Origin of the sequence: Streptomyces sp. NPDC127119, assembly GCF_042677425.1 — a bacterium.
GTDB lineage: Bacteria > Actinomycetota > Actinomycetes > Streptomycetales > Streptomycetaceae > Streptomyces.
Genome location: NZ_JBHXTO010000069.1, coordinates 1 through 47,648 on the forward strand (window position 1 = coordinate 1; position 47,648 = coordinate 47,648).

A 47,648-nucleotide genomic window follows, 5' to 3' on the forward strand; every position below is an offset into this window, starting at 1 on the left:
GTTCGGGGACAGCGCCCCCGAGGCAGGTACGGGAACGGGTAGGGGCGGCGGGGGCGAAAACAAGGCGCTACCCCCCAACCCCCGCCAACCGATACGCATCCAACGCCAACGTCATCTCGATCAGGTCCCGCGGTCGCGCCAACGACCGCGACGTCAGCTGTTCGAGCCGTCGCAGGCGGTTGAAGACGGTGTTCCGGTGGCAATACAGCCGCCCCGCCGCCCGCCCGGCAGACCCCTCACAGCTCAGCCACGCGTCAAGCGTCTCCAACAGCACGGCCCGATCGGGCGGTTCGAGTTCCAGCAGGGAACCGAACACGTCCGCCACCAGCCGCGACGCCAGCTCGGGCTGGCTGACGACGAGCGCCGTGGGCATCCGCTGATCGAGCCGCACGACGGCACTGGCGTCCGGCGGACACGTACGCAGGGCCAGCTCGGCGAGCCGCCGCGCCCGCCCCAGCTCGGCCAGCCCGGCGACCACGGGACTGATCCCGCCGGGACCGGAACACCGCCCGTCGAGCGCGCGGGCGACCCCGTCGAGCCCCTGCCCGGGCCCGAGCGCCACCACCCCCACCTCGCAGTCGGCCCGCATCCGCCAGACGAACCGCAGGCCCGCCCCCTCCACGGGCCGCCGCAACGGCTCGCGCCGCTCCGAGCGCAGGACGACCACCGCGTACGGACCCCGCTCGGGAAGATCGAGACCGGCGGCGGCGCGCGCCGCGAGACCGGGCGCCTCCTGGCCCTCCAGGAGCGCGTCGAGGAGTGCCTGGAGCCGTTCGTCGGTACGCCTCCGCAGCTCCATCTCGGTCGCCCGGTACGCCTCGGTCGCCGTCGCGGCCTGCGCGTCGACGGCGGACCACACCATGGTCGCCGACCGCATCAGCACGCCGAGACGCTCCGGCTCCTTGCCGGCCGCCGCCTCAAGCAGCGCGTCCCACACCAGATAGCCGGCGGAGCGGTACGCGTGCACCAGCAGCTCCAGCGGCAGGCCCTGCTGGGCCCGGCGCCGGCCCGCGTCCTCCGCGTACTCCAGATCGCGGCGGGGCGAGTCCCGGGGCGCGGAGATCGTCTCGATCCCGATCCGCATCGCGTCCTGGGCCTCCCGCCACTGCTGGTCGTACGGCAGGAACTCCCCGTAGACGGGGGAGTGTTCGGCCAGTTGCCGCATGTGCTCGTCGACGAGTTCCGGCAGCCGCTCCAGCAGCGCCGTGCAGGACTCGGCGAGCAGCTTCCAGTCATGACCGGTACGCCTTCTGCGGGCTCCCATGGCCGGAGGATGCCACCTGTGTGCCGCCCCGCACAGGCCCCTGACACGCGGTGTTGTGCGCGCGCACAACGCCTGCCCGCACCCGCTGGTCACCCGCAGCGATTCGCCCGCGCCCCGTGGACGGACGCCTCCACCGGTGCTGTGGTGAGCGCCACACCGGACGTGAACACGTCGGGTGCGAGGCGATCAGGAGCGCGATGACCGCGATGACAGGGGGAATGCCATGGGTGGGTCGGGGCTGGCCGTACGGGACCTGTCGGTCGGATACGGGCCCGTACGAGCACTGCGCCAGGTGTCCCTGGAGGTGCCGGAAGGAGCCGTCGTCACGGTCCTCGGCGGCAACGGCGCGGGCAAGACGACCCTCCTGCGGGCCGTCTGCCGGACCCTGTCCTTCCACGGCGGCGCGGTCACCGGCGGCACGGTCGAGTTCGACGGCCGTCGAATGGACGGCCTCGCACCGGACCGGGTGGTGGCCGCCGGGATCTCCCAGATCCCGGAAGGGCGGCGGGTGTTCGCCCGGATGACCGTCGCCGACAACCTGCGCGCCGGGGCGCTCGGTGCCACCGGTGGGCGTGCCGAGCGGGCCGCCGCCCTGCGCCGCGTCCACGAACTGTTCCCCGTCCTCGCCGACCGCGCCCAGCAGCACGCCGGTCTGCTGTCCGGCGGGGAACAGCAGATGCTCGCGGTCGGCCGCGCCCTGATGGCCGCCCCGAGGATGCTGCTCCTCGACGAACCGTCCCTGGGGCTCGCCCCGTTGATGGCGGCCCGGATCGCCGAGACGGTACGGGAGATCAACACCCAGGGCACCTCGATCCTGCTCGTGGAGCAGAACGCCGCCCTGGCCCTGCGCCTGGCCACCCGGGCGTACGTCCTGGAGGTCGGCGAGGTCACCCTGTCGGGGCCCGCCGACGAACTGGCCGCCTCCGACGAGGTGCGCCGCCGCTACCTGGGCGTGGTCGACGAGGACGCGGCGGCCGACGCCGAGCGGGCCCGTACCTCGCACCCGGCGCTGACCCGATGGAAGGGGTGAGCACCTCACCATGACGAACGACGCGCCACCACAGCCCGCTTCACCCGGCTCCGACACGGATGTACCACCGCTTCAGGTACGGGACCTGACCGTGCGCTTCGCCGGTCTGACCGCCCTGGACGCCGTGAACTTCACCGTGCGCCCCGGCACCGTGCACGCCCTCATCGGCCCCAACGGAGCCGGCAAGTCCACCTGCTTCAACGTGCTGTCCGGCGTCTACCGCGCCACCTCCGGCAGCGTCCGCTTCGGCGAGCACGAACTGACCGGCATGCCTGCGCACCGCATCGCCGGTCTGGGCGTCGCCCGCATCTTCCAGAACCTCGCCCTGCCCCCGCTCGCCACGGTCGAGGACAGCCTCCTGCTGGGCCGCCACCGGCTGACCCGCACGGGCTTCCTCGCCGCGGGACTGAAGCTGCCCGCGGCGGCCCGTGAGGAGCGCCGTCACCGTGAACGCGTCCGTGAGATAGCCGAGTTCGTCGGCATCTCGTCCTGCCTCGGCCGTCCGGCGGGTTCGCTGCCGTACGGGCAGCAGAAGCTCGCCGAACTCGCCCGCGCCCTGTGCATGGAGCCCCGGCTGCTGCTCCTGGACGAGCCGGTCGCGGGCATGACCGCCGACGAGCGGATCCGCACCTCCGCCGTGATCGCGGGGGTCCGCGACAGCCTCGGCATCTCGATCGTCCTGGTGGAACACGACATGGGGGTGGTGATGCGGCTCGCCGACGCGGTGACCGTACTCGACTTCGGGCGCCGCATCGCGGACGGCGCCCCCGCCGACGTACAGAACGATCCGGCGGTCGTACGCGCCTATCTGGGGGAGCGCTCCGAGGAACCCGAAGGGGCCGGGCGCTCCGGGAAAGAGGAGAGCACGCCGTGAGCACCTTCGCCGAACTCCTCCTCAACGGGCTGTCGATGGGGTCGGTCTACGCCCTCATCGCCCTCGGCTTCGTGGTCATCTTCCGGGCCACCGAGGTCGTCAACTTCGCCCACGCGTCCCTGCTGCTGGCCGGCGGGTACATCACCGCGGTCCTCCACGACGACATCGGCTTCTGGCCCGCCCTGCTGGCCGGGATCGCCGGGGCCGCGCTCGTCGGGGCGGCCGTCGAGTTCTTCGTGATGCGCCGCTACCGGGGCTCCGACCACAGCGTCCTCGCCATCGTCACCATCGGCGTGGACATCCTGCTCACCACGGAACTCACCCGCCGGATCGGCACCGACGTCCTGCCGCTCGGCGACCCGTGGGGCGACGACGTCCTCACCATCGGCTCCATCTCGCTCGCCCACACGCGCATCGCCGCCTTCGTCACCGCGGGCCTGCTCATCACGGCCTTCCTGCTCACCTTCCGGTACACCTCCTGGGGTGTGGCCATGCGGGCCGCCGCCGAGAGCACGGAGACGGCCGCGCTGATGGGCGTACGGCTCGGGCGGGTGTCGCTCGGCGCCTGGGCCGTGGCGGGCGGGCTCGCCGCCGTGGCCGCCCTGTTCCTGACCGTCTTCCCCACCCCGGGCCTGGAGCGGGCCACCTCGCTCGCCGCCCTCAAGGCCTTCCCCGCCGCGATCCTCGGCGGCCTCGACTCCACCACCGGAGCACTCGTCGGCGGTCTGATCGTCGGCGTCACGGAATCCCTCGCGACCGGCTACCAGAGCGAACTGTCGTTCCTGGGAAGGGGGTTGGGTGATGTCGCCCCCTACCTGGTGATGACCGTGATCCTGCTCATCCGGCCCGCCGGGCTGTTCGGCACGAAGGAGCTGGCCCGTGTCTGAGACACCCGTCTCCGAAGCACCGGTGTCCGAAGCACCCGCATCCGAGACCCCCGCCCGCCGCCCCCTGCGGCTCCCCACCCGCGCCCGTACGTACGTCTGGGCCGCAGGCAGCCTCCTGCTGCTCGCCCTGCCCTTCTACCTGGACCGCTTCTGGCTCCAGGCGGGTCTGTTCGCGATGGCCGCGGCGATCGGCGCGATCGGGCTCAACCTGCTCACCGGCTCCACAGGCCAGCTCTCCATGGGGCACGCCTTCTTCCTCGCGGTCGGCGCGTACGGCTACTGCGTGTTCGCCGCGGACGGCGGTGACGGGCTGACCGGCCTGGGCCTGCCGACCTGGCTCGCGGCCGTCCTCGCCGTCCTGGTCGCGGGCCTGGCGGGCGGCGTCTTCAGCCCCATCGCGGGACGTCTGCGCGGCGCCTACCTGGGCATCGCCACGCTCGCGCTGATCTTCATCGGCCAGCACGTGCTGTTCAACGCCAAGGACCTCACGGGCGGCTTCAACGGCCGTGACGTACCGCCCCTGAGCCTGTTCGGGCTGACCTTCGACGACAGCGAACTCCTGGTCGCCAACGTCCCGTTCGGCTCCGCGGAGAAACTCTGGTACGCGGCACTCGTGCTGCTCCTCGGCGGCGCGCTCTTCGCCCGTGGGGTGCTGCGCGGGCGCCCCGGACGCGCCATGAACGCCATCCGCGACCACCGCATCGCCGCCGGCGTCATGGGCGTCCCGGTGGCCCGCTACCGGGCCGCCGTCTTCGTCCTGTCCTCCATGTACGCGGGCCTCGCGGGCGTCCTGCTCGCCCTGGTCTTCCAGCGGACGGTGCCGGACTACTTCGGCATCACGCTGTCGCTCGAATACCTCGCCATGATCGTCATCGGCGGGCTCGGCTCGGTCTCGGGGGCGGTGATCGGCGCGGTGTTCGTCTCCGTGCTGCCGCAGCTGCTGACCCGCTACAGCGATGCGCTGCCCCTGGTCTCCGCCCTCGGTACGGGCGGGATCGCACCGGGGGAGGCATCCCGGTACCTCTACGGCGCCGCCATTGTCGTGGTGGTGCTCTTCCTTCCCGGCGGCCTGGTCAGGGTGGCCGCCGGACGACGCTTCAGGACCGATCCAGGGGAGGAACGATGAGCACGTTGAACACGACCCGCACGACCAGGGTGGCCGCCGGGGCGATCGCGGCGCTGCTGCTGCTGTCCGGCTGCAGCTCCAAGGCCAAGGATGACGACAAGAAGGGTGACACCGCCGCGGGTGAGGTGAAGACCGGTGAGGGCATCTCCGGCAAGACCATCTCGCTGGGCGCCCTCACCGACATGACGGGGGTCTACGCCACCCTCGGCAAGAGCGTCACGCAGGCCCAGCAGCTCTATGTGAAGCAGCTGAACGCCGGCGGGGGCGTGTGCGGCTACAAGGTCGAGCTGACCGTCCGCGACCACGGCTACGACCCGCAGAAGGCCGTCTCCGCGTACACCGAGCTGGCGCCCAAGGTGCTCGGGTTCGCCCAGTTCATCGGTTCGCCGTTCGTCGCCGCGGCCAAGCCGCGCATCGACGGCCAGGACAAGGGCCTGGTCCTGCCGCAGGCCTGGTCCTCGGCGCTGCTCGGCAGCCCGTACATCCGGGTCATCGGCTCCACGTACGACATCGAGACGATCAACGCCGTCGACTTCCTGATGAAGGAGAAGGGCCTCAAGAAGGGTGACAAGCTCGGGCACGTCTACTTCGAGGGCGACTACGGCGAGAGCGCGCTGGCCGGCTCCAAGCACATCGCGAAGGAGGCCGGGCTGACCGTCGTCGAGCAGAAGATCAAGCCGACCGACAACGACATGACCGCGCAGGTCGCGGCCCTGAAGAAGGCCGGTGTCAAGGCGGTCGTGCTCAGCGCGGGCCCCCGTCAGGCGGCCTCCCTGGTGGGCGTCGCGGCGGCGGGCGGCTTCAACGTCCCGATCATCGGCAACAACTCGGCCTTCGCCCCGCAGCTGCTCGCCACCCAGGCGGGTCCGGCCCTGGCGAAGAACTACTGGGTGGCCTCGCCGTCACTGCCCATCGGCGCGGACACCCCGGGCGCCAAGAAGCTGGTCGCCGACTACCAGAAGGCGTATCCCAAGGACTCCCTGGACAACGGTGTGGTCGCCGGCTGGACGGCCGCCTCCGCCTTCGGTGAGGCCCTGAAGAAGGCCTGCGCGTCCAAGGACCTGACCCGTGAGGGCGTGGACAAGGCCCTGCTCACCATCGACGCCCTGGACACGGGCTTCGGCATCCCGCAGAACTTCACGGACCCCAAGGCCCCCTCCTCCAAGGAGAGCGTCATCCTCCAGCCGGACAAGTCGGTGACGGGCGGCATGAAGGTGGTCCAGGAGCCGGCGGCCTCGACGGTGGCGGAGGCGTACACACCGAGCGCGTAGGGCCCCTGGGGGCCCGGCAGGGCCCTTCTCAGGGGTACGGGGAACTGCGCGACCGGCCCCTACGCACCCGCACTGTCCCCACGCACCCGCACTGTGACGCACAAACGAAGGGCCCCGAACCAACAAAGGTTCGGGGCCCTTCGACGTCACATCACGCACCGCCCGCTAGGGCAGCTGCGCCGCCCGGGCATCCCGCCGGTTACCGCGGAAGTTGTTGACCCGCCGAGCAGTGGCGAAGAGGGGGATGACCGCCCCCATGACCAACTGCAACGCGCACCCGGTCTGCAGCAACAGCTGCCCGCCCGGCGCGTCGAAGGCCCACGCCGCCAGCAGCGCCATGCTGAGCACGATCCAGGAGAGCATCGCCCCCGCGAGCCGCCCGCGCGGCTTCGGGTACTCGACCCGGCTCACCATCAGCCACGCCGTGCCGATGATCGCCATGAGCGTGGCGACGAACGGCAGCTCGAGCAGCACGATCGAGACGACCGTCAGGGCGCCGAACGGCGACGGCATGCCCTGGAAGGTGCCGTCCTTGACGGTGACGCACGAGAATCTCGCCAGCCGCAGCACGACCGCCAGCAGGACCACGATCCCGCCCACCGCCGCGACCCGCTGGTGCGCGTCGTCGGCGACCATGCCGTAGACGAGCACGAAGTACGCCGGCGCCAGACCGAAGCTGATCAGGTCCGAGAGGTTGTCCAGCTCCGCGCCCATCGGGGACGAGCGCAGCTTGCGGGCGACCAGACCGTCGAACAGGTCGAAGACCGCCGCGCAGAGCATCAGGATCACGGCCGTGGCGGCACTGTGCCGCGCCATGCCGGTCTCCTGGCTGCCCGTGAGGTGCGGGATCAGGATGCCGGTGGTGGTGAAGTACACCGCCATGAAGCCGCACGTGGCGTTACCGAGCGTGAGCGTGTCCGCTATCGAGAGGCGGAGAGAGAGGGGCATCTCCTCCTCGTCGTCCAGCTCGTCGGCATCCGGCACCCAGCCGGTCTGCGTCTCGGGATCAATCACGGTCAATGCGAGTCACCCCCGCCACGGTCTTCTGACCGACCTCCACGTCGACCTCCACGCCCTCGGGGAGGTAGATGTCGACGCGCGACCCGAAACGGATCAGGCCGATCCGCTCGCCCTGCTCGACCTTCGTGCCCTGCGGGATGTACGGCACGATGCGCCGCGCGACCGCACCGGCGATCTGGATCATCTCGATGTCGCCGAGCTCGGTGTCGAAGTGCCAGACGACGCGCTCGTTGTTCTCGCTCTCCTTGTTGAACGCCGGAACGAACCCGCCGGGGATGTGCTCGACCGACGTCACCGTGCCGGAGAGGGGCGCGCGGTTGACGTGGACATTCAGCGGACTCATGAAGATCGCGACGCGGGTGCGCCCGTCCTTCCACGGCATGATGCTCTGCACCACACCGTCGGCGGGCGAGATGACCCGGCCCTGGGTGATCTCGCGCTCGGGGTCGCGGAAGAACCACAGCATGCCCGCCGCGAGAGCGGTGGCGGGTACGGCCACGGCCTTGGCGGCGCCGGACTTGCGCGCGCGTACCAGGCTGAGGGCTGCGGTGGCGACGGTCGGGAGGAGCCACGGCGATGCTCCGCGCGCAAGACGTACGCCGGCCAGGCTGTCGCGTGGTGCAGAGGTTTGGCTGTGGGGCATGGATGACCTTCGTAGCGGATGATGCCGCGCTGTGACTGGGGACGGCGGCTTTCCCGGGATCGTACCGGTCGCGGGCCACAACTGGGTAAGCCAGGAAGCCGAGTCGGTGTCCGAAGAGTGCTGACGGGGTGTGATCTTCTTCTCGATGAAAACACCCCGAATCGGTATATCTAGCCCTGCAGCCGATACTCTTCGAGCAGCCTGCGTCCGATGATCATTTTCTGGATCTCGGCGGTACCTTCACCGATGAGCAGCATCGGGGCCTCGCGGTAGAGGCGCTCGATCTCGTACTCCTTTGAGAAGCCGTAGCCGCCGTGGATCCGGAAGGCGTCTTCCACGACCTCTTTGCAGTATTCGGAGGCGAGGTACTTCGCCATCCCTGCTTCGAGGTCGTTTCGCTCCCCGGAGTCCTTTTTGCGCGCCGCATTGACCATCATCGCATGGGCGGCCTCGACCTTGGTAGCCATCTCGGCCAGTTTGAACTGGATCGCTTGATGCTGGGCGATCTGCTTGCCGAAGGTGTGGCGCTGCTGGGCATAGGAAACGCCCAGCTCAAACGCACGATGAGCGACTCCGCAACCACGTGCGGCCACGTTGACGCGGCCCACTTCGACGCCGTCCATCATCTGATAAAAACCTCGGCCGGTGGTGCCGCCGAGGACGCGATCGGCCGGAATGCGCAGGCCATCCATGATCAGCTCGGTGGTGTCGACACCTTTGTAACCCATCTTGTCGATCTTCCCGGGGATGGTCAGGCCGGGGCGGACCTCACCGAAACCGGGCTCCTTCTCGACGAGGAAGGTCGTCATCGACTTGTGGGGCGCGGTGCCCTCGGGGTGGCCTTCGTCACTCTTCACGAGAACGGCCACGAGAGTCGACGTACCGCCGTTCGTGAGCCACATCTTCTGCCCGTTCAGGACATATTGGTCACCGTCCCGCACCGCCTTCGACGTGATGGCCGACACGTCGGAGCCGAGCGCCGGCTCGGACATGGAGAACGCGCCGCGCACCTCGCCCGCCGCCATGCGCGGAAGGAAGTGCTCCTTCTGCTCCCGCGTGCCGTGCTGCTTGAGCATGTAGGCCACGATGAAATGGGTGTTGATGATGCCGGACACCGACATCCAGCCGCGCGCGATCTCCTCCACGCACAGCGCGTAGGTGAGGAGCGACTCACCCAGGCCCCCGTACTCCTCGGGGATCATCAGGCCGAAGAGGCCCAACTCCTTGAGCCCGTCGACGATCTGCTGCGGGTACTCGTCGCGGTGCTCCAGCTCGGTCGCGACCGGGATGATCTCCTTGTCGACGAAGTCCCGTACGGTCGACAGGATCTCCCGCTGGACGTCGGTCAGACCGGCGGTCTGGGCGAGTCGCGCCATGGCTACTTCTCCGTCTTCTGGTCGGCGGAGACCTTCTTCTCCGCGGGAGCCTTCGGCTCCGGCCGGCCGGGCTGCTCGCCGCCGCGCTCCTTGATGTACGTCTCGGTGGGAACCATCACCTTGCGGCGGAACACGCAGACCAGCGTGCCGTCCTGCTTGTAGCCCTTCGTCTCGACGTACACGATCCCGCGGTCGTTCTTGGACCGGGAGGGCGTCTTGTCGAGGACCGTGGTCTCGCCGTAGATCGTGTCGCCGTGGAAGGTCGGCGCGACGTGCTTCAGCGACTCGACCTCCAGGTTGGCGATCGCCTTGCCCGACACGTCGGGGACGGACATGCCCAGCAGCAGGGAGTAGATGTAGTTCCCGACCACCACGTTCTTCTTGAAGTCGGTGGTGTTCTCCGCGTAGTTGGCGTCCATGTGGAGCGGGTGGTGGTTCATCGTGAGCAGACAGAAGAGATGGTCGTCGTACTCGGTGACGGTCTTCCCGGGCCAGTGCTTGTAGACCGCCCCGACCTCGAACTCTTCGTAGGTTCGCCCGAATTGCATGTGCTCAGGCCTCCGGCGCTTCGAACTTGCTCGTGCGTTCCAGGCCCGCGGCGCGGCCCTTGCCGGAGATGACCAGGGCCATCTTGCGGCTCGCCTCGTCGATCATCTCGTCACCGATCATCGCGGAGCCCTTCCTGCCGCCCGCCTCGGACGTGTAGTACTCGTACGCGTCGAGGATCAGCTCGGCGTGGTCGAAGTCCTCCTGGGACGGCGAGAAGATCTCGTTCGACGCCTCGACCTGACCGGGGTGCAGCACCCACTTGCCGTCGAAGCCGAGGGCCGCGGCGCGCCGGGCGACCTCGCGGTAGCCGTCGACGTTGCGGATCTGCAGGTAGGGGCCGTCGATGGCCTGGAGGTTGTTGGCGCGGGCGGCCATCAGGATCTTCATCAGGATGTAGTGGTAGGCGTCCGCCGGGTAGCCGGGCGGCTGCTCGCCCACGACCAGCGACTTCATGTTGATCGACGCCATGAAGTCGGCCGGGCCGAAGATGATCGTCTCGACGCGCTGGGAGGCCGTCGCGATCTCGTTGACGTTGTTCAGGCCCTGCGCGTTCTCGATCTGCGCCTCGATGCCGATCCTGCCGACCTCGAAGCCCATGGTCTTCTCGATCTGCGTCAGGAGCAGGTCGAGGGCGACGACCTGCTGGGCGTCCTGCACCTTCGGCAGCATGACGCAGTCGAGGTTCTGCCCCGCGCCCTCGACGACGGTGACGACATCGCGGTACGTCCACTCGGTCGTCCAGTCGTTCACGCGCACGACCCGCGTCTTGCCCGTCCAGTCGCCCTCGTTGAGGAACTTGACGATGGTGTGCCGCGCCCCGGGCTTGGCCAGCGGCGCGCACGCGTCCTCCAGGTCGAGGAAGACCTGGTCGGCGGGCAGGCCCTGGGCCTTCTCCAGGAAGCGGGGGTTCGAGCCGGGCACGGCCAGGCAGGAGCGCCGCGGGCGCAAACGGTTGACCTGGGGAACAGGGCTGGTCATGCGGGGACCTCCAGAGGGTCGAGCTTGTTCGCTTTCCGGATCTCGTCGACGATACGGCCGATGATTCCCGTGATGTCGAAGTCCTTCGGGGTGAAGACCGCGGCCACTCCCGCGGCCCTCAGCAGCTCGGCGTCGGCGTTCGGGATGATCCCGCCGGCGATCACCGGGATGTCGGCGGCGCCCGCCTCGCGCAGCCGTTCCAGCACGTCGGGCACCAGCTGGGCGTGCGAGCCCGACAGGATGGACAGGCCCACGCCGTGGACGTCCTCGGCGACGGCCGCGGTCACGATCTCCTCGGGCGTCAGCCGGATGCCCTGGTAGACCACCTCGAACCCGGCGTCACGGGCCCGTACGGCGATCTGCTCGGCGCCGTTCGAGTGCCCGTCCAGGCCCGGCTTGCCCACCAGGAAGCGGAGCTTGCCGACGCCCATGTCCTTCGCGGTCAGTTCCACCTTGCGGCGCACCGCGGCCATCGCGGTGCCCTCCTCGGCGGTCACCGCGACGGGCGCGGACGACACCCCGGTGGGGGCGCGGAACTCGCCGAACACCTCGCGCAGGGCGCCGGCCCACTCGCCGGTCGTGACCCCGGCGCGGGCGCACTCCAGGGTGGCCGCCATGAGGTTGCCGGTGCCCTTCGCGGCCTCCTTCAGCCCGTCCAGCGCCTTGCAGGGGCGCGGGTGGTTGAAGGGCGGCTGGTAGCGGGTGTCGCGCCACTCCTGGAGGGCGGTGGTCACCCGGGCCTCGACCGCGGGGTCGACCGTCTGGATCGCGGCGTCCAGATCGGCCGTGAGCGGGTTGGGCTCGGTCGACTCGAAGATGTTGACGCCGACGATCTTCTCGTCGCCCGACTCGATACGGGCCCGGCGCTCGGCGTGCGAGGAGACGAGCTGCGACTTCAGATAGCCCGACTCGACGGCCGCCATCGCGCCGCCCATCTCCTCGATCCGGTCGATCTCGGCGAACGAGTCCTCGACCAGTTGGGCGACCTTCGCCTCCACGACGTGCGAGCCGTCGAAGATGTCCGCGTACTCCAGCAGGTCGCTCTCGTAGGCGAGCACCTGCTGCATGCGCAGCGACCACTGCTGGTCCCAGGGGCGGGGGAGCCCCAACGCCTCGTTCCAGGCCGGGAGTTGGACGGCGCGGGCGCGTGCGTCCTTGGAGAGGGTGACGGCCAGCATCTCCAGCACGATCCGCTGGATGTTGTTCTCCGGCTGGGCCTCGGTCAGGCCGAGGGAGTTGACCTGGACCCCGTACCGGAAACGGCGGTGCTTGGGGTTCTCGATGCCGTACCGCTCGCGCGTGATCCTGTCCCAGATGCGGCCGAACGCCCGCATCTTGCACATCTCCTCGACGAACCGGACGCCCGCGTTCACGAAGAAGGAGATGCGCGCGACGACGTCCCCCTTCTGGTCCTCGCGGATCTGCCCGGACGCGAACACCGCGTCGAGCACGGCGATCGCGGTGGACATCGCGTACGCGATCTCCTGGACCGGAGTGGCTCCCGCCTCCTGCAGGTGGTAGCTGCAGATGTTGATCGGGTTCCACTTGGGGATGTTGTTGACCGTGTAGCAGATCATGTCCGTCGTCAGACGGAGGGAGGGCACCGGCGGGAACACGTGAGTGCCCCGCGACAGGTACTCCTTCACGATGTCGTTCTGGGTCGTCCCCTGGAGCGTGGTGATGTCCACACCCTGCTCCTCGGCGACGACCTGGTAGAGCGCCAGCAGCCACATGGCGGTGGCGTTGATGGTCATCGAGGTGTTCATCTGCTCCAGGGGGATGTCCTGGAACAGCCGGCGCATGTCACCGAGGTGCGAGACCGGCACGCCGACCCGGCCGACCTCGCCGCGGGCGAGGATGTGGTCGGGGTCGTACCCGGTCTGGGTCGGCAGGTCGAACGCGACCGACAGACCCGTCTGCCCCTTGGCGAGGTTGCGCCGGTACAGCTCGTTGGACGCCTCCGCGGTGGAGTGGCCGGCGTAGGTCCGCATGAGCCACGGCCGGTCCTTCGCCGTGCGCTCCTGGGGCGTCTGGCGCTCTGTCATCTTCGGACCTCAGATGTTCCGGAAGCGGTTGATGGCGTCGACGTGCTGGGCGCGCTTGTCCTGGTCACGCACACCGAGACCTTCGGTGGGCGCCAGCGCCAGGACCCCGACCTTGCCCTGGTGGAGGTTGCGGTGCACGTCGTACGCGGCCTGTCCGGTCTCCTCCAGCGAGTACACCTTGGACAGCGTCGGGTGGATCTTGCCCTTCGCGATGAGCCGGTTGGCCTCCCAGGCCTCGCGGTAGTTGGCGAAGTGCGAGCCGATGATCCGCTTCAGGGACATCCACAGGTAGCGGTTGTCGTACTCGTGGTTGTAGCCCGAGGTGGAGGCGCAGGTGACGATCGTGCCGCCCTTGCGGGTGACGTACACGGAGGCGCCGAAGGTCTCGCGGCCCGGGTGCTCGAAGACGATGTCGACGTCCTCGCCGCCGGTCAGCTCACGGATGCGCTTGCCGAAGCGCTTCCACTCCTTCGGGTCCTGGTGGTGCTCGTCCTTCCAGAACCTGTAGTCCTCCGCGTTGCGGTCGATGATCGCCTCGGCGCCCATCGCCCGGCAGATGTCCGCCTTCTGCGGGCTGCTGACCACACAGATGGGGTTGGCGCCGCCGGCGAGCGCGAACTGGGTGGCGTAACTGCCGAGGCCGCCGCTCGCGCCCCAGATGAGGACGTTGTCGCCCTGCTTCATCCCGGCGCCGTTGCGGGAGACCAGCTGCCGGTACGCGGTCGAGTTGACCAGACCGGGCGCCGCGGCCTCCTCCCAGCTGAGGTGGTCGGGCTTGGGCATCAGCTGGTTGGACTTGACGAGCGCGATCTCCGCGAGGCCGCCGAAGTTGGTCTCGAAGCCCCAGATGCGCTGCTCGGGGTCGAGCATGGTGTCGTTGTGCCCGTCGCTGGACTCCAGCTCGACGGACAGGCAGTGCGCGACGACCTCGTCACCGGGGTGCCAGGCGTTCACGCCCGGACCGGTCCGCAGCACGACGCCCGCGAGGTCGGAACCGATGACGTGGTACGGCAGGTCGTGGCGCTTGGTCAGCTCGCTGAGCCTGCCGTAGCGCTCCAGGAAGCTGAAGGTGGACACCGGCTCGAAGATCGAGGTCCACACGGAGTTGTAGTTGACCGAGGAGGCCATCACGGCCACCAGGGCCTCGCCGGGGCCGAGCTCCGGCACCGGCACGTCGTCCAGGTGGATCGACTTGCGCGGGTCCTTGTCGCGGGTGGTGAGCCCGGCGAACATCTCCGTCTCGTCCTTGTGCACGGTGATCGCGCGGTAGGACTCGGGGAGCGGTAGCGCGGCGAAGTCGGCGGACGTGGCGGTCTGCGACTGGATCGCGTCCAGGATTTCCTTCACGGTGTTGCCTCCGGCGATGAGCGTCCGAGGGAGAACGCTGAGGGTTACGTCGGGGTGGACAGCTGCTGGGTGAGGCGTGCCGTCGGTTCGGCAGAGGGTGGTGCTCGGCAGCGCTTTGTGGCGCGGAAGGTTGCCTGTGACGCAGGCGTCCGGGCTCGCAGGCATTGGCTTGCGGGGACAGCCGGCGTACGAAGGTTCTCTGCACGCCGGCCGCCCGGACCACTTCAACGTATGACACTGCGTGTCATCTAGCAAGGCACCGAGTGCCAACAATTTCTCTCAGTTGTCATCTGCCCGTCACGGATGAGCGATGATCGATCAGAAAAGGGCGCCCCCTCCAAAAGGGAGCGCCCGTATCCAGCCCGTCCGGCGTATGAGGACGAGCGACGAGGTCGTGGTTCTGTGCGGGAGGCCTCTACGACCGTTCCTTGAGAGCCTGCTCGATGGTCCGCATCACCTGGTGCAGCGGAGCGTCCACGCGGGCGACGGTCACCAGCACCTCGCCCTCCACCGACGCGGTGGACACGGGCGCCGCGTGCGCCGCGGTGTCCCGGCCGGCGCCTATCCCCGTGCCGAAGGTCTTCCTGACGATCGAGAAGGCGTGGTCCAGCTGCGCCTCCACGTCGCCCTGGGCACCCGCCCGCAGCCATCTCCGCAGCACGTGGTTGTGCGCGGTGACCACGGCCGACGCGGCGACCTCCGCGAGCAGCGGGTCGTCGTTGGCGTCGTCGTCGTGGGCGTGCTCGTCGAAGTGCCCCAGCAGATAGCGGGTGAACAGCCGCTCGTACCGGGCCACGGAGGCGATCTCCGCCTCCCGCAGGGTCGGCACCTCACGCGTCAGCTTGTAGCGCGAGACCGAGATCTCCGGCCGCGCCGCGTACATCTGCATGACTTCCTTGATCCCGCGGCACACCGTGTCCAGCGGATGCTCGTGCGCCGGCGCGGCGTTGAGCACCGCCTCGGCCCGGATCAGGGTGTCGTCGTGGTCCGGGAAGATCGCCTCCTCCTTGGACCGGAAGTGCCGGAAGAAGGTGCGCCGGGCCACCCCGGCCGCGGCCGCGATCTCGTCGACCGTCGTCGCCTCGTACCCCTTCGTCGCGAAGAGCTCCATCGCGGCGGCCGCCAGCTCCCGGCGCATCTTGAGCCGCTGCGCCGCGGCGCGACCGCCCGCGGCGCTCTCCGGCGCGTCGGACGTGGCTGGTGTACGGGAGGACTTGGCGGGCTGGGACATGCCCCGAACGTACTGCATGTACGCGCCGGAGCGCTCCCGACCGGGTCTTTCTCCGCCGGGGTCCGGGGCCCCGGCGGTGGCGCCGGCGGGGTCGAGCAGCCCGCCCCAGTCCGCACGGTCGCCTCCGGGCCGGTCCCCTGGCCCGGAGGCGAGCATGCCGGGCCGGTCCCCGGGCCCGTCGTGGCGCGGCGGCTCAGCGCCGCGCATATTCGCGGAAGCCGCGGCCCGTCTTGCGGCCGAGGCAGCCCGCGGCCACCAGGTGCTCCAGGAGCGGCGCCGGGGCGAGACCCGGGTCGCGGAACTCGCGGTGCAGCACCTTCTCGATGGCCAGCGAGACATCCAGGCCGACCACGTCGAGGAGCTCGAACGGCCCCATCGGGTAGCCGCCGCCGAGCTTCATCGCGGCGTCGATGTCGTCGAGCGTCGCGTAGTGCTCCTCGACCATCTTGATCGCGTTGTTCAGGTACGGGAAGAGGAGCGCGTTCACGATGAAGCCCGCCCGGTCGCCGCAGTCCACCGGATGCTTGCGGACCTTCGCGCACAGCTCGCGGACCGTGGCGTGCACGTCGTCCGCCGTCAGGACCGTCCGCACGACCTCGACCAGCTTCATCGCGGGCGCCGGGTTGAAGAAGTGCATGCCGATCACGTCCTGCGGCCGCGAGGTGGCCCGGGCGCAGGCGACGACCGGCAGCGACGACGTCGTCGTGGCCAGGATCGCGCCCGGCTTGCAGACCTTGTCGAACACCGCGAAGAGCTGCTGCTTGATCTCCAGGTCCTCGGCGACGGCCTCCAGCGCCAGATCGACGTCGGCGAAGGCCTCGTACGAACCCGCCGGTGTGATGCGCCCCAGCGTCTCCGCGGCCGTTTCGGCCGTCATGCGGCCCTTGTCGACGGAGCGCGAGAGCGACGTGCCGATACGGGCCTTCGCCGTCCCGGCCTTCTCCTCGGTGCGGGCGGCGAGGACGACGTCGTACCCGGCCTTCGCGAAGACCTCCGCGATGCCGGACGCCATCGTTCCGGAGCCCGCGACGCCGACCGAGCGGATCGTCCGGCCGGCCGTCCCGGACCCGGCGGCGGACGGCGTCAGCGGGTCGGGGACGACGGTCGCGCTGCCCGGGGCGTCGTACGTGTAGAAGCCGCGCCCGGACTTGCGGCCCGTCAGGCCCGCCTGGCTGAGCTGTTTGAGGATCGGCGCCGGCGCGTGCAGCCGGTCGTGCGACTCCGCGTACATGGCCTCCAGGACCGTACGCGCGGTGTCCACGCCGATCAGGTCGAGCAGGGCGAGCGGGCCCATCGGCAGGCCGCAGCCCAGCCGCATCGAGGCGTCGATGTCCTCGCGGCTGGCGTACCTGGCCTCGTACATCGCGGCGGCCTGGTTGAGGTAGCCGAACAGCAGGCCGTCGGCGACGAAGCCGGGGCGGTCGCCGACGGCGACGGGCTCCTTGCCGAGTTCGAGGGCGAGGTCGGTGACGGCGGCGACGGCGCCCGGCGCGGTCAGCACGGACGAGACGACCTCGACGAGCTTCATCGCGGGCGCCGGGTTGAAGAAGTGCAGGCCCAGGACCCGTTCGGGGTGGGCCGAGTCGGCGGCCAGCCGGGTGACCGACAGGGCGTTCGTGCCGGTCGCCAGGATCGTCCCCGGGCGCACGACACCGTCCAGCTCCCGGAAGATCTGGTGCTTGATCTCGTACGACTCCGGGGCCACCTCGATCACCAGGTCGGCGTCGGCCGCGGCCCGCAGATCGGTGAAGGTGCGGAAGCGGGCGAGGGTGTCGTCGCGTTCCTGCTCGGTGATGCGCCCGCGCTGCACGGCACGGGCGGTCGAGGACTCGAGCGCGCTGACGGCCTGCGCCGCGGCGGCCTCGCTGATGTCGATGCCGACGACCTCGCGGCCGGCCCGGGCGAGGATCTCGGCGATACCGGTGCCCATCGTGCCGAGGCCGACGACGGCGACGGTCCGCAGGAGGGACACGGAGGACAACGAGGGGTCGGACAGGGGAGTGGCCATCGCGGGACTCCAGGAATGAGTGACGACTGAGGGACGCACACGGATACGCCGACGGGCGCACGGAGTGCGGTGAGAGATGGTGAGGTGAACCGACAGGCCCTGTCCCGGAGCCGTGCCGTCATGTCGAACTGAGGTACCTGAAGTACCGAACCGACCAGCTCCCTCACGACCACGGGGGTGCGAGGGTGTTCCCGCGGCGGCTGCGTCACCAGGCCACCACGGGCGGATCCACGAGTGGGTAACTCGCTCGATTGAGCTTAACCGGTGAGTAACGAGCGCACCAGCCCGCATTCCTGGCCGGTCCATGTGACGTATGTCGCCGATAGTCTCTGCATCATGGACGAAGAGTTGCGATCGCTCACCCAGCGCTTACGGCAGGAGGCGGGCACGATGGCGTCCTTCTCGTACGAACGACTGGCGGCGACCGGCGATCTCGACGAGCTGGCCGCCGTGCTCATCGCTCCCGAACAGCCGCTCTGGGCGCGGGAACTGGCCGCGTTCCGGCTCGGTGTCGCCGGGGACAGACGGGCCTTCGAGGCGCTCGTCCTGCTGCTCAACCACCGGGATCCGCAGCGGTGCGCCTCCGCCGCCTACGCCATGGCCCGGCTGGGGGATCCGCGTACCGCCCGGGCTGCGGCGGCCCTCGCCACCAACGAGTTGCGCGTCGCGTACGCCCTTCACCCGGTGCGGCTCCTGGTCGAACTGCGGGCGCCCGAGTCCGTGCCCGCGCTGATCACCACGCTGGCGCGGCGGTTCCGGCCGCACGATCCGTATCGGCGGGTCGCGCTCGCGTGCGTGGAGGGGTTGGGGGTGCTGGGGGACGAGCGGGCTCGGCCTGTGCTGAACGAGGCGCTGGTGCATCCGGAGTTGGCGGGGGCGGCGGCCGATGCGTTGCGGCGGCTGCCGGCTCAGCGGGTCCCGCCTGTTCCGCGGGGGCGGGGTTAGCGGGTTGGGGGTGGGGTGCGTGTAGGGGCCTGTTTGTGGCTGCGGGTCGGTGGGGGCTGGGTGCGCCGTTCCCCGCGCCCCTTTCGGGGTGGGGTGGTGCGGTTGTTTGTATGTGCGGGTTCGTGGGGGCTTGTCGCGCAGTTCCCCGCGCCCCTGACGGGGCGGGGTGGATGTGGCGGCTTGTTGCGTCGTTCCTTGCGTCCCTTTCGGGGGCGGGGCTGGGGTGGGGGTGCCGGGGGTTCGCCCGGCGGGAGGCGGGCGAGTGGCAGGTGGGCGGACTTCGCGGATGTGGCCCTGGTCCTGCTCCCCGGCGGCCCCCGTCGTGCGACCGCCCGGCTGGGTGCGACATGGGATTCGGGTAGTCGCTCGGCAACGGCTCGCACCGTTACCGAGGGAGGTCGCACATTTCGCACCATAAGCGACGGACGGCTCGCCGAAAATCCCCCAGGCGGGGCGAACGGCCCCCTCAGATGGGCTGATTCACCGTCCTACGGCATCTCGCGCGGCAGGATCCCCAGCCGGGTGGCCGTCACCACCGCCTCCAGCTGACTGTGCGCGCGCAGCTTGACCAGGACGCTCTTCACATGCCCGCGGACCGTGTGCCGGCTGAGGACGAGCCGGTCCGCGATCGCCTTGAGGCCGTGCCCCTGCGCGAGCAGGACCAGCACCTCGTGCTCACGGCGGGTCAGCCCGGCCCCGTTGCGCTGCCGCGGCGGCAGCCGGGCCTCCAGGGCCGACCCCTCCACGAGCAGTTTGCCGGTGGCCGGCGTCCGGATCGCGGTGAGGATGTCCCCGAACGGGCTGTACTTGGCGAGGAACGCCGAGGCGCCCGCCGTCACCGCCCGCGCGAGCTGGTCGGGGGTCGCGTCCGCGGTCAGGACCACCACCCGGGCCGAAGGGTGGACCTTTTTCAGCAGCCGCGTGCCCTCGATACCGTCCGTGCCCGGCAGATGGATGTCCATCAGCACCACGGAGGGGGGTCGACGGGCCGCCTCCCGCAACGCCTCGTCGACCGTCCCCACCGCTTCGCCGCAGTCCAGGTCCGGCTGTGCTCCGATGGCGATGGCCAGGGCGTCGGCCAGCGCGCGCTGGTCTTCGACCACGAGCACGCGGATCATGCCGGATCCTCCCCCTCCGGATGGCCGGCTCTCCCCGGGCCGGTGGTGGCGATGCGCTTTCGAGCGTAGTGCTGAAGACCCCCGGCGAGTCCCGGCCGTACCCGGGAATATGCCTCCCGTGTCTGGCCCAACACCCGCCGCACGGTGGAGAGTTGAACAGGAAAGCCGGGGGCGGCCGGTCAGTGGCCGGTCAGCGGCAGGTGGCAGGGGACGCCGGATGGAGACCCGTGCGTTCCTCGTAGCGCACAGGTCCGGGCCGGCGGGGCGATCCCCGCCGCGTCGGCCGACGCGCGCCTGATGCGACGTGCGTACCGCTTGTCCGACCGTTTGCGGACAGCGGGCGTCGACGCTGTGGGGAAGCCGCGACGGACGGCCGGTGAAGGATGGCTCGCCACCTCACCGACAGGTGCCCGGCGGGGAGGAAGCGGGGGACATGAGAGGTACCGGTCGGCCGGACGGACCACTGGGGCGGCGAAGGGGGCGCGGGGACGATCACGATGGCTGACGACGGGCGTCATGAGCTGTACGCGGCCATGATGCTGGCCGCGCCCGACGGCATCGTCGCGGTCGACGCCGACGGATGCGTGGGGGCGTGCAACCCGGCCGCGGCGGCGCTGCTGGAGCGGTCGGCGGACGAGCTGATCGGCTCCGTGTTCGGCTTTCCGCTCCACGACGGGGAGTCCACCGAGGTCACGCTGGTCCTGCCGAACGGCCGCAACAAGGTCGTCGAGATGACGGTCGCCCTCGCCCGGTTCGACGGCCGGCGGCTGTACGTGGCCACCCTGCGCGACGGGACCCGGCGGCAGCAGGCCGACCATGTGCTCCAGGCCGCGCTGGAGCACCAGAGCGTCGTCGTCGAGGTCGCCGCACATCAATTGCACAACCCGCTGGCCGCTCTGGGGGCCCTGGTGCACGTGCTGAGAGAGCCGCCGCCCGGACTGGCCGACGAGCGACGCGCCGAGGTGGTCGAGCGGATCGCCGAACGCACGGCCCGCCTGCAGGCACTGGTCCGCAAACTCCTCACCGCCGCACGGCTCGACGGCGCCGGTCAGCGGGGCGTGCCGGAGCCGGTGCCGCTGCTGGGCTTCCTGCTGGACCAGTTCGCCGAGGCCGGGGCCGCCCGCGACGGACTGAGACTCGCCGTCCCGGCCCGGCTGGTGGTGCGGGTCGACCCCGTGGGCCTCGCCGAGATCTTCGGCAACTACCTGGAGAACGCGCTCGCCTACGGCCGGGATCCCGTCGAGATCACCGCGCGGGAAGCCGGTGGACGCGTCGAGCTCCGGGTCGCGGACCATGGCTCCGGTGTGCCGGAGTCCTTCGTTCCGCACCTCTTCGAGCGCTACCGCCGCGACCCCGCCACCGCGGCGGCCACCGAGGGCACCGGCCTCGGCCTGTGGATCGCCCGCAGTCTGGCCCGGGCCAACGGCGGAGACGCCTGGTACGAACCGGGCCGGCCGAGCGGCGCGGTCTTCTGCGTCAGCCTTCCCAAGGGGTGACCCGGCCCTCCAGCAGCCGGGCGTAGCGCACCTCCGGCACCTCGACGCCCTCGACCTCGTAGGGCTCCTCGGCGCCGTCCGCGGTGAAACCGGCCCGTTCGTAGAAGCGGCGCGCGCCCGCGTTCTCCCGAAGGACCCAGAGCAGCATCCTGTCGTGCCCCGCGGCGGCGCACCGTTCGACCGACGCCCGCAACAGGGCACGGCCCACCCCGCGCCCGGTCCGGTCGGGGTCGACGTAGATCGCGTACAGCTCGGCATCCCCGGCGCCCCCGGTGTCCTGGGCTTTCTGGGTACGCGGTTCTCCGCCGCGGTAGGGCCCGTGGCAGGCCCAGCCGACGACCTCACCGGCCGACTCCGCGACGAGGTTCACCACGCCCGTGCCGGCGGCCCGCTCGAAGTGGGCCCGCCGACGCGGGAGTTCGGCCGCCACGTCGAGCCCGTCGAGATACGGCTGGGGCATCAGCCCTTTGTACGCGCTCTGCCAGCCGCGTATCCGGATCTCCGCCACGCGGGGACAGTCGGACAGGGTCATCTCGCGGATGTGCGGCGGGGCACCGGTGCGGCTCATTCGGGCAGTATCGCGAACGCCTCTATCTCCATCAGGAACTCGGGGCGGACGAGGGCGGCGACCTGTACGGCGGAGGCGGCCGGGAGGCGGTCCTGCGGGATGTGTTCGGCACGGGCCGCGCGGATGGCCGGCATGTGGGCCATGTCCGTGACGAAGTAGGTCAGTTTGACCACGTCGTCGAAGCCTGCGCCGGCCGCGGCGAGGCAGCGGCGCAGGTTCTCGAAGACCTGACGGGCCTGCGCGGCCGGGTCGCCCTCGCCGACCGGCTTTCCGTCCTCGTCGAGCGCCAGCTGGCCCGAGACCGCCACGAAGCGGCCCGTGCCCATGACGACGTGCGAGTAGGCGGCGGCGGGGGCGACCCCGTCGGGGGCGGTGATGCGGATCGGTCCGGTCATGGATCAATCCTGCACCACGGCACTGACAACGCCCCCGACCGCCCCCGACCGCCCCCGACCGGCCCCGACCGCCCCCGACCGGCCCCGACCGGCCCGGATCGGCCCGGCTCGGTCCCGGTCGGTGTCGGCTAGCCGCGGAAACCGAGCAGGCCGTGCAGGGTCGCGCCGCGCGAGGCCGTGCCCGTCTTCGCCTTAGCCTTCGCCTTCGCGGTCAGCGGCTCGGGATCGGGCAGCTTCGCGCACACCGCGTCGGCCTCGCCGTTCCCGCGCGGCACCCGGCCGTCGGTCAGATAGGCGGCCAGGTGCTTGTCCAGGCAGGTGTTCCCGCTCAGGGTGACGCCGTGGTTCCCGCCGCCCTGCTCGACCACCAGGCTGGAGCCGCCCAGCAGGTGATGGACCAGGACACCGCCCTCGTACGGGGTGGCCGCGTCGTCCGTCGCCTGGAACAGCAGCACCGGCGGCACCGAGTCGTTCGCGACGTCCACCGGCTCGGCCGAGCCGGTGGGCCAGAACGCGCACGGGGCGTTGTACCAGGCGTTGCTCCAGGTCATGAAGGGCGACTTCTTGTACACGTCCCAGTTGTCGTCGCGCCACTCGTCCCAGTCGCGCGGCCAGTTCGCGTCACGGCACTGCACCGAGGTGTAGACGCTGTAGCCGTTGTCGCCCGCGGCGTCGACGGCCCCGAAGTTCTCGTACGCCTCGACCAGCAGGTCGTCGTTCTTCGTCTTCACGTAGGCCGCGAACGCGTCGGCGAGATACGGCCAGTAGCCGTTGAAGTAGGCGCCGGGGGAGAAGGTGTCCTCCAGCTCCGAGGCGCCGACCGTCCTGTCCGCGGGCTTCTTCGCCAGCGCCGCCCGCATCGCGTACCAGGCCTCCTCGATCCTCTCCGGATCGGTGCCCAGTTTGTACGTCGCGTCGTGCTCGGCGACCCAGGCCATGAAGGCCCGGTGGCGGGAGTTGAACGCGTGGTCCTGCGCGATGTTGTCGTCGTACCAGACACCGGTGGGATCGACGACGGAGTCCAGCACCATGCGCCGTACCCGCTCCGGATGGAGCCTGGCGTAGACGGCGCCCAGGTACGTGCCGTACGAGTACCCGAAGTAGTTGATCTTTTTTGCGCCCAGGGCGCCGCGGATCGCGTCCATGTCCTGGACCGCGCTCACCGTGTCGATGTACGGCAGCAGGTCCCCGTACTTGCTCGCGCAGGCCTTCGCGAAGGCCTCGACGCGGTCGAGGTTGGCCTCTTCGAGAGCGGGGGTCGTCGGCAGCGAGTCGGGGCGCACCGGCTTGAAGTGTCCCGGCCGGCAGTTCAGGGCGGGCCTGCTCGCGCCGACCCCGCGCGGGTCGAAGCCGATGACGTCGTACTGGGCCGCCACGTTCTTCGGCAGCGAGGCCGCGACGAATCCGGCCAGGGACAGACCGCTGCCGCCTGGACCGCCCGGGTTCACCAGGAGAGGGCCCTGGTAGGTCTTCTTGGAGGTGTGCGGGACCCGGGACAGCGCGAGCGTGATCTTCCGGCCGTGCGGGTTCGCGTGGTCGAGGGGCACCTTCAGGGACGCGCACTGGAGCGTCGGATAGTTCTTGGTGCCGCACTTCTTCCAGGTGGGCTTCGCCGCGTCGGCGGAGGGGGCGGTGCGCCGGGCGGTCGCGGAGGCCGGGTTCGCGTCGGCCGGGACCGCGGTGATCATTCCGGCAACCACGGCGGCGGCACCGCACAGAGCGGCTGCGCGTCGGTTCACAATGAATCGCCTCACATCGATGGACCGGACAGCGGGCCGTGCACCTCACGGCCCTGGCCGTATCGTCCCGGGGCGGGCGCCCGGAAGGACCGCTTCTGCCGAGAGTTGACCCCATTGGGCCGCGCTGTACGGCCGGATGCCGGGCAGGGAGTGCCGACCGGTGTGCGAGGGACGCCGGTGCCGGTGCGTGGGCGTGTGCCGTCACAGAAGGGTGAGCTGGGTGGGCCCCGTCGTGACCGGTTCGGGCACCGGGATCCTGCGGGGCATCCCCGCGCGCGTGGGGCCTATCCCGTACTCCTCGGCCAGCTCGTGCACCTGCCGGGTGATCCGCCGCTGGTACCACTTCGGGGCGTACGCGCCCTCCGCGTACAGCCGCTCGTACCGCCGCACCAGATGCGGGTGGTGGTGCCCCAGCCAGCCCATGAACCACTCGCGCGCGCCGGGCCGCAGATGCAGCACGAGCGGGGTCACCGAGGTCGCGCCGGACGCGGCGACCGCCCGTACCGTCGCACGCAGTTGGGAGGGGTCGTCGCCGAGGAAGGGGATCACGGGGGCCATCAGGACCCCGCAGTCGATGCCGTGCGCGCTCAGGGTGCGTACGACGTCGAGGCGGCGCTCCGGGGCGGGCGTGCCCGGCTCCACGGTCCGCCACAGGTCGAGGTCGGTGAAGCCCACGGAGACGGAGATCCCGACCTCGGTGACGGCCGCCGCCTCCTTCAGGAGGTCCAGGTCGCGCAGGATCAGCGTGCCCTTGGTCAGGATGGAGAAGGGGTTCGCGTGGTCGCGCAGGGCCGCGATGATGCCGGGCATCAGCCGGTAGCGGCCCTCCGCGCGCTGGTAGCAGTCCACGTTGGTGCCCATCGCGATGTGGTCACCGAGCCAGCGCCGTGAGCCGAGCTGGCGCCGCAGCAGCTCCGGGGCGTTCACCTTCACCACGATCTGGCTGTCGAAGCCGAGGCCCGTGTCGAGGTCCAGATAGCTGTGGGTCTTGCGGGCGAAACAGTAGACACAAGCGTGCGTGCACCCCCGGTAGGGGTTGACCGTCCACTCGAAGGGCATGCGCGAGGCCCCCGGGACGCGGTTGACGATCGACCTGGCCCGGATCTCGTGGAAGGTGATCCCACGGAACTCGGGCGTGTCGAACGTCCGGGTGGTCACCGACTCCGCGCCGAACAGAGCGGGGTTTGTGGGGCCGGCCGACGGATTCCCGTCGGACTCCACTGCGAGGTTCTCCCACCGCATGACGCCTCCTCGATAGCACTGACCACAGAATAGAACACATGTTCCCTTGATCGTGCGACCCCGTAGTTCCGGACCCCGATTTGGGCGGCCCGGCCGCGTGATGGTTGGCTGAGCGCTGACGCCCGAGATCCCGAGTGCTGGAGGAACGCAATGGCGCAGGTCGAGGCCACCACCGAGCGAGTCGTGACGGGTCAGCCGGACGACGTGTTCGACGCGCTGGCCGACTACAACGGCACGCGTTCGAAGATCCTGAGCGAGCACTTCAGCGAGTACGAGGTCCGGGAGGGCGGCGACGGCGAGGGAACCCTCGTCCACTGGAAGCTCCAGGCCACCAGCAAGCGCATCCGCGACTGCCTGCTCGAAGTGAGCGAGCCCACCGACGGCGAACTCGTCGAGAAGGACCGCAACTCCTCGATGGTCACCACCTGGCGCGTCACCCCGGCCGGCGAGGGCAGGTCGCGCGTCGTCGTCACCACCGTGTGGGACGGCGCCGGCGGCATCGGCGGGTTCTTCGAGCGGACCTTCGCACCCAAGGGCCTCGGCCGCATCTACGACGAGGTGCTGGCGAAGCTCGCCGCCGAGGTGGAGAAGTAGCTCCACGGGGCGACTCCCCGCACTCCTGGACCCCACCGTCCCGGACGATTTCCACGCTCACCGTTTCGAGTGGTTTTCCGTACGGGCCCAGTTGTACGCCGTAGGGCTCCCACCGGCGGATACGTCCACCGGGGCCCGCCCCAGGGCGACTCGTCGCGCTTGCTCCCAGATGTCGCACAATGCGAGAAATGGGCCCCGCAGGCGCGACGAGGGGAGCAGCACGTGGGCGGCGGAACGGCTCTGGCGGAGAGCGGACGAGACGTTTCCTCTCCGGCCCCCGACACACCCCAAGCGCCGCCCGATCCCCCTCAGTTGGAGACACTGAGCCCGCGCCGCGTGCGCCTGGTCTTCTTCGCGCTCATGCTCGCGCTGCTCCTCGCGGCCCTGGAGCAGATGATCGTCGCCACCGCGCTCCCGAAGATCGTCGGAGAGCTGCACGGCCTGGACAAGATGTCCTGGGCGATCACCGCCTACCTGCTCACCTCGACCGTGGGACTGCCCGTCTACGGCAAGTTCGGCGATCTGTACGGCCGCAAGGGCGTCTTCCAGTTCGCCATCGTCGTCTTCGTGATCGGCTCGGCGCTGGCCGGATGGTCGCGCACCATGGACCAGTTGATCGCCTTCCGCGCCCTCCAGGGAGTCGGCGCCGGCGGCCTCATGATCGGCGTACAGGCCATCATCGCGGACGTCGTGCCGGCCCGGGAACGGGCCCGCTTCATGGGGATGATCGGCGCCGCGTTCGGACTCGCCTCGGTCGCGGGCCCCTTGCTCGGCGGCTACTTCACCGACCATCTCTCCTGGCGCTGGTGCTTCTACATCAACGTCCCCTTCGGCCTGGTCACCCTCGCCGTCGTGGCCGTCGTCCTCGAACTGCCGAAGCCCACCGCGAGGCCCCGCCTGGACGTCCTGGGCGCCCTGCTGCTCGCCGCCGCCTCCACCTGCCTGGTCCTGCTGACCAGTTGGGGCGGCACGGAGTACGCGTGGGGCTCGCGCGTCGTCCTCGGACTCGCCGCGGGAGCCGTCGCCTCGACCGTGCTCTTCCTCGTCGCCGAGCACCGCGCGGCCGAACCCCTCATCCCACTGCGGCTGTTCCGCGACGGCGTCTTCAACGTCACCGCTCTCGTAGGGGTGATCGTCGGCGTCGCCCTCTTCGGCGCGGCCAGCTATCTGCCCACGTACCTGCAGATGGTCGACGGCGCCAGCGCCACCGAGTCCGGCCTGCTCATGCTCCCCATGATGGGCGGCATCGTCGGCGCCTCGATCGTCTCCGGCCAGCTCATCAGCCGCAACGGCCGCTACAAGATCTATCCGATCCTCGGCGGCGCCCTGTCCGTCGTCGGCATGTGGCTGCTCTCACGGCTCGAAGCCGACACGCCCCGGCTGCACTACAGCGTGTGGATGGCCCTGCTCGGCGCCGGGATCGGCCTGGTCATGCCGGTGCTGATCCTCGCCGTCCAGAACTCCGTCCACCCGCACGACCTCGGCACCGCGACCAGCGCCAACAACTACTTCCGGCAGATCGGCGGCAGCGTCGGCGCGGCCGTCTTCGGCACGCTCTTCGCCAACCGGCTCGCCGACTCCCTGGCCGACCGGCTGCCCGCCGGGGCCGGCGTGCCCGACCCCGAGTCCATCACCCCGCAGCTCGTCCACACGCTGCCCGCCGGCCTGAGGGACGGCTACATCGCGGCGTACACCGACGCGATGCCGCGGATCTTCCTCTACCTCGTGCCGGTGCTCGTCCTGGGCCTGCTCGTCGCCTTCTTCCTCAAGGAGAAACCACTGGTGTCCCACCACACCCCCACCGCAGCCCCCGAGACCGCCGCGCCGCTCAACACCCCGCTGCCCGGCGCGCGTTCGTCGTACGCCGCCGGGATTCCCGTCTGCGGCACCGTGCAGCACCCCGACGGCACCGTCGTCCCCCGCGCCGCGCTCACCCTCATCGACGTCGCCGGGCAGCAGATCGGACGGGGCGCGAGCGGCGAGGACGGACGGTACGCGCTGTCGACGCCCGGATCGGGGTCGTACGTCCTGATCGCGGCGGCCAGCGGGCACCAGCCCCAAGCGGTCAGTGTCACCGTCGGGGAACGGCCCGTGGAACTGGACGTGGTCCTCGGCGGTGCGGGGCGGCTGGCCGGGAGCGTCGTCACGGCGGACGGGACGCCCGTACGGGACGCGACCGTCACGCTCACCAACGTGCACGGGGAGGTCGTCGCCGCGACGCGCAGCGGGCGCGAGGGCGGCTACGTCATCACCGAACTGGTGGCGGGGGAGTACACGCTGGCCGGGAGCGCGCCGGCCTTCCGCCCGGCCGCCCTGCCGGTGAGCGTGCAGGCCGCGCGCGAGACCCGGCAGGACGTCGAACTCGCGGGCGGGGCGGTACTGCGGGGCACCGTGCGGGCCAGTGGGGGGCGGCCGGTCGAGGACGCTCGGGTGACGCTGCTCGACGCGGCGGGCAATGTGGTCGACACGTTGACCACGGGGGGTGACGGGGCGTTCCGGTTCATCGACCTCTCGTCGGGCGAGTACACGGTGATCGCGGCGGGGTATCCGCCGGTGGCCACGGTGTTGCAGGTGGCGGGGGGCGGGCGCACGGAGCGCGACCTCCAACTGGGCCACGAGGACGACTGAGGCCGCGCCCTTTCCCGGGGCCCGGCTCCCACCGACCCGCAGCCGACGGTCTCCCCGCGGCCCGGCCCCCACACCGGCCCGCGGCCAACGATCTGGCCGCGCCCCCGTCCCCCACCGGCCCGCGGCCAACGATCTTCCCCGCGCCCCCGTCCCCTCAGGGGCGCGGGGAACGGCGCGATCAGCCCCCACCGGCCCGCAGGCAACGGTCTGCCCACGCCCCCACCCCCCCCAAGGGGCGCGAGGAACTGCGCGGCCAGCCCCCTCCGGTCCGCAGGTAAAAGACTGCGCCGTTCCCCGCGCCCCTTGGGGGGCTTGGGTGGTACGTCGGGTGCAGGACGGTGGGGGTTGGCCGCGCCGTTCCCCGCGCCCCTGGGGTGGGCTCGGGGAGTTCGTCGGGTGCGGGGCCGTGGGGGCCGGTCGCGCCGTTCCTCGCGCCCCTAGGCGGTGGGGGTGTGCGCCGGAGGCAATTCGGGGAATGGGGCACATCGCCGCCGGGCACGGACGTACCGTGGTCGGAGTGGTGGCACAGATCTTGCGGACCGTGGGAGAGAGGGCCTGAGCCATGGACCGTGGCACCGAGAGGGGCAACCCTCCGCACGGGGCAGCCGCGGCGGGGCGGATTCCGCTGGCCGTGGTCGTGGTGGACCGCCAAGGACTGGTCTCGCACTGGAGCCGCGGCGCCCGCCGCCTCTTCGGCACGGCGAGGGATGAAGCCGTAGGCCGTCCCGTGGTCGACCTGCTGCCCGTCTCCGGCGCACTGCCCGAGGACGACGAGACCGCCCCCTACGGGGCGTACGCCGCGTACGACGGGCTCGGCCCCGATCTCGAATCCTCCCTGGACGGGCGGCTGTTCTACCCGGCCGCGGGCCGCGCCCGGCTGACGGCGGCGGACAGCGACCGGATCGACGTCCTGTGGTGGGCGTACCCGCTCGTGGGCCCGGGGGCCGAGCGCCTGCTGGTCCTCGCCGCCGACGCGGGCGCGCTGCGTCCCGACGACACCGACGCGTCCGACGCGTCCGGCGCGGGCGCCGCCGTGGAGCGCATCGCACCCGGGTTCGCGCTGCACACCGACTTCCCCGGCGCCGAGGACCTGGCAGGCAGGCTGCCCGAGATCCTGCCGAGCATGAGCGTGGGCGAAAGCGCCCGCATCGTCTCCCAGGTCCTCGAACTGGGCTATCCGGTCCTGGAGTTCAGCCAGAACGACCGCGTCCCCGTCACCCCCGACTGGGGTGTCCCGCGCCGCACCGAGCGCATGGAGCGCCGGCAGCGGGCGGCTGCCGCGGCCCTGTCGGGCGAGCCCCTGCCGCAGGACGCCGAGGACGAGGTCGAGGACCTCGAATACGCCGCCGTACGCGAACGGCTGGAGTTCCTGAACGAGGTCAGCGGACGCATCGGCACCTCGCTCGACCTGTCCCGCACCATCGTCGAGGTCAGCCGGGCCGTCGTCCCGCGCTTCACCGACGTGGCCGGGACCTATCTGCGCGAACAGGTCGTCGCCGGTGAGGGCTTCTCCGACGGCGTGCCCGACACGACCACCATGTGGCACCGGGTCGCGCTGGAGCACACGGACGAACCGGGCCGCTGGGACGACGTCGTGCCGGTCGGCGAGGCCATGCCCTTCCCCGCGCACACCCCGTTCTTCCAGTGCATGACCACCGGCGAACCCGTTCTCGTGCCCCGCATCAGCGAGCAGATGGGCCACATGATCGCCGCGCAGTTCGAGAAGCGCGACATCCGGCCCCTGATCACCGGCCGCTCCATGCTGGTCGTGCCCCTCAAGGCCCGCAACGTCGTCCTCGGCTTCATGATCCTGCTGCGGCACCCGGAGCGCGTCGAGTTCAACGACATGGACCGTGTCACCGGCGCCGAACTCGCCGCGCGCGCCGGGCTCGTACTCGACAACGCCCGCATGTACACGTACCAGGAGAGTGTCGCCGAGACCCTCCAGGACAGCATGCTGCCGCACATCGCGCCGCGGATGTCCGGCTGTGACATCGCGACCCGCTATCTGCCGGGCACACTGCTCGGGCGGGTCGGTGGCGACTGGTTCGACTCCGTGAAGCTGCCCGGTTCGCGTACCGCACTCGTCGTCGGTGACGTCATGGGCCACGGGCTCAACTCGGCCGCGATGATGGGGCAGTTACGGACCGCCGTCCAGACCATGGCGGCCCTCGACCTGCCACCCTCCCAACTCCTTCGCAACCTCGACGACCTGGCGCAGCGACTCGGCGAGCACTACCTCGCGACCTGCCTGTACGCGATCTACGACCCCATCGCGAGCGAGCTGGAGATCGCCAACGCGGGCCACATCCCGCCCGTGCTGGTCCGCGCCGAGAACGGCCACAGCGATCTGCTGGAACTGCCCACCGGCGCGCCCATTGGAGTCGGCGGGGTGCCCTTCGAGTCCGTACGCGTGCGAGTGGCACCCGGTGACCGGCTCGTGATGTGCACCGACGGCCTGGTCGAGGTGCGCGGCGAGGACATCGGCGTCGGCCTCGCCACGCTCTGCGAGTCCGCGGCCCATCCGGCCGCCTCCATGGACGACGCCTGCGACACCATCATCCGGGCCCTCAACACCCGCGGTGGCCGCAAGGACGACGTGGCGCTCCTGATGGCGCGGCTCAACGGCATCGGGCCCGAGGACGTCGCCGAGTGGCGGATCGGGCACGACCCCCGGGAGGCGGGCCGGGCGCGTGCGGCGGTCCGTGAGCAGCTCCACGCGTGGGGCCTCGGCTCCGTCGCCGACACCGCCGAGCTGCTGGTGAGCGAGCTGGTCACCAATGCCGTACGGCACTCCCACAGCCGGCCGATCGACCTCCGGCTGGTCCGGGGCGACACCCTGCTGTGCGAGGTGGACGACGACGATCACACCCTGCCCACGTTGCTCAGCGCGGGGCGGCTCGACGAGTTCGGGCGCGGGATGCGGGTCGTGAGCACGCTGGCGCGTGAGTGGGGGACGAGCCGGACCGGCTCCGGCAAGACGGTGTGGTTCGAACTGACGTTGCCGCGGCGCTGACCGCTGGGCTGGGCTGGGCTGGGCGGAAGCGTTGAGATGACTCTGCGGGTCGGTGGGGGCTGGCCGCGCCGTTCCCCGCGCCCCTTTCGGGGCGTAGCCCCGAGCGTGACCGCGTGCGGGAGCGAATGAGCCGTGAAGGTGTGCGCCCTGTTCTTGTCGCTGTGACCCCGGCGCGGTAAACCGGACTGCCCGTCACATTTTCCTGGGGAGCTGGCATGAGCGTGACTACTCGGTACAGGGAGGCCTGGGAGGGCTTCTGGCGGGAGGCTCCCGACGATCGGGGAGCCGTCTTCTGGGATGCCGAGCCCGCGCTCACCGCGGGCGTCCATCTCGGTCTGTTCGAGCCGCACTTGACCGCCCCGGGGCTGCCCCTCGTGGACCTCGGCTGCGGCAACGGCACCCAGACCCGGTTCCTCGCGGACCGCTATCCGCGGGTGATCGGCGCCGATCTGTCGGCCGCGGCCCTCGACCACGCCCGGCTCGCGGACCCGGCGGGCCAGGCCCACTACCGGATGGTCGACGCGGCGGAGAGGGCCGAGGCCGAGACGCTGCACGCCGAGATGGGCGACGCCAACGTCTATATGCGGGGCGTCCTGCACCAGTGCGAGCCCGCCGACCGGCAGTCGCTCGTCGACGGTCTGGCCACGCTCGTCGGCGACCGGGGCCGCGCCTTCGTCGTCGAACTGGCCGAGGCGGCCGGGGCCATGCTGCGCGACCTCGCCCGGAGTCCCGAGGGGCCGCCCGCGAAACTCGCGCCCGTCCTCCGGCACGGCATCGCGCCCGGTGAGGTGGCCGACGCCGCCGTCCCGGAGTATCTGCGGGCGGCCGGTCTCGGGGTGGTGGCGAGCGGGGAGCTGCCGCTCGTCACCACGGAGCACCGGGCCGACGGCTCACGCATCGAACTGCCCTCCCTGTGGATGGTCGTGGGGCGTATCCGGGAGTGACCGGAAGTCGTGCCAAGTCCCGGGGAAGTTCGGTCGTAGGCGCTGTTTGACATGGGCACGATCTAAACGGCGGTTCCCCGGCAGGCCGCCACCGCCCTTCCGCGCACGGCTTCCCCAGAGAGGCGATTCGTCATGGCGGCACGCCACCACCCCCTCGTCGGCGGACTCCTGGTCCTGTTCCTGGCCCTGACCGGCCTGGTCGCCCTTCCCCCCACCCCTTCCCACGCCGCGACACCGGTCTGCGCCCTGGTGTGCGACACGCTCGACCCCTCCAAGGCGCAGCAGGACACCTTCCCGGTGCCGAACAGGACCATCAACGGCAGAACCCTGCGGCTGCACGTCTCCGACCCGGACAGCGCGGCCTGGGCGAGCATCGACAACGGCGTGGCGGGCGACGCGGTCTGGCTGGACCGCTCCTGGGACCGGGGCGCCACCTGGGAGGGCCTGCTCGGCAAGGCGAGCGTCCCCGGTTCATGGACCGGCACCCGCACCCTCATGTACAACATCACCGACCCCGTCGCGCACCGGCGCGGCTGGATCCGTGCCTGCGGCGACGCCGCCGGGGTGACCTGCACCGACTGGGTGTACCCGAAGGTGTGCGACGGCACGGCCTGCGACGGAGCCGACCCCGCCACGGCGGCCGGCGACGACACCCCGGTGCCCGCCACCACGCTCTTCGGCCGCACCATCAGCCTGCACGTCGACCAGCGCGGCGGTACGGCCTGGGGCGTCATCGCGGGCGGCGGCGCGGGCGACGAGATATGGCTGGACCGCTCCTGGGACGGCGGAGCGAGCCATCCCGAGGGCTCCTCCCTCGGCCGTACGAGCGTGTCCTCCGGGGCCACCTCCGCCCGGACCACCCTGTTCGCCACCCGGGACCCGCGCGGCCTGCTGTACGGCGGGGCGGTCCGCGCCTGCGGTCGCGAGGCCGCCCACCAGGAGGGCAGCTGCACGGCCTGGGCCAGGCCCGCACCGACCCGGGCACGCGGCGCGGCGGACGCGCTGATGGCCTCGTACCGGACCGATGAGGGCTGGTGGCGCAGCAGTTGGTGGAACTCCGCCGTCGCGCTCACGACGGTCGTCGAGTTCGCCGAACAGAGCGGGCGGCTCGACTACGACTGGGCGATCGCCCGCACCTACGAACAGAACCGGGGCGTCTTCCCGGCGGGCGGGCGCAGCTCGGACCCGATCGAGGGGCACTTCATCAGCCGCGCGATCGACGACGCGGGCTGGTGGGCGGTGGCCTGGCTGACGGCGTACGACTACACGGGCGACCGGCGCTACCTGGAGGAAGCGGTCACCATCACGAACTACGTCCACCAGTACTGGGACACCGGTACCTGTGGCGGCGGTGTGTGGTGGGACCGGGAGCGCACCTACAAGAACGCGGTGACCAACGGGCTCTACCTGTGGCTCACCACCTCACTGCACCAGCGGATCAGCGGCGACACCGTGTGGGGCGCCCGCGCGACCACGGCCGCGGACTGGTACCTCGCCAGCGGAATGATCAACTCCGCGGGCCTCGTCAACGACGGGATCACCTCGGGCTGCGCCAACAACGGCCAGACCGTGTGGAGTTACAACCAGGGACTCGCCATCGGAGCCTTCACCCAGCTGTGGCGGTCGACGGGGAGCACCCGGTACCTGGACACGGCCAAGCGGCTGGCCGACACCGCGATCTCCTCACCGGCGCTGACCCGTGGCGGCGTACTGACCGAGTCCTGCGACCTGGGCACGGCCTCCTGCGACGACAACCAGAAGCAGTTCAAGGGCATCTTCGTCCGGCACCTCGCCGACCTCGCGGACGCCACGGCCTCGACCGCGTACAAGGCGTACGTCACCAAGCAGGCCGACTCCGTCTGGACGACCGACCGGGACCCGCTCAACCGCCTCGGGCAGCGCTGGTCGGGAACCGCGCCCAACGTCTCGGACTGGCGCACCCAGGCGAGCGCGCTGGAGGCGCTGACGGCCGCCGCACGGCTGGCGGGCTGAGTATGAGGATTCCGGAACGCCGCGAAGGGGGGTGTGCATTCGCAGGGCTATGTGACATATTACTGACGTGAGCAACTCGCTGACCTGCGATGTCGTGGTCGTCGGGGCCGGAATGGTAGGGGCGGCGACCGCCCTGTACGCGGCTCGGGCGGGGCTGAGTGCCGTCCTGGTGGACCGTGGTCCGGTGGCGGGCGGCACCACCGGCTCCGGCGAGGGCAACCTCCTCGTCTCCGACAAGGAACCCGGCCCCGAACTCGAACTCGCCCTGCTCTCCGGGAGGTTGTGGGCCGACCTCGCCGCCGAGCCGGGCGTGGGCGAGTCCGTCGAGTACGAGGCCAAGGGCGGACTCGTCGTCGCCTCCGCGCCCGAGGGCCTGGCGGCGCTGGAGGAACTGGCCGCCGCACAGCGCTCGGCCGGTGTCCGGGCCGATTCCGTCGGCCCGGACCAACTCCACGACCTCGAACCGTACTTGGCGCACGGCCTCGCGGGCGGCGTGCTCTATCCGCAGGACGCCCAGGTGATGCCGACGCTCGCGGCGGCCCGTCTCGTCCGGCTCGCCCGCACCGCGGGTGCCTCGCTGCGGACCGGCCGGACGGTCACGGACGTGCTGCGTACCGCGTCGGGGGCGGTGCGCGGCGTCCGTACCTCGCACGGCGACATCCACGCGCCCGCGGTCGTCAACGCGGCCGGGACCTGGGGCGGGGAACTGGCCGCGCTGGCCGGGGTGTCCCTGCCCGTACTGCCCCGGCGCGGCTTCGTCCTCGTCACCGAACCCCTGCCGCGCAGGGTGCGCCACAAGGTGTACGCGGCGGACTACGTGGCCGACGTGGCCAGTGACTCTGCGGCGCTGCAGACCTCCCCGGTGGTCGAGGGAACGGCGGCGGGCCCCGTACTGATCGGCGCCAGCCGGGAACGGGTCGGCTTCGACCGCTCCTTCTCGCTGCCCGTCACCCGGGAACTGGCGGCCGGTGCGACCCGGCTGTTCCCCTTCCTGGCGGAGGTGCGGGCCATGCGCGCCTACCTCGGCTTCCGCCCCTACATGCCCGACCACCTGCCCGCCGTCGGGCCCGACGCACGGGTGCCCGGCCTCTTCCACGCGTGCGGGCACGAGGGCGCGGGCATCGGACTCGCCACCGGTACCGGCCACTTGATCGCCCAGGTGCTGGCGGGCAGGAGGCCCGACCTGGATCTCGCGCCGTTCCGCCCCGACCGTTTCCCCGATCCCGCACCCGATCTCGCATCCGCACCCGCTCCCGATCCCGAGGAGTTCTGCTCGTGACGCCGCGTACTCCTCTGAGGCTGGTCCGGGCCCGGCCCGAACCGCCGTTCACGGTCACGTTCGACGAGCGGGAGCTGGCCGTTCTCCCCGGCCAGACGATCGCGGCCGTCCTGTGGTCCGCGGGTGTCATGTCCTGGCGCACGACCCGGGGGAGCGGTGAGCCGCGCGGAGTCTTCTGCGGGATCGGGGTGTGCTTCGACTGTCTGCTGACCGTCAACGGACGCCCCAACCAACGGGCTTGCCTGGTACGGGCGGAGCCGGGTGACGTGATCCGAACCCAGGAAGGGACCGGACGGCATGAGTGAACGACCCCGCCTCGCGGTGATCGGCGCCGGACCCGCCGGGCTCGTCGCCGCCCTCGCGGCTGCCGCGCGCGGTGTGGCGGTGACCCTCGTGGACGCGGCCCCGCAGGCCGGCGGCCAGTTCTACCGACAGCCCGCCACCGGGCTCGGTGCCCGCCGCCCCAGCGCGCTGCATCACCAGTGGCGCACCTGGGAACGACTCCGCGACGGACTGGCGGCGCACGTCGGGGCGGGCAGGATCACACACCTGACGGAACATCATGTGTGGTGCGTGGAAGGGGAGTCCGGTTCCTTCGCCGTGCACGCTCTGCTCGGGCCCGAGCAGGAGGAGTCCGTGGTGGTGCGGGCCGACGCCGTGCTCCTCGCGACCGGCGGCTACGAGAAGGTGCTGCCGTTCCCCGGCTGGACCCTCCCCGGAGTCGTCACCGCGGGCGGCGCGCAGGCCATGCTGAAGAGCGGACTCGTGCTGCCGGGCCGTACCGTCGTCGTCGCCGGGACCGGGCCGCTGCTGATGCCCGTGGCCGTCGGACTGGCCGCGGCCGGGGCGAAGGTGGCCGCCCTCGTGGAATCCGCCGACCCCAAGGACTTCGTACGGCATGCGCGGGTCCTCGCCGCCCATCCGGACAAGCTCGCCGAAGGCGCCCGGTACGCCGCCGGGTTGGCGCGGCACCGGGTCAAGGTCCACGTCCGGCACACCGTCGTCGCGGCGCACGGGACCGACCGCCTCGAAGCCGTGACCGTGGCCGCGCTCGACGCCGACGGACGGGTCAAGGGCGGCAGCGAGTGGCGCGTTCCCTGCGACAGCCTCGCCGTCGGGCACGGCATGCTGCCGCACACCGACCTCGCCGAGACACTCGGCTGCCGCCTCGACGGGGTGAACGTCGCCGTGGACGACGAACAGCGCACCGACGTGCCGGGCGTCTGGGCCGCCGGCGAGACCACCGGGATCGGCGGCTCCGCGCTCTCACTGGCCGAGGGCCGGATCGCGGGCCTGTCCATCGCCGCACGACTCGACTCCCGTACGCCCGAACCCGGTTCGTACGCGTCGGCCGCCAAGGCACGTGCCGGGCTGCGGGAGTTCTTCGACGCCGTCGACAACGTCTGCACACCGCCCGACCGTTGGGTGGAGCGGGTCGGCGACGACACCCTCGTGTGCCGTTGCGAGGAGGTGCCCGCCGCCACGATCCGGGAGGCCGTCGACGAACTCGGCGCGGGCGACGTACGTACCGTGAAACTGCTGACCCGGGCCGGGATGGGCTGGTGCCAGGGCCGGATGTGCGGTCCCGCGGTGGCGGGGCTCGCGGGGTGCCCGCCGACACCGGCACGGCGGCCCTTCGCGCGGCCGGTACCGCTCGGTGTGCTGGCACGCGAGCCCGGTGAAGCCTCGTGACCCACCCCCATGCCCCATGACTTCAAGGACCGGACGGGAACCCTCATGACCGACACGACCGACCAGACCTCCGACCGTCCCTGGCGCGGCGTCCTCGTCGCCACCGCCCTACCGCTCAGGGACGACCTCTCCGTCGACCACGACGCGTACGCCGACCACTGCGCCTGGCTCGTCGCGAACGGCTGCGACGGTGTCGTACCCAACGGCTCGCTCGGTGAGTACCAGGTGCTGACCCCCGAGGAGCGCGCCAAGGTCGTGGAGACGGCCGTGGCGGCGATCGGCGGCTCGCGCGTCATGCCCGGCGTCGCCGCGTACGGCTCCGCCGAGGCCCGGCGCTGGGCCGAGCAGGCACGCGACGCGGGCTGCGCCTCCGTGATGCTGCTGCCCCCGAACGCGTACCGGGCCGACGAGCGCTCGGTGCTCGCCCACTACGCGGAGGTCGCGAAGGCCGGCCTGCCGATCGTGGCGTACAACAACCCGATCGACACCAAGGTCGACCTGGTGCCCGAACTGCTCGCCGAACTGCACGGCGAGGGGTACATCCACGGCGTCAAGGAGTTCTCCGGCGATGTCCGGCGGGCCTACCGCATCGCCGAACTCGCTCCGGATCTCGACCTGTTGATCGGCGCCGACGACGTCCTGCTGGAACTGGCGGTCGCCGGCGCCAAGGGCTGGGTCGCCGGTTACCCGAACGCGCTGCCCGCCGCGTCCGTCGAGCTGTACCGCGCCGCCGTCCGGGGCGACCTCGACACCGCGCTGCCCCTCTACCGCCAACTGCACCCGCTGCTGCGCTGGGACTCCCAGGTGGAGTTCGTCCAGGCGATCAAGCTGTCGATGGACATCGTCGGCCGGCACGGCGGGCCGGTGCGTCCGCCGCGCGTGCCGTTGCGGGCCGACCAGGAGGCCGCCGTCCGGGCCGCCACGGAGAAGGCCGTGGCGGCCGGGCTCGTCTGAAGGCCGGGCCGGGAAGACGCCGGGTTCGTCCGGGGAGAGAGGGAGACAGTCCATGCGTAGCAAACTCGTCCTGCATGCCGTCGATTCGCACACCGAGGGCATGCCGACCCGGGTGATCACCGGTGGAATCGGCACGATTCCCGGTGCGACGATGAACGAGCGGCGGCTGTACTTCCGTGAACACCGCGACGACATCAAGCAGTTGCTGATGAACGAGCCGCGCGGGCACTCGGCGATGAGCGGCGCGATCCTCCAGCCGCCCACCCGGCCCGACTGCGACTTCGGCGTCATCTACATCGAGGTGTCGGGCTATCTCCCGATGTGCGGGCACGGGACGATCGGGGTCGCGACCGTACTCGTGGAGACCGGGATGGTCGAGGTCGTCGAGCCGGTGACGACCATCCGGCTCGACACGCCGGCCGGGCTCGTCGTCGCCGAGGTCGCCGTGCGGGACGGGGCCGCGCAGTCGGTCACGCTCTGGAACGTGCCGTCCTTCGCCGTCGCCCTCGACCGGAAGATCGAGCTCGCGGACGGGCGGACGGTGACGTACGACCTCGCGTACGGCGGGAACTTCTACGCGATCCTGCCGCTCGACCAGTTCGGGCTGCCTTTCGACCGGGCCCGTAAGGACGACATCCTTGCCGCGGGTCTTTCGCTGATGGACGCGATCAATGCCGAAGGGGAGCCGGTTCATCCCGAGGACTCCAGCATCAGGGGCTGTCATCATGTGCACCTGGTCGCGCCCGGGTCGACGGCTCGGCATTCCCGGCATGCGATGGCGATCCATCCCGGGTGGTTCGACCGGTCGCCCTGCGGGACGGGGACGAGTGCGCGGATGGCGCAGTTGCATGCGCGGGGGGAACTCGGTCTGGAGACCGAGTTCCTGAACGAGTCGTTCATCGGGACGCGGTTCAGTGGGCGGTTGCACGGGACCACGGAGGTGGGTGGGGTGGCGGCTGTGCTGCCCAGTTTCACTGGGCGGGCGTGGGTCACTGGGACCGCTCAGTATCTTCTTGATCCTGATGATCCGTTTCCGGCGGGGTTCGTGTTGTAGGCGGGGGTGGGTGGGCGGGTGAGTGGCTGGTGGGTTGGCTGGTGCGGCTCAAGGATTGCGCCGTTCCCCGCGCCCCTGAAGACGAACGACTGCGCCGTTCCCCGCGCCCCTGAAAGCCAAAGCGAACGACCACGCCGTTTCCCGCGCCCCTGAAAGACCGAAAGTCCTAGGAGATCGTCCATGGTTGCCCAGCGTGTCGGCGCGCCCGCCCTTCCCTCGTTGGGGGGTAGGAAGCCCAGCTATCGGGAGCGGGTTGCCGATGCTTTGCGGGCTGCTCTCATCGCGGGGGAGCTGCGGCCCGGGGAGGTGCACTCCGCGCCCGCTCTCGCCGCGCGGTTCGGGGTATCCGCCACCCCCGTGCGTGAGGCGCTGCTCGACCTTGCCAAGGAAGGGCTCGTCGACACCGTGCCCAACAAGGGGTTCCGGGTCACCGCCGTGTCCGAGAAGCAGCTGGACGAGTACACGCACATCCGCTCGCTGATCGAGATCCCCACCACCGTCGGTCTCGCCGCCTCCGCGGCCCCCGCCGACCTGGCGGCGCTGCGGCCCGTCGCGCAGGAGATCGTCACGGCCGCGGCGGCCGGTGACCTCATCGCGTACGTCGAGGCCGACGTCCGCTTTCACCTCGGCCTGCTCGCCCTCGCGGGCAACGACCACCTCGTCGAGGTCGTCGGCGACCTTCGCAAGCGTTCTCGGCTGTACGGATTGCACGCCCTGGTCGAGGCGGGGCGTCTGGAGGCCTCGGCCGAGGAGCACCTGGAGATCCTGGACGCGCTGGTCGCCCGCGACGAGGGGGCCGTACGTGCTGTCATGACGCGTCATCTCGGGCATGTACGGGGGTTGTGGGCGGCCGAGTGACCGTGACGGCGACACGCTGTCCGGCAACCTCGCGTGTGTGCGTCCTCGTGCTCTCCTGAGTGCGGTTCGGGACCGGGAGCGGGAGGAGGACGCACGTGAGCGAGTGGATGCGCGGAGCGGTGGTGGTCGGTGCTGCCGCCGTGGCGCTCTCCGCCCTGGCCCCCGATGCCGCGGCACAGGCATGGGGGCTCCGCCCCCGAACCCCCGTTGCGCAGTTCCCCGCTCCCCTGGAGGGGCCGGCCACAGCGGACCCGTACCCGGCGACGCGCGCGCAGGACAAGATCTTCGTGTTGCCCGTCGAGTTCGTCGATTACGCGCACAATCGGATTCCGGAACCCGACCGTTCCACCGACAACTCCACCGTCTGGGCCGCCGATTACAGCCCCGCCTACTACCAGCGGCAGATCTTCGGCACGGGTGGTGGCGCGGGCAGTGGTCAGGACGGTTCCGGGGACACCCTGAAGGGCTACTACCAGCGGCAGTCCAGCGGTGCCTACACCATCACCGGCACCGTCCACGACTGGACCCGCGTGGGCCACCGCCTCGCGCACTACGGCACCGACGCCTGCAAGAAGCAGGGCAAGCCGATCTCGACGTACTACTGCAATCAGCAGCTCGTCACGGACGGGCTCGACCAGTGGTACGAGGACCAGCGCGCCGCAGGCCGCAGTGTCGCCTCACTGCGTAAGTACCTGGCCACGTACGACACTTGGGACCGCCGCGACCACGACCGGGACGGGAACTTCGACGAACCCGACGGCTATCTCGACCGCGTGATGCTGATGTTCGCGGGGGAGTCGCAGGTCAACGGCGGTGGTGTCAACGGTTCCGACGCCATCGGGTCCCACCGCGGAAACGTCAGCCATCTGCAGACCGGCGCCGGCAGGCTGGGCCCGGCGGGCGGGCGCAAGGGCGGTGGCAGCGAGGTCGGCGACTCCGGGATCTGGGTCGACGACTACACGATGACGAATGAGAACCGGGGCCTCGGCACCCTGGCCCACGAGTACGGCCACGACCTCGGCCTGCCCGACCTGTACGACACCTCGGGCGCCGAGAACTCCACCGGCTTCTGGTCGGTCATGGGGCAGGGGTCGCTCCTGTCGGGGGACGACGAACTCGCCGCCCACCCGGGCGACTTGGGTGCCTGGGCCCGGCTCCGGCTCGGGTGGCTCGATTACGTGACCGTCAAGGCCGGGGCCTCCTCCACCGTCACGCTCAACCCGCTGTCCGTGCCCTCCGCGACCGCGGGGCCCGAGGCCCTTCTGGTGAACCTGCCGGCCGACGCGGACGGCAACGCCCGCTACTACGTCGTCGAGAACAGGCAGTACGTGGGGGAGGACGGATTCCTCAAGTCGGGCCCCTTTCACCTGGGTTGGGCGCCCGGGAAGCCCCGGTTCAAGGAGCGGCTGCACTACGAGAGCGGTGTCCTGATCTGGTACTGGAACACCAAGTACCGCGACAACAAGACCCGCGCGAACGGCGGTTACGGCCGGATCCTGCCGATCGACGCCCATGCGGAACCCGCCCGGACCGCCTCCGGAGCGGTGGTCCGGGGCCGCCTCCAGACGTACGACGCGCCCTTCGGTCTGCGGCCCACCGCGCCGCTCGTCTTCCACCTGGGCGGTGTGCGGACGGTGATCCCCGCCCGGCCCGCCGTCCCGGTCTTCGACGACCTCAAGGGGGTCCACCACTACGACACCGCGCCCTACGGATCCAGCTACGACGCCGACTCCGGCACCACCATCACCGTGGACGAGGAACATGCCGACGGCCGAGTGAAGGTTTCGGTCGGTTCGACCGGCTGACCGCCCGGGCCTGTGGAGCGCATCGCGACTGCGATACAACTGGAACATGGTAAAGATCCTCATCAGTGCCGACATGGAGGGCGCCACCGGGGTGACCTGGCCGGCCGACGTGCAGCCGGGCGCACCCGAGTGGGAGCGGTGCCGTTCGATGTTCACCTCGGACGTGAACGCCGCGGTCCTCGGCTTCTTCGACGGCGGCGCCGACGAGGTCCTCATCAACGAGGCCCACTCGACCATGCGCAACCTGCTGCTCGAGCAACTGGACGAACGGGCCCAGATGCTCACCGGGCGGCACAAATCACTCTCCATGGTCGAGGGTGTGCAGCACGGCGACGCCGACGGCATCGCCTTCGTCGGCTACCACGCGGGCGCCGGAATGGAGGGCGTCCTCGCCCACACCTATCTCGCCAACTCGATCACCGGCGTGTGGGTCGACGACGAGCGCGCCAGCGAGGGCCTGCTCAACGCGCACGTCGTCGCCGAGTACGGAGTCCCCGTCGTGCTGGTCACCGGCGACGACGTGGCCTGCGAGGACGCGCTCGGCTACGCGCCCGAGGCCCTGAAGGTCGCCGTCAAGGACCATGTCTCGCGGTACGCGGCCGTGTGCCGCACCCCGGCCCGTACGGCGGCGGACATCCGGTCGGCGGCCAAGGAGGCGGCGCGGCTCGCGGTGCGGCACGAGCCCCGCCGGGCGGGCCCCTTCACCGTGGCCCTGGAGTTCGACGCCGAGCACCTGGCCCTGTCGGCCACCGTCGTCCCGGGCGTCGAGCGGACCGGGGAACGCAAGGTGGCGTACACCAGCGCCACGATGTACGAGGGCATCCGGACCTTCAAGGCGGTCACCACGATCGTCTCGGCCGCCGTGGAGGAGAACTATGGCTGACATGAGCGTGATAGGGCAGACGGCCGTCGACGAGCAGGCCCTGGACGAGGTCGTCCGGTTCACCTCCGACCTGATCCGCATCGACACCACCAACCGCGGGGGCGGCGACTGCCAGGAACGGCCGGCCGCCGAGTACGCCGCCGCCCTGCTCGCCGAGGCGGGGCTTGAGCCGACCCTCCTGGAGCGCACCAAGGGGCGTACGAACGTCGTCGCGCGCCTGGAGGGCACCGACCCGTCCGCCGACGCGCTGCTGGTCCACGGTCACCTGGACGTCGTACCCGCGCAGGCGGAGGACTGGAGCGTCCACCCGTTCTCCGGCGAGGTCCGCGACGGGGTCGTCTGGGGACGCGGCGCGGTCGACATGAAGAACATGGACGCGATGATCCTCGCGGTCGTCCGGCAGTGGGCACGCGCAGGCGTACGCCCCCGCCGCGACCTGGTGATCGCGTTCACCGCGGACGAGGAGGCGAGCGCCGAGGACGGTTCGGGCTTCCTCGCCGACCAGCACGCCGGGCTCTTCGCGGGCTGCACCGAGGGCATCAGCGAGTCCGGGGCGTTCACCTTCCACGACGGCGCCGGACGTCAGCTGTACCCGCTCGCGGCGGGCGAGCGCGGCACGGGCTGGCTGAAGCTCACCGCGCGCGGCCGGGCGGGCCACGGCTCCAAGGTCAACCGGTCCAACGCGGTGACCCGGCTCGCCGCCGCGATCGCGCGGATCGGCGACCACGAGTGGCCCGTACGGCTCACCCCGACGGTCCGCGCGGCGCTCACCGAACTCGCCGCGCTGTACGGGGTCGAGCCCACGCTCGACGGCGCCGACGGGGTCGACCGGCTGCTGGACAAGCTCGGTCCCGCCGCCTCCCTGGTCGAGGCGACGGTCCGCAACAGCGCCAACCCGACCATGCTGGACGCCGGTTACAAGGTCAACGTGATCCCCGGGGAGGCCGTCGCCCACGTCGACGGACGCTTCCTCGCCGGCACGGAGGACGAGTTCCGGGCCACCCTCGACCGGCTCACCGGACCGGACGTGGAGTGGGAGTTCGTCCACCGCGAGGTCGCCCTGCAGGCGCCGCTCGACTCGACGACGTACGCCCGGATGCGGGCGGCCGTGGAGGAGTTCGCGCCCGAGGGGAACGTCGTGCCGTACTGCATGTCGGGCGGCACGGACGCCAAGCAGTTCTCCCGCCTCGGCATCACCGGCTACGGTTTCGCGCCGCTCAAGCTCCCGCCGGGCTTCGACTACCAGGCCCTCTTCCACGGGGTCGACGAAAGGGTGCCCGTCGAGGCACTGCATTTCGGAGTCCGGGTACTCGACCGCTTCCTGCGCACGGCCTAGGAAGAAACGGCCCGAGGGAAAACGGAACAAGAGACAGAGGGACAAAGAAGAAAATGGGGGACACAGTGCAGACGCTGGCCTACGGTTCCTGGCCCTCGCCCATCGACGCGGAGCTCGCCGCCGCGCACGACGGGCACCCCGACTTCGTCGGCTTCGTCGGCGACGAGGCGTGGTGGACCGAGCCCCGGCCCTCCGAGGGCGGTCGCCGCACCCTGGTGCGCCGCCTCGCCGACGGCACGGAGGAGTCGGTACTGCCCGCCCCGTGGAACGTCCGCAGCCGCGTCATGGAGTACGGCGGACAGCCCTGGACCGGCACGGTCGGCGAGGACGGCCCGCTGGTCGTGTTCGTGAACTTCGCCGACCAGCGGCTGTACGTGTACGAGCCCGCCGACCCCGGGAGCGGGCCGCGCCCCCTCACCCCCGTGTCCTCCGTCGGCGGCGGACTGCGGTGGGTGGACCCGCAGGTGCGCGTCGAACTCGGCGAGGTCTGGTGCGTACTGGAGGAGTTCACCGGCGACGGGCCCAGCGATGTACGGCGGCTCGTCGCCGCCGTGCCGCTGGACGGCTCGGCCGCCGAGGACCGGGCCGCGGTGCGCGAACTCACCGACGACCGGCACCGGTTCGTCACCGGGCCGCGGATCTCGCCCGACGGGCGGCGCGCGGCCTGGCTGGCCTGGGACCACCCGCGGATGCCGTGGGACGGCACCGAGCTGCTGGTGGCCGACGTCGGCTCCGACGGGTCCCTGGGGGAGCCCCGGACGGTCGCGGGCGGCCCCGACGAGGCGATCGCCCAGGCCGACTGGGGCCGCGACGGCTCCCTCCTGTACTCCAGCGACCGCTCCGGCTGGTGGAACCTCTACCGGGCCTCCGGCAGCGCGACTGCAGGTGACGGCACCGACGGCGACGGCACCGCCGGTGAGCCGCCCTTTCTGCTGTGCAACCGCGAGCAGGAGTTCGGCGGGCCGCTGTGGACGGTCGGCCGCCGCTGGTTCGCGCCGCTGGACAGCGGCCTGATCGCCGTCGTGCACGGCCGGGGCGCCACCGCGCTCGGCATCCTCGACCCGGAGAGCGGCGAGGTCGTCGACGCGGCCGGACCCTGGAGCGAGTACGCGCCCACCCTCGCCGTCGACGGCAGCCGTGTCATCACGGTCGCCGCCAGCCCGCGCAGCGCGTACGAGGTCGTCGAGCTGGACGCCCGTACCGGACGGGCCCGTGTCGTGGGAGCCCGGCACAACGACCCGGTGGACCCCGCCTACTACCCGGAACCGCAGATCCGTACGTTCTCCGGACCTGCCGGGCGGGAGATCCACGCGCATGTCTACCCGCCACACCACCCCGGCCATGTGGCCCCCGGAGATGTGCTCCCGCCCTATGTGGTGTGGGCACATGGTGGACCCACCGGCCGCTCCCCGCTCGTCCTGGACCTGCAGATCGCCTACTTCACCTCGCGCGGCATCGGAGTCGCCGAGGTCAACTACGGCGGCTCCACCGGGTACGGACGCGAGTACCGCAACCGGCTGCGCGAGCAGTGGGGTGTCGTCGACGTCGAGGACTGCGCGGCCGTCGCCCTCGCCCTCGCCGAGGAGGGCACCGCCGACCGCGACCGGCTGGCCGTACGGGGCGGCAGCGCGGGCGGCTGGACCGCCGCCTCCTCGCTGGTCGCCACCGACGTGTACGCGTGCGGGACGATCCTCTACCCCGTCCTCGACCTGGTGGGCTGGGGTGTGGGCGAGACCCATGACTTCGAGTCCCAGTACCTGGAGGGCCTGATCGGGCCACGCGCCGAGGTGCCCGCACGGTACGCGGAACGGTCGCCCACCGAGCACGCCGACAAGGTCACCGCGCCCTTCCTGATCCTCCAGGGCCTCGACGACGTCATCTGCCCGCCGGCACAGTGCGAGCGGTTCCTCGCCAGGCTGGAGGAGCAGGCGCGGTCCGTGCCGCACGCCTACATCACCTTCGAGGGCGAGGGCCACGGGTTCCGCCGCACCGACACGATGGTGCGCGCCCTGGAGGCCGAACTCTCCCTGTACGCGCAGGTGTTCGGCCTCAAACCGCCCGGCGTTCCCGCACTGGAGCTCGTCAAGTGACCGACCGTTGAACGACCGACCGTTGAACGACGGACCGTCGAACGAACCCGTCAGGCCTCCGCGGCTGGTCGCCGGAGCGCGGGTCGCCGTCGTCGCGCCGAGCGGGCCCGTGCCGGAGGAACGGCTGCAGGCCGGGGCCGACATCCTGCGCGGCTGGGACCTCGAACCGGTCGTGGGACCCCATGTCCTCGACCGGCACGGGACGTTCGGCTATCTGGCGGGCACGGACGCCGACCGGGCGGCCGACTTCCAGGCCGCCTGGTGCGACCCGTCGGTGGCCGCGGTGTTCTGCGCGCGCGGCGGCTACGGCGTGCAGCGCATGGCCGACCTGCTCGACTGGGACGCGCTGCGGGCCGCGGGGCCCAAGGTGCTGGTCGGCTTCAGTGACATCACGGCTCTCCACGAGGCGTTCGCGGCGCGGCTGGGGCTCGTGACCCTGCACGGTCCGATGGCCGCGGGCATCGACTTCGTCAAGAACGCCCGCGCCCAGGACCATCTCCGGGCGACCCTCTTCGCGCCGGAGTCCGTACGGACGATCCGGTCGGCCGGGCAGGCCCTGGTCCCGGGGCGGGCCGCCGGTGTCCTGCTCGGCGGCTGTCTGAGCCTGCTCGCCTCCGAGCTGGGGACACCGCACGCCCGGCCCTCCGCCAGCGGCGGGCTGCTGTGTCTGGAGGACGTGGGCGAGGAGGTGTACCGGCTGGACCGGTACCTCACGCAGCTCCTGCGGGCCGGCTGGTTCGACGGTGTCGCCGGGATCCTGCTCGGGTCCTGGGAGCGGTGCGGCCCGTACGAGCGGGTGCGGGAACTGCTCCTCGACCGGCTCGGCGGACTCGGGGTGCCGATCGCCGAGGAGTTCGGGTTCGGGCACGGGGAGGGGGCGCTGACGGTTCCGTTCGGGGTACGGGCGGAGCTGGACGCGGGCGCGGGGGTGCTGACGCTGGACGCGCCGGCCCTGGCCTGACGTCTCACCCGGAGGGACCGCTCACCGTGCGTGGCCTGCGCCTGTGAGCCCATCCTGGTTCCATGAGCCGGAAGAGTGCGCAGCAGAGTGGTGGTGGCGGTGGTGGTGGCGCGGCGGCCGGGCGGGGGAGTCTGCTGACGCCCGGACGGGTGGCGGTTGTCGCGCTGGCCGTTCTCGGGCTGGTCTTCATCTTCGAGAACACCCGGGCGACGAAGATCCGGCTGCTGATTCCCGAGGTGACCATGCCGCTGTGGATGGCGCTGCTCGCCACGGCGGTGATCGGAGCGTTGTGCGGGGCGTTCTTCGTGCGGCGCCGGGGGTAGCGCCCGGCGGGCCGGTTGCTCGACTGCGGCCCGGTGGGGGTTGCTCGCGCAGTTCCCCGCGCCCCTGGGGGGGCAGGGGCTGGGCGC

General features: G+C 71.2%; 39 protein-coding genes. 24 read left to right on the forward strand and 15 right to left on the reverse strand.

The genetic code is table 11. The features are described from left to right. Window positions 1-67: 67 nt before the first annotated feature. Window positions 68-1,264, reverse strand: a complete 1,197-nt coding sequence (locus ACFVH5_RS25935; RefSeq protein WP_385836176.1) for a PucR family transcriptional regulator — start codon at window positions 1,262-1,264, stop codon at window positions 68-70. 223 nt (window positions 1,265-1,487) lie between these two features. Between ACFVH5_RS25935 and ACFVH5_RS25940 the strand changes: the two genes are divergently transcribed. Genes ACFVH5_RS25940 through ACFVH5_RS25960 form a run of 5 tightly spaced genes read left to right on the forward strand, consistent with a single transcriptional unit; the run spans window position 1,488 to window position 6,452 of the window. Further along, window positions 1,488-2,294, forward strand: a complete 807-nt coding sequence (locus tag ACFVH5_RS25940; RefSeq protein ID WP_385836177.1) for an ABC transporter ATP-binding protein — start codon at window positions 1,488-1,490, stop codon at window positions 2,292-2,294. A gap of 10 nt (window positions 2,295-2,304) precedes the next feature. After that, the gene (locus tag ACFVH5_RS25945) at window positions 2,305-3,168 is read left to right on the forward strand and encodes an ABC transporter ATP-binding protein (protein ID WP_385836178.1); all 864 of its coding nucleotides are present in this window, start codon (window positions 2,305-2,307) and stop codon (window positions 3,166-3,168) included. Next, window positions 3,165-4,055 carry a branched-chain amino acid ABC transporter permease gene (locus ACFVH5_RS25950; protein WP_210888455.1) on the forward strand — a complete coding sequence of 297 codons (891 nt, stop codon included), beginning with the start codon at window positions 3,165-3,167 and terminating at the stop codon, window positions 4,053-4,055. Before ACFVH5_RS25945 ends, ACFVH5_RS25950 begins: the two co-directional genes overlap by 4 nt. 22 nt (window positions 4,056-4,077) lie before the next feature. Beyond that, window positions 4,078-5,181 (forward strand): branched-chain amino acid ABC transporter permease, encoded by a 1,104-nt coding sequence (locus ACFVH5_RS25955; RefSeq protein ID WP_385836205.1) that lies wholly within the window; start codon window positions 4,078-4,080, stop codon window positions 5,179-5,181. Further along, on the forward strand, window positions 5,178-6,452 hold the full coding sequence (locus tag ACFVH5_RS25960) for an ABC transporter substrate-binding protein (RefSeq protein ID WP_385836179.1): 1,275 nt from the start codon (window positions 5,178-5,180) through the stop codon (window positions 6,450-6,452). The genes ACFVH5_RS25955 and ACFVH5_RS25960 overlap by 4 nt, the downstream gene beginning before the upstream one ends. Before the next feature lie 165 nt (window positions 6,453-6,617). On the opposite strand, the gene pssA is transcribed toward ACFVH5_RS25960, so the two are convergent. From pssA to ACFVH5_RS26005, 9 genes are all read right to left on the reverse strand, one after another. Then, window positions 6,618-7,436 carry a CDP-diacylglycerol--serine O-phosphatidyltransferase gene (gene pssA, locus ACFVH5_RS25965; protein ID WP_384807094.1) on the reverse strand — a complete coding sequence of 273 codons (819 nt, stop codon included), beginning with the start codon at window positions 7,434-7,436 and terminating at the stop codon, window positions 6,618-6,620. Between the two features lie 22 nt (window positions 7,437-7,458). Further along, window positions 7,459-8,115 carry a phosphatidylserine decarboxylase gene (locus ACFVH5_RS25970; protein ID WP_107016765.1) on the reverse strand — a complete coding sequence of 219 codons (657 nt, stop codon included), beginning with the start codon at window positions 8,113-8,115 and terminating at the stop codon, window positions 7,459-7,461. 170 nt (window positions 8,116-8,285) lie between these two features. Further along, window positions 8,286-9,491: an acyl-CoA dehydrogenase family protein gene (locus ACFVH5_RS25975; RefSeq protein WP_385836180.1), complete on the reverse strand. Its 1,206-nt coding sequence runs from the start codon at window positions 9,489-9,491 to the stop codon at window positions 8,286-8,288. A 2-nt stretch (window positions 9,492-9,493) separates the two neighbouring features. After that, window positions 9,494-10,039 (reverse strand): MaoC family dehydratase, encoded by a 546-nt coding sequence (locus tag ACFVH5_RS25980; protein WP_385836181.1) that lies wholly within the window; start codon window positions 10,037-10,039, stop codon window positions 9,494-9,496. Window positions 10,040-10,043: 4 nt separating this feature from the next. Then, complete coding sequence (locus ACFVH5_RS25985; RefSeq protein ID WP_385836182.1) at window positions 10,044-11,018, reverse strand: HpcH/HpaI aldolase/citrate lyase family protein; 975 nt, start codon at window positions 11,016-11,018, stop codon at window positions 10,044-10,046. Beyond that, window positions 11,015-13,063 (reverse strand): protein meaA, encoded by a 2,049-nt coding sequence (locus ACFVH5_RS25990; protein ID WP_384807037.1) that lies wholly within the window; start codon window positions 13,061-13,063, stop codon window positions 11,015-11,017. The genes ACFVH5_RS25985 and ACFVH5_RS25990 overlap by 4 nt, the downstream gene beginning before the upstream one ends. 9 nt (window positions 13,064-13,072) lie before the next feature. Then, complete coding sequence (gene ccrA, locus ACFVH5_RS25995) at window positions 13,073-14,410, reverse strand: crotonyl-CoA carboxylase/reductase (protein ID WP_384807039.1); 1,338 nt, start codon at window positions 14,408-14,410, stop codon at window positions 13,073-13,075. Window positions 14,411-14,825: 415 nt separating this feature from the next. Continuing rightward, the gene (locus ACFVH5_RS26000) at window positions 14,826-15,641 is read right to left on the reverse strand and encodes a TetR family transcriptional regulator (RefSeq protein ID WP_247706555.1); all 816 of its coding nucleotides are present in this window, start codon (window positions 15,639-15,641) and stop codon (window positions 14,826-14,828) included. 193 nt (window positions 15,642-15,834) lie between these two features. Continuing rightward, on the reverse strand, window positions 15,835-17,649 hold the full coding sequence (locus tag ACFVH5_RS26005; RefSeq protein WP_385836183.1) for a 3-hydroxyacyl-CoA dehydrogenase family protein: 1,815 nt from the start codon (window positions 17,647-17,649) through the stop codon (window positions 15,835-15,837). Between the two features lie 336 nt (window positions 17,650-17,985). On the opposite strand from ACFVH5_RS26005, the gene ACFVH5_RS26010 reads away from it, so the two are divergent. Next, window positions 17,986-18,594, forward strand: a complete 609-nt coding sequence (locus tag ACFVH5_RS26010) for an adenylosuccinate lyase (RefSeq protein WP_385836184.1) — start codon at window positions 17,986-17,988, stop codon at window positions 18,592-18,594. A gap of 488 nt (window positions 18,595-19,082) precedes the next feature. On the opposite strand, the gene ACFVH5_RS26015 is transcribed toward ACFVH5_RS26010, so the two are convergent. Continuing rightward, complete coding sequence (locus ACFVH5_RS26015; protein WP_385836185.1) at window positions 19,083-19,712, reverse strand: response regulator; 630 nt, start codon at window positions 19,710-19,712, stop codon at window positions 19,083-19,085. A 497-nt stretch (window positions 19,713-20,209) separates the two neighbouring features. Between ACFVH5_RS26015 and ACFVH5_RS26020 the strand changes: the two genes are divergently transcribed. Then, window positions 20,210-21,208, forward strand: a complete 999-nt coding sequence (locus tag ACFVH5_RS26020; protein ID WP_385836186.1) for an ATP-binding protein — start codon at window positions 20,210-20,212, stop codon at window positions 21,206-21,208. On the opposite strand, the gene ACFVH5_RS26025 is transcribed toward ACFVH5_RS26020, so the two are convergent. From ACFVH5_RS26025 to ACFVH5_RS26040, 4 genes are all read right to left on the reverse strand, one after another. Next, on the reverse strand, window positions 21,189-21,776 hold the full coding sequence (locus ACFVH5_RS26025) for a GNAT family N-acetyltransferase (protein ID WP_385836187.1): 588 nt from the start codon (window positions 21,774-21,776) through the stop codon (window positions 21,189-21,191). The genes ACFVH5_RS26020 and ACFVH5_RS26025 overlap by 20 nt on opposite strands. After that, window positions 21,773-22,171, reverse strand: a complete 399-nt coding sequence (locus ACFVH5_RS26030; RefSeq protein WP_385836188.1) for a RidA family protein — start codon at window positions 22,169-22,171, stop codon at window positions 21,773-21,775. The genes ACFVH5_RS26025 and ACFVH5_RS26030 overlap by 4 nt, the downstream gene beginning before the upstream one ends. Before the next feature lie 128 nt (window positions 22,172-22,299). Further along, entirely contained in the window at window positions 22,300-23,910 is a 1,611-nt protein-coding gene (locus ACFVH5_RS26035) for an alpha/beta hydrolase (RefSeq protein ID WP_385836189.1), read from the reverse strand. Window positions 23,911-24,111: 201 nt separating this feature from the next. Continuing rightward, entirely contained in the window at window positions 24,112-25,152 is a 1,041-nt protein-coding gene (locus ACFVH5_RS26040) for an Rv2578c family radical SAM protein (RefSeq protein WP_385836190.1), read from the reverse strand. Between the two features lie 150 nt (window positions 25,153-25,302). Here ACFVH5_RS26040 and ACFVH5_RS26045 point away from each other — a divergent pair, with 150 nt between their 5' ends. From ACFVH5_RS26045 to ACFVH5_RS26125, 17 genes are all read left to right on the forward strand, one after another. Then, window positions 25,303-25,746 carry an SRPBCC family protein gene (locus ACFVH5_RS26045; RefSeq protein WP_384807056.1) on the forward strand — a complete coding sequence of 148 codons (444 nt, stop codon included), beginning with the start codon at window positions 25,303-25,305 and terminating at the stop codon, window positions 25,744-25,746. 240 nt (window positions 25,747-25,986) lie between these two features. After that, the gene (locus ACFVH5_RS26050) at window positions 25,987-28,374 is read left to right on the forward strand and encodes an MFS transporter (RefSeq protein ID WP_385836206.1); all 2,388 of its coding nucleotides are present in this window, start codon (window positions 25,987-25,989) and stop codon (window positions 28,372-28,374) included. A gap of 562 nt (window positions 28,375-28,936) precedes the next feature. Beyond that, a complete protein-coding gene (locus ACFVH5_RS26055; protein ID WP_385836191.1) occupies window positions 28,937-31,390 on the forward strand; it encodes a SpoIIE family protein phosphatase in 2,454 nt (817 codons plus the stop codon). Between the two features lie 215 nt (window positions 31,391-31,605). Further along, complete coding sequence (locus ACFVH5_RS26060; protein ID WP_385836192.1) at window positions 31,606-32,334, forward strand: class I SAM-dependent methyltransferase; 729 nt, start codon at window positions 31,606-31,608, stop codon at window positions 32,332-32,334. Window positions 32,335-32,466: 132 nt separating this feature from the next. Continuing rightward, on the forward strand, window positions 32,467-34,326 hold the full coding sequence (locus tag ACFVH5_RS26065; RefSeq protein WP_385836193.1) for a glycoside hydrolase family 76 protein: 1,860 nt from the start codon (window positions 32,467-32,469) through the stop codon (window positions 34,324-34,326). A gap of 67 nt (window positions 34,327-34,393) precedes the next feature. Continuing rightward, the gene (locus ACFVH5_RS26070) at window positions 34,394-35,605 is read left to right on the forward strand and encodes an NAD(P)/FAD-dependent oxidoreductase (RefSeq protein ID WP_385836194.1); all 1,212 of its coding nucleotides are present in this window, start codon (window positions 34,394-34,396) and stop codon (window positions 35,603-35,605) included. Next, a complete protein-coding gene (locus ACFVH5_RS26075; protein WP_384807066.1) occupies window positions 35,602-35,910 on the forward strand; it encodes a (2Fe-2S)-binding protein in 309 nt (102 codons plus the stop codon). Before ACFVH5_RS26070 ends, ACFVH5_RS26075 begins: the two co-directional genes overlap by 4 nt. Continuing rightward, window positions 35,903-37,297 carry an FAD-dependent oxidoreductase gene (locus ACFVH5_RS26080; RefSeq protein ID WP_385836195.1) on the forward strand — a complete coding sequence of 465 codons (1,395 nt, stop codon included), beginning with the start codon at window positions 35,903-35,905 and terminating at the stop codon, window positions 37,295-37,297. Before ACFVH5_RS26075 ends, ACFVH5_RS26080 begins: the two co-directional genes overlap by 8 nt. Before the next feature lie 45 nt (window positions 37,298-37,342). Beyond that, window positions 37,343-38,251: a dihydrodipicolinate synthase family protein gene (locus ACFVH5_RS26085; RefSeq protein ID WP_385836196.1), complete on the forward strand. Its 909-nt coding sequence runs from the start codon at window positions 37,343-37,345 to the stop codon at window positions 38,249-38,251. Window positions 38,252-38,303: 52 nt separating this feature from the next. Then, entirely contained in the window at window positions 38,304-39,305 is a 1,002-nt protein-coding gene (locus tag ACFVH5_RS26090; protein WP_385836197.1) for a proline racemase family protein, read from the forward strand. A 180-nt stretch (window positions 39,306-39,485) separates the two neighbouring features. After that, window positions 39,486-40,163 carry a GntR family transcriptional regulator gene (locus ACFVH5_RS26095; RefSeq protein ID WP_385836198.1) on the forward strand — a complete coding sequence of 226 codons (678 nt, stop codon included), beginning with the start codon at window positions 39,486-39,488 and terminating at the stop codon, window positions 40,161-40,163. A 95-nt stretch (window positions 40,164-40,258) separates the two neighbouring features. Then, a complete protein-coding gene (locus ACFVH5_RS26100; RefSeq protein WP_385836199.1) occupies window positions 40,259-41,968 on the forward strand; it encodes an immune inhibitor A domain-containing protein in 1,710 nt (569 codons plus the stop codon). A gap of 46 nt (window positions 41,969-42,014) precedes the next feature. Then, entirely contained in the window at window positions 42,015-42,851 is an 837-nt protein-coding gene (locus ACFVH5_RS26105; RefSeq protein ID WP_385836200.1) for a M55 family metallopeptidase, read from the forward strand. 1 nt (window position 42,852) lies between these two features. Next, the gene (locus ACFVH5_RS26110; protein WP_385836201.1) at window positions 42,853-44,187 is read left to right on the forward strand and encodes a M20/M25/M40 family metallo-hydrolase; all 1,335 of its coding nucleotides are present in this window, start codon (window positions 42,853-42,855) and stop codon (window positions 44,185-44,187) included. 53 nt (window positions 44,188-44,240) lie between these two features. Further along, the gene (locus tag ACFVH5_RS26115; RefSeq protein ID WP_385836202.1) at window positions 44,241-46,277 is read left to right on the forward strand and encodes a prolyl oligopeptidase family serine peptidase; all 2,037 of its coding nucleotides are present in this window, start codon (window positions 44,241-44,243) and stop codon (window positions 46,275-46,277) included. A gap of 22 nt (window positions 46,278-46,299) precedes the next feature. Next, on the forward strand, window positions 46,300-47,238 hold the full coding sequence (locus ACFVH5_RS26120) for an LD-carboxypeptidase (RefSeq protein WP_385836203.1): 939 nt from the start codon (window positions 46,300-46,302) through the stop codon (window positions 47,236-47,238). Window positions 47,239-47,300: 62 nt separating this feature from the next. Beyond that, a complete protein-coding gene (locus tag ACFVH5_RS26125) occupies window positions 47,301-47,561 on the forward strand; it encodes a DUF1049 domain-containing protein (RefSeq protein WP_385836204.1) in 261 nt (86 codons plus the stop codon). The last annotated feature ends 87 nt before the right edge of the window (window positions 47,562-47,648 follow it).

Excerpts from the sequence above, each read along its gene's own strand:
- ACFVH5_RS26045 (WP_384807056.1), top strand. The coding sequence starts at position 25,303 with ATGGCGCAGGTCGAGGCCACCACCGAGCGAGTCGTGACGGGTCAGCCG.
- ACFVH5_RS25990 (WP_384807037.1), bottom strand. The coding sequence starts at position 13,063 with ATGACAGAGCGCCAGACGCCCCAGGAGCGCACGGCGAAGGACCGGCCG.
- ACFVH5_RS26055 (WP_385836191.1), top strand. The coding sequence starts at position 28,937 with ATGGACCGTGGCACCGAGAGGGGCAACCCTCCGCACGGGGCAGCCGCG.
- ACFVH5_RS25940 (WP_385836177.1), top strand. The coding sequence starts at position 1,488 with ATGGGTGGGTCGGGGCTGGCCGTACGGGACCTGTCGGTCGGATACGGG.
- ACFVH5_RS26025 (WP_385836187.1), bottom strand. The coding sequence starts at position 21,776 with ATGAGCCGCACCGGTGCCCCGCCGCACATCCGCGAGATGACCCTGTCC.
- ACFVH5_RS26105 (WP_385836200.1), top strand. The coding sequence starts at position 42,015 with ATGGTAAAGATCCTCATCAGTGCCGACATGGAGGGCGCCACCGGGGTG.
- ACFVH5_RS25980 (WP_385836181.1), bottom strand. The coding sequence starts at position 10,039 with ATGCAATTCGGGCGAACCTACGAAGAGTTCGAGGTCGGGGCGGTCTAC.
- ACFVH5_RS26010 (WP_385836184.1), top strand. The coding sequence starts at position 17,986 with ATGGACGAAGAGTTGCGATCGCTCACCCAGCGCTTACGGCAGGAGGCG.
- ACFVH5_RS26090 (WP_385836197.1), top strand. The coding sequence starts at position 38,304 with ATGCGTAGCAAACTCGTCCTGCATGCCGTCGATTCGCACACCGAGGGC.
- ACFVH5_RS25985 (WP_385836182.1), bottom strand. The coding sequence starts at position 11,018 with ATGACCAGCCCTGTTCCCCAGGTCAACCGTTTGCGCCCGCGGCGCTCC.
- ACFVH5_RS25970 (WP_107016765.1), bottom strand. The coding sequence starts at position 8,115 with ATGCCCCACAGCCAAACCTCTGCACCACGCGACAGCCTGGCCGGCGTA.
- ACFVH5_RS26095 (WP_385836198.1), top strand. The coding sequence starts at position 39,486 with ATGGTTGCCCAGCGTGTCGGCGCGCCCGCCCTTCCCTCGTTGGGGGGT.
- ACFVH5_RS26060 (WP_385836192.1), top strand. The coding sequence starts at position 31,606 with ATGAGCGTGACTACTCGGTACAGGGAGGCCTGGGAGGGCTTCTGGCGG.
- ACFVH5_RS25935 (WP_385836176.1), bottom strand. The coding sequence starts at position 1,264 with ATGGGAGCCCGCAGAAGGCGTACCGGTCATGACTGGAAGCTGCTCGCC.
- ACFVH5_RS26015 (WP_385836185.1), bottom strand. The coding sequence starts at position 19,712 with ATGATCCGCGTGCTCGTGGTCGAAGACCAGCGCGCGCTGGCCGACGCC.
- ACFVH5_RS26085 (WP_385836196.1), top strand. The coding sequence starts at position 37,343 with ATGACCGACACGACCGACCAGACCTCCGACCGTCCCTGGCGCGGCGTC.
- ACFVH5_RS26030 (WP_385836188.1), bottom strand. The coding sequence starts at position 22,171 with ATGACCGGACCGATCCGCATCACCGCCCCCGACGGGGTCGCCCCCGCC.
- ACFVH5_RS26115 (WP_385836202.1), top strand. The coding sequence starts at position 44,241 with ATGGGGGACACAGTGCAGACGCTGGCCTACGGTTCCTGGCCCTCGCCC.
- ACFVH5_RS25960 (WP_385836179.1), top strand. The coding sequence starts at position 5,178 with ATGAGCACGTTGAACACGACCCGCACGACCAGGGTGGCCGCCGGGGCG.
- ACFVH5_RS26065 (WP_385836193.1), top strand. The coding sequence starts at position 32,467 with ATGGCGGCACGCCACCACCCCCTCGTCGGCGGACTCCTGGTCCTGTTC.
- ACFVH5_RS26005 (WP_385836183.1), bottom strand. The coding sequence starts at position 17,649 with ATGGCCACTCCCCTGTCCGACCCCTCGTTGTCCTCCGTGTCCCTCCTG.
- ACFVH5_RS26080 (WP_385836195.1), top strand. The coding sequence starts at position 35,903 with ATGAGTGAACGACCCCGCCTCGCGGTGATCGGCGCCGGACCCGCCGGG.
- ACFVH5_RS25975 (WP_385836180.1), bottom strand. The coding sequence starts at position 9,491 with ATGGCGCGACTCGCCCAGACCGCCGGTCTGACCGACGTCCAGCGGGAG.
- ACFVH5_RS26040 (WP_385836190.1), bottom strand. The coding sequence starts at position 25,152 with ATGCGGTGGGAGAACCTCGCAGTGGAGTCCGACGGGAATCCGTCGGCC.
- ACFVH5_RS26110 (WP_385836201.1), top strand. The coding sequence starts at position 42,853 with ATGAGCGTGATAGGGCAGACGGCCGTCGACGAGCAGGCCCTGGACGAG.
- ACFVH5_RS26125 (WP_385836204.1), top strand. The coding sequence starts at position 47,301 with ATGAGCCGGAAGAGTGCGCAGCAGAGTGGTGGTGGCGGTGGTGGTGGC.
- ACFVH5_RS26020 (WP_385836186.1), top strand. The coding sequence starts at position 20,210 with ATGGCTGACGACGGGCGTCATGAGCTGTACGCGGCCATGATGCTGGCC.
- ACFVH5_RS25945 (WP_385836178.1), top strand. The coding sequence starts at position 2,305 with ATGACGAACGACGCGCCACCACAGCCCGCTTCACCCGGCTCCGACACG.
- ACFVH5_RS26000 (WP_247706555.1), bottom strand. The coding sequence starts at position 15,641 with ATGTCCCAGCCCGCCAAGTCCTCCCGTACACCAGCCACGTCCGACGCG.